Source organism: Pseudarthrobacter sp. 01T43 (assembly GCF_056398665.1).
This window is the reverse complement of record NZ_JBFTPV010000015.1, coordinates 1-57,023: the sequence shown is the minus strand read 5'-3', so window position 1 is coordinate 57,023 and position 57,023 is coordinate 1. Positions and strand designations below refer to the sequence as shown.

The 57,023-nt window shown below is 64.6% G+C and carries 53 protein-coding genes (1 of these 53 running past the window's edge); 22 read left to right on the top strand and 31 right to left on the bottom strand.

Annotated features, from left to right (window positions below):
* Nucleotides 1-1,280, bottom strand: partial view of an MFS transporter gene (locus tag AC1DIM_RS13950; RefSeq protein WP_477711096.1) — the 5' portion only. Its footprint begins 79 nt before the window's first position; the window shows 1,280 of its 1,359 coding nt (coding positions 1-1,280); the start codon lies at nt 1,278-1,280; its stop codon lies beyond the left edge, outside the window.
* 132 nt (nt 1,281-1,412) lie between these two features.
* On the opposite strand from AC1DIM_RS13950, the gene rraA reads away from it, so the two are divergent.
* The 3 genes from rraA to AC1DIM_RS13935 all read left to right on the top strand — a co-directional run bounded on the left by rraA (nt 1,413) and on the right by AC1DIM_RS13935 (nt 5,397).
* On the top strand, nt 1,413-1,907 hold the full coding sequence (gene rraA / locus AC1DIM_RS13945) for a ribonuclease E activity regulator RraA (protein WP_477711095.1): 495 nt from the start codon (nt 1,413-1,415) through the stop codon (nt 1,905-1,907).
* A gap of 176 nt (nt 1,908-2,083) precedes the next feature.
* Complete coding sequence (locus AC1DIM_RS13940) at nt 2,084-3,745, top strand: MDR family MFS transporter (RefSeq protein WP_477711094.1); 1,662 nt, start codon at nt 2,084-2,086, stop codon at nt 3,743-3,745.
* A 212-nt stretch (nt 3,746-3,957) separates the two neighbouring features.
* A complete protein-coding gene (locus AC1DIM_RS13935; RefSeq protein WP_477711093.1) occupies nt 3,958-5,397 on the top strand; it encodes a sugar porter family MFS transporter in 1,440 nt (479 codons plus the stop codon).
* Between the two features lie 68 nt (nt 5,398-5,465).
* Here AC1DIM_RS13935 and AC1DIM_RS13930 read toward each other — a convergent pair whose 3' ends face one another.
* Both AC1DIM_RS13930 and AC1DIM_RS13925 read right to left on the bottom strand, forming a co-directional pair.
* Entirely contained in the window at nt 5,466-5,762 is a 297-nt protein-coding gene (locus AC1DIM_RS13930; RefSeq protein ID WP_477711092.1) for a hypothetical protein, read from the bottom strand.
* 147 nt (nt 5,763-5,909) lie between these two features.
* The gene (locus tag AC1DIM_RS13925) at nt 5,910-6,431 is read right to left on the bottom strand and encodes an N-acetyltransferase family protein (protein ID WP_477711091.1); all 522 of its coding nucleotides are present in this window, start codon (nt 6,429-6,431) and stop codon (nt 5,910-5,912) included.
* A gap of 95 nt (nt 6,432-6,526) precedes the next feature.
* On the opposite strand from AC1DIM_RS13925, the gene AC1DIM_RS13920 reads away from it, so the two are divergent.
* Both AC1DIM_RS13920 and AC1DIM_RS13915 read left to right on the top strand, forming a co-directional pair.
* The gene (locus AC1DIM_RS13920) at nt 6,527-7,999 is read left to right on the top strand and encodes an amino acid permease (RefSeq protein ID WP_477711090.1); all 1,473 of its coding nucleotides are present in this window, start codon (nt 6,527-6,529) and stop codon (nt 7,997-7,999) included.
* Nucleotides 8,000-8,219: 220 nt separating this feature from the next.
* On the top strand, nt 8,220-8,519 hold the full coding sequence (locus AC1DIM_RS13915) for a hypothetical protein (protein ID WP_477711089.1): 300 nt from the start codon (nt 8,220-8,222) through the stop codon (nt 8,517-8,519).
* Nucleotides 8,520-8,634: 115 nt separating this feature from the next.
* Here AC1DIM_RS13915 and AC1DIM_RS13910 read toward each other — a convergent pair whose 3' ends face one another.
* The 7 genes from AC1DIM_RS13910 to AC1DIM_RS13880 form a co-directional block, all read right to left on the bottom strand.
* On the bottom strand, nt 8,635-9,393 hold the full coding sequence (locus tag AC1DIM_RS13910) for an iron ABC transporter ATP-binding protein (protein WP_477711088.1): 759 nt from the start codon (nt 9,391-9,393) through the stop codon (nt 8,635-8,637).
* Nucleotides 9,390-10,433, bottom strand: coding sequence for an iron chelate uptake ABC transporter family permease subunit (locus AC1DIM_RS13905; RefSeq protein WP_477711087.1), 1,044 nt, complete (start codon nt 10,431-10,433; stop codon nt 9,390-9,392). Before AC1DIM_RS13905 ends, AC1DIM_RS13910 begins: the two co-directional genes overlap by 4 nt.
* Nucleotides 10,426-11,448 (bottom strand): ABC transporter permease, encoded by a 1,023-nt coding sequence (locus AC1DIM_RS13900; protein WP_477711086.1) that lies wholly within the window; start codon nt 11,446-11,448, stop codon nt 10,426-10,428. The genes AC1DIM_RS13905 and AC1DIM_RS13900 overlap by 8 nt, the downstream gene beginning before the upstream one ends.
* A 41-nt stretch (nt 11,449-11,489) precedes the next feature.
* Nucleotides 11,490-12,437: a siderophore ABC transporter substrate-binding protein gene (locus AC1DIM_RS13895; protein WP_477711085.1), complete on the bottom strand. Its 948-nt coding sequence runs from the start codon at nt 12,435-12,437 to the stop codon at nt 11,490-11,492.
* Nucleotides 12,438-12,681: 244 nt separating this feature from the next.
* Nucleotides 12,682-13,845: a mannitol-1-phosphate 5-dehydrogenase gene (locus tag AC1DIM_RS13890; protein ID WP_477711084.1), complete on the bottom strand. Its 1,164-nt coding sequence runs from the start codon at nt 13,843-13,845 to the stop codon at nt 12,682-12,684.
* On the bottom strand, nt 13,845-15,911 hold the full coding sequence (locus AC1DIM_RS13885; protein WP_477711083.1) for a PTS mannitol transporter subunit IICBA: 2,067 nt from the start codon (nt 15,909-15,911) through the stop codon (nt 13,845-13,847). The genes AC1DIM_RS13890 and AC1DIM_RS13885 overlap by 1 nt, the downstream gene beginning before the upstream one ends.
* A 59-nt stretch (nt 15,912-15,970) precedes the next feature.
* Nucleotides 15,971-16,699: a TetR/AcrR family transcriptional regulator gene (locus AC1DIM_RS13880; protein WP_477711082.1), complete on the bottom strand. Its 729-nt coding sequence runs from the start codon at nt 16,697-16,699 to the stop codon at nt 15,971-15,973.
* A gap of 161 nt (nt 16,700-16,860) precedes the next feature.
* Here AC1DIM_RS13880 and ptsP point away from each other — a divergent pair, with 161 nt between their 5' ends.
* Both ptsP and AC1DIM_RS13870 read left to right on the top strand, forming a co-directional pair.
* Nucleotides 16,861-18,546 (top strand): phosphoenolpyruvate--protein phosphotransferase, encoded by a 1,686-nt coding sequence (gene ptsP / locus AC1DIM_RS13875; RefSeq protein ID WP_477711081.1) that lies wholly within the window; start codon nt 16,861-16,863, stop codon nt 18,544-18,546.
* A 61-nt stretch (nt 18,547-18,607) separates the two neighbouring features.
* Complete coding sequence (locus tag AC1DIM_RS13870) at nt 18,608-18,886, top strand: HPr family phosphocarrier protein (RefSeq protein ID WP_477711080.1); 279 nt, start codon at nt 18,608-18,610, stop codon at nt 18,884-18,886.
* Nucleotides 18,887-18,966: 80 nt separating this feature from the next.
* Here AC1DIM_RS13870 and AC1DIM_RS13865 read toward each other — a convergent pair whose 3' ends face one another.
* Nucleotides 18,967-19,749, bottom strand: a complete 783-nt coding sequence (locus AC1DIM_RS13865) for an alpha/beta fold hydrolase (RefSeq protein ID WP_477711079.1) — start codon at nt 19,747-19,749, stop codon at nt 18,967-18,969.
* Nucleotides 19,750-19,797: 48 nt separating this feature from the next.
* Here AC1DIM_RS13865 and AC1DIM_RS13860 point away from each other — a divergent pair, with 48 nt between their 5' ends.
* Nucleotides 19,798-20,223, top strand: coding sequence for a helix-turn-helix domain-containing protein (locus AC1DIM_RS13860; RefSeq protein WP_477711078.1), 426 nt, complete (start codon nt 19,798-19,800; stop codon nt 20,221-20,223).
* On the opposite strand, the gene AC1DIM_RS13855 is transcribed toward AC1DIM_RS13860, so the two are convergent.
* A complete protein-coding gene (locus AC1DIM_RS13855) occupies nt 20,220-21,437 on the bottom strand; it encodes a PucR family transcriptional regulator (RefSeq protein ID WP_477711077.1) in 1,218 nt (405 codons plus the stop codon). The two genes, AC1DIM_RS13860 and AC1DIM_RS13855, sit on opposite strands and share 4 nt — an antisense overlap.
* A gap of 233 nt (nt 21,438-21,670) precedes the next feature.
* On the opposite strand from AC1DIM_RS13855, the gene ald reads away from it, so the two are divergent.
* Complete coding sequence (gene ald, locus AC1DIM_RS13850; protein ID WP_477711076.1) at nt 21,671-22,789, top strand: alanine dehydrogenase; 1,119 nt, start codon at nt 21,671-21,673, stop codon at nt 22,787-22,789.
* 147 nt (nt 22,790-22,936) lie between these two features.
* Here the strand turns inward: ald and AC1DIM_RS13845 are convergent, their stop codons facing one another.
* From AC1DIM_RS13845 to AC1DIM_RS13820, 6 genes are all read right to left on the bottom strand, one after another.
* Nucleotides 22,937-23,995 (bottom strand): Gfo/Idh/MocA family protein, encoded by a 1,059-nt coding sequence (locus AC1DIM_RS13845; RefSeq protein WP_477711075.1) that lies wholly within the window; start codon nt 23,993-23,995, stop codon nt 22,937-22,939.
* Nucleotides 23,996-24,124: 129 nt separating this feature from the next.
* Complete coding sequence (locus AC1DIM_RS13840; RefSeq protein WP_477711074.1) at nt 24,125-25,843, bottom strand: ABC transporter family substrate-binding protein; 1,719 nt, start codon at nt 25,841-25,843, stop codon at nt 24,125-24,127.
* A 49-nt stretch (nt 25,844-25,892) separates the two neighbouring features.
* Entirely contained in the window at nt 25,893-28,130 is a 2,238-nt protein-coding gene (locus tag AC1DIM_RS13835; RefSeq protein ID WP_477711073.1) for an ABC transporter ATP-binding protein, read from the bottom strand.
* Nucleotides 28,127-29,101: an ABC transporter permease gene (locus tag AC1DIM_RS13830; RefSeq protein WP_477711072.1), complete on the bottom strand. Its 975-nt coding sequence runs from the start codon at nt 29,099-29,101 to the stop codon at nt 28,127-28,129. The genes AC1DIM_RS13835 and AC1DIM_RS13830 overlap by 4 nt, the downstream gene beginning before the upstream one ends.
* Nucleotides 29,102-29,103: 2 nt before the next feature.
* On the bottom strand, nt 29,104-30,087 hold the full coding sequence (locus AC1DIM_RS13825; protein WP_477711071.1) for an ABC transporter permease: 984 nt from the start codon (nt 30,085-30,087) through the stop codon (nt 29,104-29,106).
* A 364-nt stretch (nt 30,088-30,451) separates the two neighbouring features.
* Nucleotides 30,452-31,069: a TetR/AcrR family transcriptional regulator gene (locus tag AC1DIM_RS13820; RefSeq protein ID WP_477711070.1), complete on the bottom strand. Its 618-nt coding sequence runs from the start codon at nt 31,067-31,069 to the stop codon at nt 30,452-30,454.
* 110 nt (nt 31,070-31,179) lie between these two features.
* Between AC1DIM_RS13820 and AC1DIM_RS13815 the strand changes: the two genes are divergently transcribed.
* The 5 genes from AC1DIM_RS13815 to AC1DIM_RS13795 all read left to right on the top strand — a co-directional run bounded on the left by AC1DIM_RS13815 (nt 31,180) and on the right by AC1DIM_RS13795 (nt 35,210).
* Complete coding sequence (locus AC1DIM_RS13815; RefSeq protein WP_477711069.1) at nt 31,180-31,749, top strand: NAD(P)H-dependent oxidoreductase; 570 nt, start codon at nt 31,180-31,182, stop codon at nt 31,747-31,749.
* 269 nt (nt 31,750-32,018) lie between these two features.
* Nucleotides 32,019-32,861, top strand: coding sequence for a GerMN domain-containing protein (locus AC1DIM_RS13810; protein ID WP_477711068.1), 843 nt, complete (start codon nt 32,019-32,021; stop codon nt 32,859-32,861).
* A gap of 63 nt (nt 32,862-32,924) precedes the next feature.
* Nucleotides 32,925-34,229: an aminotransferase-like domain-containing protein gene (locus AC1DIM_RS13805; RefSeq protein ID WP_477711067.1), complete on the top strand. Its 1,305-nt coding sequence runs from the start codon at nt 32,925-32,927 to the stop codon at nt 34,227-34,229.
* A 52-nt stretch (nt 34,230-34,281) separates the two neighbouring features.
* Nucleotides 34,282-34,710, top strand: coding sequence for a universal stress protein (locus AC1DIM_RS13800; protein WP_477711066.1), 429 nt, complete (start codon nt 34,282-34,284; stop codon nt 34,708-34,710).
* Between the two features lie 152 nt (nt 34,711-34,862).
* The gene (locus AC1DIM_RS13795; protein ID WP_477711065.1) at nt 34,863-35,210 is read left to right on the top strand and encodes a hypothetical protein; all 348 of its coding nucleotides are present in this window, start codon (nt 34,863-34,865) and stop codon (nt 35,208-35,210) included.
* A gap of 18 nt (nt 35,211-35,228) precedes the next feature.
* On the opposite strand, the gene AC1DIM_RS13790 is transcribed toward AC1DIM_RS13795, so the two are convergent.
* From AC1DIM_RS13790 to AC1DIM_RS13770, 5 genes are all read right to left on the bottom strand, one after another.
* Nucleotides 35,229-35,858, bottom strand: a complete 630-nt coding sequence (locus tag AC1DIM_RS13790) for a phosphatase PAP2 family protein (RefSeq protein ID WP_477711064.1) — start codon at nt 35,856-35,858, stop codon at nt 35,229-35,231.
* Nucleotides 35,851-37,344 (bottom strand): dihydrolipoamide acetyltransferase family protein, encoded by a 1,494-nt coding sequence (locus AC1DIM_RS13785; protein ID WP_477711063.1) that lies wholly within the window; start codon nt 37,342-37,344, stop codon nt 35,851-35,853. Before AC1DIM_RS13785 ends, AC1DIM_RS13790 begins: the two co-directional genes overlap by 8 nt.
* Before the next feature lie 52 nt (nt 37,345-37,396).
* A complete protein-coding gene (locus tag AC1DIM_RS13780; protein WP_477711062.1) occupies nt 37,397-38,377 on the bottom strand; it encodes an alpha-ketoacid dehydrogenase subunit beta in 981 nt (326 codons plus the stop codon).
* Nucleotides 38,377-39,651, bottom strand: a complete 1,275-nt coding sequence (locus AC1DIM_RS13775) for a thiamine pyrophosphate-dependent dehydrogenase E1 component subunit alpha (protein WP_477711061.1) — start codon at nt 39,649-39,651, stop codon at nt 38,377-38,379. Before AC1DIM_RS13775 ends, AC1DIM_RS13780 begins: the two co-directional genes overlap by 1 nt.
* Nucleotides 39,652-39,800: 149 nt before the next feature.
* Nucleotides 39,801-40,919, bottom strand: a complete 1,119-nt coding sequence (locus tag AC1DIM_RS13770) for a histidinol-phosphate transaminase (protein ID WP_477711060.1) — start codon at nt 40,917-40,919, stop codon at nt 39,801-39,803.
* Between the two features lie 84 nt (nt 40,920-41,003).
* Between AC1DIM_RS13770 and AC1DIM_RS13765 the strand changes: the two genes are divergently transcribed.
* The gene (locus AC1DIM_RS13765; protein ID WP_477711059.1) at nt 41,004-41,432 is read left to right on the top strand and encodes a phage holin family protein; all 429 of its coding nucleotides are present in this window, start codon (nt 41,004-41,006) and stop codon (nt 41,430-41,432) included.
* 63 nt (nt 41,433-41,495) lie between these two features.
* Here AC1DIM_RS13765 and AC1DIM_RS13760 read toward each other — a convergent pair whose 3' ends face one another.
* Together AC1DIM_RS13760 and AC1DIM_RS13755 are read right to left on the bottom strand one after the other, a co-directional pair.
* Nucleotides 41,496-42,980: a hypothetical protein gene (locus AC1DIM_RS13760; protein ID WP_477711058.1), complete on the bottom strand. Its 1,485-nt coding sequence runs from the start codon at nt 42,978-42,980 to the stop codon at nt 41,496-41,498.
* The gene (locus tag AC1DIM_RS13755; RefSeq protein ID WP_477711057.1) at nt 42,980-43,330 is read right to left on the bottom strand and encodes a hypothetical protein; all 351 of its coding nucleotides are present in this window, start codon (nt 43,328-43,330) and stop codon (nt 42,980-42,982) included. The genes AC1DIM_RS13760 and AC1DIM_RS13755 overlap by 1 nt, the downstream gene beginning before the upstream one ends.
* A 161-nt stretch (nt 43,331-43,491) precedes the next feature.
* On the opposite strand from AC1DIM_RS13755, the gene purB reads away from it, so the two are divergent.
* Nucleotides 43,492-44,934: an adenylosuccinate lyase gene (gene purB, locus AC1DIM_RS13750; RefSeq protein ID WP_477711056.1), complete on the top strand. Its 1,443-nt coding sequence runs from the start codon at nt 43,492-43,494 to the stop codon at nt 44,932-44,934.
* 114 nt (nt 44,935-45,048) lie between these two features.
* Entirely contained in the window at nt 45,049-45,729 is a 681-nt protein-coding gene (locus tag AC1DIM_RS13745) for a histidine phosphatase family protein (RefSeq protein ID WP_477711055.1), read from the top strand.
* A 17-nt stretch (nt 45,730-45,746) separates the two neighbouring features.
* Here the strand turns inward: AC1DIM_RS13745 and AC1DIM_RS13740 are convergent, their stop codons facing one another.
* Nucleotides 45,747-46,637, bottom strand: coding sequence for a serine/threonine-protein kinase (locus AC1DIM_RS13740; RefSeq protein WP_477711054.1), 891 nt, complete (start codon nt 46,635-46,637; stop codon nt 45,747-45,749).
* A gap of 347 nt (nt 46,638-46,984) precedes the next feature.
* Nucleotides 46,985-47,509, bottom strand: coding sequence for a MarR family winged helix-turn-helix transcriptional regulator (locus AC1DIM_RS13735; RefSeq protein ID WP_477711053.1), 525 nt, complete (start codon nt 47,507-47,509; stop codon nt 46,985-46,987).
* 164 nt (nt 47,510-47,673) lie between these two features.
* Here AC1DIM_RS13735 and AC1DIM_RS13730 point away from each other — a divergent pair, with 164 nt between their 5' ends.
* From AC1DIM_RS13730 to AC1DIM_RS13710, 5 genes are all read left to right on the top strand, one after another.
* The gene (locus AC1DIM_RS13730; protein WP_477711052.1) at nt 47,674-48,177 is read left to right on the top strand and encodes a GNAT family N-acetyltransferase; all 504 of its coding nucleotides are present in this window, start codon (nt 47,674-47,676) and stop codon (nt 48,175-48,177) included.
* A 95-nt stretch (nt 48,178-48,272) separates the two neighbouring features.
* Nucleotides 48,273-48,707, top strand: a complete 435-nt coding sequence (locus AC1DIM_RS13725) for an acyl-CoA thioesterase (RefSeq protein WP_164203965.1) — start codon at nt 48,273-48,275, stop codon at nt 48,705-48,707.
* Nucleotides 48,708-48,941: 234 nt separating this feature from the next.
* Nucleotides 48,942-50,006, top strand: a complete 1,065-nt coding sequence (locus tag AC1DIM_RS13720; RefSeq protein ID WP_477711051.1) for an extracellular solute-binding protein — start codon at nt 48,942-48,944, stop codon at nt 50,004-50,006.
* A gap of 65 nt (nt 50,007-50,071) precedes the next feature.
* On the top strand, nt 50,072-51,139 hold the full coding sequence (locus AC1DIM_RS13715; RefSeq protein WP_477711050.1) for an ABC transporter ATP-binding protein: 1,068 nt from the start codon (nt 50,072-50,074) through the stop codon (nt 51,137-51,139).
* Entirely contained in the window at nt 51,136-52,947 is a 1,812-nt protein-coding gene (locus AC1DIM_RS13710; protein WP_477711049.1) for an ABC transporter permease, read from the top strand. The genes AC1DIM_RS13715 and AC1DIM_RS13710 overlap by 4 nt, the downstream gene beginning before the upstream one ends.
* A 26-nt stretch (nt 52,948-52,973) precedes the next feature.
* Here AC1DIM_RS13710 and AC1DIM_RS13705 read toward each other — a convergent pair whose 3' ends face one another.
* The 4 genes from AC1DIM_RS13705 to AC1DIM_RS13690 form a co-directional block, all read right to left on the bottom strand.
* A complete protein-coding gene (locus tag AC1DIM_RS13705) occupies nt 52,974-54,155 on the bottom strand; it encodes a cation:proton antiporter (RefSeq protein WP_477711048.1) in 1,182 nt (393 codons plus the stop codon).
* 61 nt (nt 54,156-54,216) lie between these two features.
* Entirely contained in the window at nt 54,217-54,876 is a 660-nt protein-coding gene (locus AC1DIM_RS13700; protein ID WP_477711047.1) for a DUF5134 domain-containing protein, read from the bottom strand.
* Nucleotides 54,877-55,000: 124 nt separating this feature from the next.
* Nucleotides 55,001-56,485: an APC family permease gene (locus tag AC1DIM_RS13695; RefSeq protein ID WP_477711046.1), complete on the bottom strand. Its 1,485-nt coding sequence runs from the start codon at nt 56,483-56,485 to the stop codon at nt 55,001-55,003.
* A gap of 202 nt (nt 56,486-56,687) precedes the next feature.
* Nucleotides 56,688-57,023, bottom strand: a 336-nt coding sequence (locus AC1DIM_RS13690; protein ID WP_477711045.1) for a copper amine oxidase, incomplete at its 5' end; no start/stop codon positions are given.

Genomic DNA, 57,023 nt, shown 5'->3' with positions numbered 1-57,023 from the left:
TAGCCGCCGAGGTGCGTCACCGCGAGGAATGCGACGCCGGTCGCGAACACCTGCGGCAGCGAGGCGGCAACGTTGATGACCCCCATATCCTTGCCCCGGTCCGCGGCCTGCGGCAGCACCTGGGTCAGCAGGGCGAAGTCCACGGCGAGGTAGGCGCCGAAGCCGATGCCCAGGATAGCGGCCCCCACCAGGGCGCCGGTCCACACCGGGAAGAACGCCATCGTCAGGCCCGCCATGGCGATCATGACGGAGGAGGCGATGACGAAGGGCTTGCGCTTGCCCACCCGGTCGCTCCACGGCCCCGCGATCACCGCGGTAATCATCACCATCACTGCGTAAATGCCGGTCAGGGTCAGGACTCCCACCGCCGGGTTCTCGTGTTTGAGGACGTCCCGGAGGAAGAAGAGCAGGTACACAATGGTCAGCTGGTTGCAGACGTTGACCAGGAAACGTGTGAGCCACGCCCAGGCGAAGTCCGGGTGGCGGGACGGGCTGATCCAGAATCCGCGCAGGAAGCTGCCCCACGAGAACGGCGGCCGAAGCTCCCTGGGCAGCGGCGGGTCATTCCGGTGGAGGAGGTACGGCAGCACCGCGAACAGCAGGGCGGCCGCACACATGGTGTAGCCCACCATGTAGTTCCCGGACACCACCGCACCGAAGACCGCGCCCAGAAGAATGCCCGCCGTCTGGCCCAAGGCCGCCAGTCCCCCCACGCCGCCGCGCTGCAGCACCGGCACCCGGTCCGGGACGGCGGCAGTGATGGCGGCATAGGCAGCGTTGGCGCCCAACTGGACCAGGCACCAGAACAGGACCATAAGGGCAACGGAGGTAGCGCCGGACATCGCCAGCAAAGCAGCGACTGCCAGGATGGCGCCGGCCAGGACCCAGGGGGAACGCCGGCCGAAACCCGAGACCGTCCGGTCGGACAACGCCCCGGACAGCGGATTGGCCACCAGGGATACGGCGGCGCCGCACCCAAGGACGAGGGAGGCGATGGCTTCCTTGTTGGTTTCGTCGATGCCAATGGCTTGCTCGGCGATAAAGATGTTGATCGGCCCGAAGAACGCGGCATTGATGCCAACATTGACCAGCACCAGCCCGGTGACCCAGCGCGCGGTGACCTTCGTGGTCGGCTCATCGAGCGCCGCCGTCGAAAGCTCCACTTCTGCGGTGGGTTTTGATGAAGAGCCGGGAACCAACGCAGGGCTGGGACCCGAGGCCGTGCCCGGATCCGTCGCCGGGCCGGGATCCGGTGCAGCGGGTGTGTCGGGCAGGCTCATGGCAGGTTCCCCCTGGAACGGTTGGTGATGCTGAAAATCAGACTATCGTGGGCTTCATCGCCCCGCTTGTCATATGTCGCACGCGGGCAGCGGGGCGCCCCGAACACGACCCACCGGACACTTGGAGATGCAATGAACGCACCCGCACCAAGCCCCAACCAGACCGTCAATACCGCCGACCTGTACGACGAGCGCGGCGATGAACTCGCATCCGTGTCCCTCCAGTTCCAGTCCCTGGGCGGCCGTTCCCATTTCAGCGGCCCGGTCCGGACCATCCGGTGCTTCCAGGACAACGGCCTGGTGAAGTCCACGCTGGCCACGCCGGGCAACGGTGCGGTGCTGGTGGTGGACGGCGGCGGCTCCCTGGGCACAGCCCTGATGGGGGACATGATTGCCGGCAGCGCCGTCGCCAATGGGTGGGCCGGCGTCGTCATTAACGGTGCCATCCGCGACCGCGAGGCGATCGCGGGGATGGATCTCGGCGTTAAGGCGCTGGGCAGCAATCCGCGCAAGAGCACCAAGGCCAACGCGGGCGAGGTTGATGTGGACGTGGTGATCGACGGCGTAACTTTCCGTTCCGGCGTCACCGTCTGGTGCGATCCGGACGGCATCCTCGTGGAACGCTAATCCCCGGCAACGAGAGGCGGGATCTCGGCGTTTCGGCGCCGGGTTAGCGCCGGGATCCCGCCTCTCGATGAGGCCGGACAGGAAATATTGGGCTCCCGGGAACAATCAGGGAAGTAACATAGTTACTGAAAGCAACTATCAAGCTTAATCACCCCTTTTTCTTCCTTGGAGAAGCCATGTCCAAAACTTCCGCTGTGCGTGCCGCCGGCGAAACCCTGACGCAGCGTCAGGTCGTCACCGTGATGGTGGGTCTGATGCTGGGCATGTTCCTGGCATCCCTTGACCAGACCATCGTGTCCACCTCGATCTACACCATCGCCAACGACCTCGACGGCCTGTCCCTCCAGGCCTGGGCCACGACGGCCTACCTGATCACGTCCACTGTGAGCACACCGCTCTACGGCAAGCTGAGCGACATTTTCGGCCGCCGCCCGCTGTACCTGACCGCAATCGTGATCTTCCTGGCCGGGTCGCTGTACGCCGGCTCCGTGCACTCGATGACGGAACTGGCCATCGCCCGCGGCGTCCAGGGCCTGGGCGCCGGCGGCCTGCTGGCCCTCGCGCTGACCATCATCGGCGACATTGTGTCCCTGAAGGACCGGGCCAAATACCAGGGCTACTTCATGTCGGTGTTCGGCATCTCCTCGGTCCTGGGCCCCGTGGTGGGCGGCGCGTTCGCCGGTTCCGCCAACATCCTGGGCTTTGACGGCTGGCGCTGGGTGTTCTTCATCAACCTGCCCATTGGGCTGGCCGCCCTGACAGTGGTGTTCCTGTTCCTGCACCTGCCGGCGAAGCACATGAAGCAGAAGATCGACTACTGGGGCGCGGCGGCCATCACACTCGCCATCGTGCCGCTGCTTCTGGTTGCCGAGCAGGGACGCAGCTGGGGCTGGACATCCCTGAACTCCTTCCTCTGCTATGGCTTGGGCGTGGTGGGCATCGCCTGGTTCCTGCTGGCCGAGAAGCGCGCCGGGGACTACGCCCTGATCCCGCTTCGACTCTTCCGAAACACTACGTTCGGGCTCTCCTCGCTGCTGAACTTCATCATCGGCATCGGGATGTTCGGTGCGATCGCCATGCTCCCGATGTACCTCCAGCTGGTCAAGGGACTGACGCCCACGGAGGCGGGGCTCATGATGATCACGTTTACCGTAGGCATTCTGACGGGTTCCATTACCGCCGGACGCACCATCTCGGCGTCGGGCACGTACCGGATCTTCCCCATCCTGGGCACGGGCATCCTGACCGTTGCCGCCGTGACCATGGGCCTGTCCCTCGGGGTGGACACCGGTCTCTGGGTTCCGGGCGTGATCGCGGTGTTCTTTGGCATGGGACTGGGTTTCTGCATGCAGCCGCTTACTTTGGCCATGCAGGTTTCCGTGCCGCCGAAAGACATGGGCGTGGGCACCTCGTCCGCAGCCTTCTTCCGGTCCATGGGCGGTGCGGTGGGTACGGCCGTGTTCATCTCCATGTTGTTCAGCGTGGCGGCAAGCCGGATTGCGGACGGCATGAAGTCGGCCATGTCCAGCGCCGACTACCAGGCCGTTCTCAAGGACCCGGCCGTGGCCGCGGACCCTGCCAACGCCAAGCTGTACGCGTTCTTCCAGAACGGCGCCTCGAACGATTCGCTCAATGACACCAGCTGGCTCCACTCCGCCAACAGCGTGCTCACCCGTCCCATCACTGAGGGCTTCGCCGGCGCGATCGACGCGGTCATGATCACCGCCGCCGTTCTCACCGGCATCGCATTCCTCATCAGCTTCGCGCTGCCGAAGAAGAAGCTGACGGATCCGAAAGCTGCCCCGCGGGCAGACGCAGCTGCGGTGGCAGCCCACTAAGTCCGGCGCACTCAGCCCCCGGTTCCGGAACTGAGGACGACGACGGCGGGCCGCCCGCCGTCGTCGTCTTTTGTACGGCCCCGCATGGGTTTCTGAGTGGAACGTTGGGCGGTGGCGTGCCACACTGGCACGTGCACCCCGGCCATTTCGGCCGGTACCGCAGCCGACGACGTCCGCACCCCAGCCACCCACCCCCAAGCCGAGGGAGCATCATGCCCACCGCCAAGGAGCAGACAACCGCCAAAATACCGCAGCGGGTGATCTGGCTGGCACTCGCAGGCGCGGTGGGCGGCTTCCTGTTCGGCTTCGACTCCTCCGTGGTGAACGGCGCCGTGGATGCCATCAAGAACGAGTTCGCGCTCTCCGAGGCTGTTACCGGCTTCGCCGTGGCCATCGCCCTGTTGGGCTGCGCCGCCGGCGCCTTCCTCGCCGGCAAGGTCGCCGACCGTTACGGCCGCATCCCCGCGATGAAGATCGGTGCTTTGCTGTTCCTGATCAGTGCGATCGGGACGGGCTTCGCGTTCGGCGTTTGGGACCTGATCTTCTGGCGCCTGGTGGGCGGCCTGGGCATTGGCCTGGCATCGGTGATCGCGCCGGCCTACATTTCCGAGATTTCCCCGCGGCAGGTCCGTGGCCGCCTGGCCTCGCTGCAGCAGCTGGCCATCACCACGGGTATCTTCGCCGCGCTGATGTCCGATGCACTCTTTGCCACCAGTGCCGGCGGCGCGGACCAGTCGTTCTGGCTGGGCATGGAAGCCTGGCGTTGGATGTTCCTCGCCGCCGCTGTTCCTGCCGTGGTTTACGGCGTGATCGCCTACACGCTCCCCGAATCCCCGCGGTTCCTCCTGTTCCAGGGCAAGGAAGAGGAGGCCCGGAAAGTCTTCGACTCCATCGCCCCGTCCGAGGACACCGACCGGCACATCCGCGAGATCCAGGACGCCATCGAAGAGGACAAACTGGCCGGCCAGAAGGGCTCGCTCCGCGGCAAGGCGTTGGGCCTGCAGGCGGTGGTCTGGGTGGGCATCATCCTCTCCGTCCTGCAGCAGTTCGTGGGCATCAACGTGATCTTCTACTACTCCACCACCCTGTGGAAGGCCGTGGGTTTCCAGGAGAAGGACTCGCTCACCATCTCCGTGGCCACGTCCATCACCAACATCCTGGTGACCCTGGTAGCCATCGCCCTGGTGGACCGGATCGGCCGCCGCCCCATTCTCCTCGCCGGGTCCATCGGCATGGCGGTCTCGCTGGGCACCATGGCCCTGGCCTTCTCCTCGGCCGTGGGTTCCGGCGCGGAAATCTCGCTGCCCGGGGCCTGGGGTCCGATTGCGCTCGTGGCGGCCAACGTCTTTGTGATCAGCTTCGGCGCCTCCTGGGGGCCCTTGGTGTGGGTCCTGCTCGGTGAGATTTTCCCGTCCCGGATCCGCGCCCGCGCCCTTGGCCTGGCCGCGGCCGCCCAATGGGTGGCCAACTTTGCCATCACCCTGAGCTTCCCCGTCATGGCCGCCGCGTCGCTGCCGCTGACTTACGCCATGTACGCGCTGTTCGCCGCGGCGTCGTTCTTCTTTGTCATGTTCAAGGTGCCGGAGACCAACGGCATGTCACTGGAGCAGGCGGAGACGCTGTTTGTGCCGAAGGGATCGAAGAAGGCTTAGTCCACGCCTGAGCCGACGCCGGTGCCTGTGGCCGCCTCAAGCAGCCACGCGCCGTCGGAAGATCGATTTCAGGCGCCGTTGCCGGCGGTGAAGTAATTGTGAACCTCATGGAAAGTCATCTTCGGCGGCCCGGCGAAACCGGCCTCCGCGGTGAGCGGGCCCATCTTGTCCCGGGCAAAGGCATCGAACTTCTCCCGGCTCTCCCAAACGTCCGTGACCAGCAGGCCCTTCTCCGTCATCGTTGCCCAATGGGAGAGGGATCCATCAGGGCCGGGTCCGCCCGGGGTTAGTCCCATCAACCTGTTGACCTGGTCATAGTGGTCAAGGTTGGTGCCCTCAAACTCCATGATTATTGCAACCGCCATAACGACTCCTTTGTCGTGCAGGCCACCTACGAGGGCGGACCGCGAATGGATAGATAGGGCCTTGTCTACGCCGGGCACCCCTTACCGTCAAGAGGCAGCCAGAGCCGAGGCACTGCAGCCACCGCGTTCCCAACGCTCTCTCACCTTTCAGAGCGTGAGCTTCATGCCCTCGTGGCTCGCGTCAAAGCCCAGACGCTCGTAGAACCGGTGGGCGGCCGTCCGGGACTTGTGCGTGGTCAGTTGCATCAGTGTGCAACCACGACGCCGGGACTCGTCGATTGCCCACCGCACCATCAGGTTCCCGATGCCTTGGCCTCGGAGACTCCCAGCCACGCGGACGGCTTCGATCTGCGAGCGCCAGGCGCCCTGGCGGGAGATGCCGGGCAGGAAACTCAACTGGAAAGTCGCCACCACGGGACCGGCTGCTGTCCCGGGCGGCACCACCTCCCCGACGATCAGCAGATGGGACGGGTCGGCGTCGATCGCTGCGTAGGCCTGCTCGTAAGGTGCCATATCTTCTCCCACTTCACGGGCGGCGCCCATGGCATCATCTGCCAGCAGGGCAACAATGGCAGGCAGGTCGGTAGGTGACGCGAGGCGTAGGCGGAAAGTCCCGCCGTCGACGTCGGCGGTCAACAAGAGGGTGGGCGCATCTGGGGTCCGGGTCACGCCACCAGCATTCCATAGGCACCGGTATACGGTGGTAACGCTGATTTTGTAACCGCCGTCACCCTTACCGGCGGACCATCCGAAGGATTTTGCACATGTCTGACCAGACAACCACGGGGCAGAGAACTGCCTCCAGCCGGGACAGCGAGCCCCACCTTTCACGCTCGCTGAGCAACCGGCACATCCAGCTCCTGGCCATCGGCGGCGCGATTGGCACCGGCCTGTTTATGGGCTCCGGCAAGACCATTTCGGTGGCCGGCCCCTCCGTGATCTTTGTGTACATGATCATCGGCTTCATGCTGTTCTTCGTTATGCGCGCCATGGGCCAGCTGCTGCTCTCCAACCTGAACTACAAGTCCTTCAGCGACTTCGCCGGCGACCTCCTGGGCCCGTGGGCGGGATTCTTCACCGGCTGGACCTACTGGTTCTGCTGGGTGGTGACGGGCGTCGCCGACGTGATTGCGATCGCCGGGTACGCCAACGAGCTGTGGCCCGGCGTCCAGCTGTGGATCCCCGGCGTCGCCACCATCGTCATCCTGCTGCTGCTCAACCTGCCCACCGTCAAGGCGTTCGGTGAGACTGAGTTCTGGTTCGCCCTCATCAAGATTGTTGCCATCGTGGCCCTGATCGTCGTTGGCCTGGTGATGATCTTCACCGGCTTCACCTCCAACGCCGGCACGGCAAGCTTCACCAACCTGTGGAGCCATGGCGGATTCTTTCCCAAGGAGTTCATGGGCTTCGTGGCGGGCTTCCAGATCGCCGTCTTCGCATTTGTGGGTATTGAGCTCGTAGGCACCGCCGCCGCCGAAACCAAGAACCCGGAGCACAACCTGCCCCGCGCGATCAACGCCATTCCCCTGCGCGTCATGCTCTTCTACGTAGGCGCCCTCATCATCCTGATGTCCGTCACACCGTGGACCGAGTTCCAGGCCGGACACAGCCCCTTCATCGGCATGTTCTCCCTGGCCGGCCTGGGCATGGCCGCCATGGTGGTCAACCTTGTGGTCCTGACGTCCGCAATGTCCTCCGCCAACTCCGGCATCTACTCCACGTCGCGCATGGTGTTTGGGCTGGCCCAGGACGGCGACGCCCCGAGGCTCTTCGGCCGCCTTTCAAGCCGCAAGGTTCCGCAGAACGCCCTGTTCCTGTCCTGTGTGCTGCTGCTCGCGGGCGTTGCCCTGCTCTACGCGGGCAAGGACGTAGGGGTGGCGTTCGACATGGTCACCACCGTCTCCGCCGTTTGCTTTATGTTCGTGTGGTCCATCATCCTGGCCAGCTACCTGGCCTTCCGGAAGCGCCGGCCGGAACTGGCGAAGTCATCCGCCTTCAAGATGCCCGGCGGGATTCCGATGGTGTGGGTGGTCTTCGCCTTCTTCGCCTTCCTGCTTTGGGCGCTCACCACACAGCCGGACACGCTGACGGCACTGCTGGTAACCCCGGTGTGGTTCGCGGTCCTGGGCGTGGCGTATGCCGTGGTCCGGAGGACGCCGCTGCACCAGGCCCGGGTGGCCGAGTGGAAGGCAATGGCCGACGCCGAAACCTCCGCCGCGGCCACGTCCACGGTCTGACCCGCACCCTCACCCCACCCCCAGCCCCGAACCCGTTCTCACCTGATGTGGGTTTTTCGGCGACCCTCCCTCACTTTTCTATGGGGGAGGGTTTGCCTTTTCCGCCGGGTTCCGCCGGGTTCCGGCGTAGGCGGGAAGGGTTTCCTTGTGATCCGGTCCGGCCCGTGTTTGGCTAAGGAGCCGGCGCTGGCACAAGTCACTCAATGGGGGAGGGTCTGGAATGGATCACAACGCGGTCTCCGGATTGCCACGGAAAACTCTGCGGGCGGGCATCATCGTGGGTGCCATCGGCGCCTTCTCGGTCATCCTTGCTCCCCAAATCATGCAGTCGCTGACGTTTGGACCGGCCTACTCACAGGCGCTGGGTACGGCCTTCCAGACCCTTTTCCAGCTCGTCACCCTGTTCTTCCTGCCGTTTTCCGCCGCCCTGATCGCCGCCTCACTGGTCATGCGCCACGTCGAAACAGCACTCGCTCGAAGGCTGCCAGCACCAATCGACGGTCCGCAGCCCATGGACTAGGCCCACCACTTCAGCCAGAAACGACCACGACGGCGGCACTCATGGTGAGTGCCGCCGTCGTGCGTTTAAGTGCAACAGGGTTGCGGAAAGGCCACATTAGGTGAGAGAGCGTCGGTCACGCAAAGTAGACGCCGATGCGGTTGCCGTCGATCTCCTCGATCCGGATGTCGATGTCGTAGACGTCGTGCAGCATCGCGGCCTGCATGATCTGCGCCGGGCTTCCCTGGTGGATGAGGCGGCCGTTCTTCATGGCAAGGATGGTGTCCGAGTAGCAGGACGCGAAGTTGATGTCGTGGACCACCAGGACGATGGTTTTGCCCAGTTCGTCGGCCAGCCGGCGCAGCAGGCGCATCATCTCCACGGAGTGCTTCATGTCCAGGTTGTTCAGCGGCTCGTCCAGGAGTAGGTACTCGGTGTCCTGGGCCAGGACCATGGCGATGTAGGCGCGCTGCCGCTGGCCCCCGGAGAGCTCGTCCACGAACTTGTCCGCCATGGCCGTCAGGTCCAGCTGCCGGATGGATTCCTCCACCGCGGAAAGGTCCTCCACGGTGGGCCGGCCGCCCGAGTGCGGGAACCGGCCGAACGCCACCAGGTCGCGGACGGTCAGCCGCATGGTCAGGTGGTTCTCCTGGCGCAGGATCGCCATGGTCCGGGCCAGGTCACGGCTGGGCGTTGCCGCGACGTCCAGCCCCGCCACGGTCACGGCACCGCTTTCCAAGGGCTGAAGCCGGCTGATCAGCGACAGTAGCGTGGACTTGCCGGCGCCGTTGGGCCCGATGATGGACGTGATGCCGCCGCGGGGAATCACGCAAGTGACGTCGTCGAGGACCTGCTGGCCGCCATAGCTTTTCGAGACGTTCCGGACGTCAATCATTTCAGCGAGCCTTTCAGGAGTAGGTAGAGAAACAGGATGCCGCCGGCGAACTCGATGACGACGCTCAGCGCGGTGGCAAAACCGAAGACCCGTTCAAGAATCAGCTGTCCGCCCACCAGAGCCACGGCACCGATCAGCACCACGATCGGGAGCAGCCGGGCGTGGTTGAAGCCGCGGCAGAGCTGGTAGCCGAGGCTGACCACCAGCAGTCCGAAAAACGTCACCGGGCCCACCAGTGCGGTTGACACGGCCACCAGCAGGGAACACGCCAGCAGGATCCGCATGACCACGCGGCGGTGGTCCACCCCCACGTTGATAGCCAGCTCGCGGCCCAGAGCCAGGACGTCCAGGGTGTGCCGTGCCCGCCACACACCCACACAGACGGCGGCGATGATCACGGCGGAGACCCCCAGCAGCGCCGGATCCACGTTGTTGAAGCTGGCGAAGAAGAGGTCCTGCAGGATGATGAATTCGCTCGGGTTCATGAGCCGCTGCAGCAGCGAGGAGAATCCCCGGAAGAGGCTGCCCAGGATGATGCCCACCAGCAGCAGCAGGTGCAGCGAACGGGTGGCGCCGGTGAACATCCACCGGTACAGCAGCGCGCTGAAGGCAACCATCAGCACCACCTCGACGGCGAACTGAAGCGTTGCGGGCGCCGCTGTGACCGCCGCGGCACTCACCGTGAACACGAGCGCCGTCTGCACCAGGATGTAGAGCGAGTCGAAACCCATGATGGAGGGCGTCAGGATCCGGTTTGCCGTGACGGTCTGGAACAACAGCGTGGAAACGCCCACTGCCACGGCCACCAGCAGCATCGCGGCCACCTTCAGGGCGCGGCGGGGAAGCACGTAGCCCACGTTGCCTTTGAGGTCGCTGAACAGGAAGAACACGACGGCGGCAACGGTGGCGGCGAGCAGGATGCCTATCACCAGCTTGGGCGGGGCAGTCCGGATGCTGTTTCGCAGGCGTGCAAGGGGCTTGAACGGGGCGGGTTTCGGGGTGGCCGTCTTAGGCGTGTTGGATACGGCAGTTTCAGGCATTGCGTTTCCTCAGGATCAGGACGAGGAACAGGATGGCTCCTACCACGGCCATCACCATGCCCACTGGAACCTCGTACGGATAGCGGATGGTGCGGCCGATGATGTCGCAGACCAGCACAAATCCTGCCCCGAAGAGAGCAGTCCAGGGCACGGCGCGGCGCAGGTTGTCGCCGAACAGGAGGGAGACGATATTGGGCACCACCAGGCCGAGGAAGGGCACAGCGCCCACGGTGGTCACCACCACTGCGGAGATCAGCGAGACAATGACCAGTCCCAGCCGCATGGTGCGCTTGTAGTTGAGGCCGAGGTTGGTGGTGAAGTCCTCCCCCATGCCGGCCACGGTGAACCGGTCGGCGGCCAGCAGCCCCACGAGCACTAGGGCAGCCACAATCCACAGCAGCTCATAGCGCCCGCGGAGCACCCCGGAGAAATCGCCGATCATCCAGTTGCTCAGGGTTTGCAGCAGGTCGTAGCGGTAGGCAAAAAACGTGGTGACGGCGCCAATGACGCCGCCCAGCATGATGCCTACCAGGGGGATCAGGAGCGTGTTCCGGGTGGGCAGGCGCCGCAGGATAGCCAGGAACAGTGCCGTGCCCAGGACAGCGAAAACACTGGCCGCCCCCATCCGGAGCAGGATGGGCGCCGCCGGGATCGCGACGGTGACCACCAGGATGCCCAGGGTGGCGGATTCGACAGTGCCCACGGTGGAGGGCTCCACAAAACGGTTCCGGGCCATCAACTGCATGGTCAGCCCGGCTACGGCCACCGACATTCCGGCGAGGATCACGGCCAGTGTGCGTGGGACCCGGGATATCCAGAAGATCTCGACGGCGGCCGGGTCGCCCGTGAGCAGGCCGGGCAACGACACATCACTGACGCCGACGAACATGCTGACGGTGGCGAGTGCCAGCACAACGGCGGCAGCCGCAGCCAGCCCCGCGTACTCGCGGGACCGGCGGTGGCTTACCGGTGCGGCGGTCCCCACTGCTGTGGCTGTCGCTGTTGTTGCTGCCATGGCTCGGTCAGTCTCTAAGGGCTCAGTCAGTGGCGGAGGGCTCAGGCCACCGAATCGGCAACGGCGTTGACCATCGCTCCGACGTTGTTCAGGCCGTAGCCAACGATGTACCAGGCAGCGGGGTCCAGGCTGATGACCTTGTTGTTCTTTGCGGCGTTGGTGGACCGGACCAGCTCGTTGTCCAGGACCGGGTTGGCGGCAGCCGCGGCGGAGCCGATGGCGGTGTCGCGGTTGATCACGTAGAGCAGGTCGGGGTTGACCTGCTTGATGTATTCGAAGGACACGGACTCGCCGTGGCTGCCCTCAGCCTTGACGTCAGCTGCAGTGGGGACGCCCAGGACGTCGTGGATGATGCCGAAGCGGGAGCCGGCGCCGTAGGCGGTCACTTCGCCGCCGGAAGTCAGGACGATGAGGCCCTTGCCGGCATTGGGAGCCTTGGCCTTGGTTGCGGTGATGGTGGCGTCAACGGCGGCCAGCTTCGCATCCACGTCGGCTGACTTGCTGAAGATGGTGCCCAGTTTCCTGGCCTGGTCCTTGAAGCTTTCCAAAGGGTTCGCCGCATCGATGGACAGGTCGATGGTGGGGGCGATCTTGCTCAGTTCCGCATAGGCTCCGGCGGTTCGGCCGGAGATGATGATGAGGTCCGGCGCGCCCGCGCTGACGGCTTCAAAGTCGGGTTCCTTCAGCGAACCGATTTTGTCGTACTTCGCGTCCGCGTACTTGGCGAGCGACGCGGGGTAGCTGGCCTCGGGAACGCCCGCAGGTTCCACACCGAGCGCATCGAGGGTGTCCAGGACGCCGAGGTCGAACGTGAAGACCTTTTCCGGGTTGACCGGCACGTTGGCTGTGCTGCCCTGGGCGTGCTCCACCGTAACGCTGGCTCCCTCGGCGGCGGGGGTCGCGGTGGCGTTGCCGCCGCACGCAGTCGTGGTCAGAAGCGCCGCTCCCGCAGCCAGTGCCCCCAGGTAGCTCGAAAGCTTCTTCTTCACGTCAATCTCCAGTCCAGTAATAACGTCACATGTTTGTGGCCTAATGTCCCTGAACTTTATAAGTAAGGTAAGGCTAACTTCAAAACGTAACGCCACTTTTGGACTAATTGTGAGTGGGATCACAACGTACGACGCCGGCACTCGGGTGAGTGCCGGCGTCGTAGTTTGGTGCGAGAGGGCTGCCGCAAAAACCGCATTAACTACGGGAAGGTGCCCGGAAAACCCGCATTGAGTGAGAGAGCGTTTAGGCCGGGGCCTTTGCCCCTTCCGCCTGCCGCTCCTCCACCAGAGTGGACACGGCCGCGAACAGCGGGTGGTCGGGCGCCAGCCCCGTAATCCGGGCCGTGGCATCCGCAGACGATGAGGACGCCAAGACCTGCGCAAGTTCGGTGGCCTCGGCATCGGCGGGGTCGTTGAAGCGCAGGGCCGCAGCAATGGCACCCAGCAGCGCCTCCGGGACGATGCCCCGCTCGGCCAGCTCAGCAGCCGGGCCGATGAACCGCTCATGCCGGCCGAGTTTCCGCATCGGCGCACGGCCCACGCGGGTCACGGTATCCGGTAGGTGCGGGTTGGAGAACCGGACCAGGATCTTCTGGACGTAGGCCTCCTGCTCATCGTTGGTGAAGCCGTGCTTGGCCACGAGCAGCTGCTTGGTCTCTTCCAGGACCGCCCGGACGTCCTCTGCAACATCCTGATCGGCCATGGCATCGGAGATTTTCTCCAGGCCCGCCTCAAACCCAAAGTACGCCGCAGAAGCGTGCCCGGTGTTCACGGTGAAGAGCTTCCGTTCGATGTACGGCGAGAGCTCGTCCACGAAGGTGGCACCCGGAATCACCGGCGCCGCATCGCCAAAGGCGGTCCGGTCGATGACCCACTCGTAGAACGTCTCCACCGTGACATCCAAGCCCTGACCGGGTTCCTGGTTAGGCACGATCCGGTCCACGGCGGTGTTCGCAAACACCGCCATGGAGTCCAGCGAGCCGGCGGCGTCGTCCCAGAGCGCGGCCACTTCGGTCCGCAGGATGTCCGTGGCGTTGATGGCGTTTTCGCAGGCCATGACCTGCAACGGCGCCAGCCCGACCTCGCGCGCGGCAATGCCCTTGGTGATGGCAGGCGCCACGAACTTCAGGATGTGCGGGCCCACGGCGGTGGTGACGATGTCCGCCGTCGCGATTTCCTGCACCAGATCCGCTTCCTGGGTGGCTGAATTGAGCGCCCGAAAATTGTCCACAGTCCGGACTGTGGGGTTCTCCCCCACCTCGTTGACGTTATAGCTGTCCGCTGCAGCCAGCTGGTCAATGAGGGCATCCACGACGTCGGCGAACACCAGCTCATACCCGGCCTGGTGCAGCAGCAGCCCGACAAACCCGCGGCCGATGTTCCCGGCGCCAAAATGTACGGCCTTCACTATGCGTTGACCTTTCCGAACAGGTCCAGGACTTCTTCGACGGACGTCGCTGCCTCGAGCTGGGCCACCTGGGCCTTGTTGGTGAAGACCTTGGCGATGGAGGACAGGATCTGGAGGTGCTCATTGTTGATGCCGGCCACGCCCACCACGAACTTCACCTGCTTGCCGTTCCAGTCGATGCCATCGGGGTAGCGGATGACTGAGACCGCGGACTTCATGATGTGGTCCTTGGCGGCGTTGGTGCCGTGCGGGATCGCCAGGAAGCTGCCCATGTAGGTGGACACGGACTCTTCACGTTCGTGCATCGCTGCGATGTAGTCCTCGTCCACGGCGCCGCGCTCCAGCAGGAGCCGGCCCGCTTCATCGATGGCGGCGTCGCGGCTGGTGGCGCGGCCGTTGAGGATGACACTGTCCGCCACGAGGATGTCCGACGGCGGTGCAGCGGCTGGTGCAGTACCGCTGTTAGCGGCAGGTGTTGCGTCAACCGGGACGTCGGCCACGTGCGCTCCATGGCCCGCCGCTGCGGCGGCGCCGGCTGTTCCGGCTCCGGCCATGTCAGCCTCGCTGCCGGCTTCCGGCGCGTTGCTTTCCCTGACCAGCTCCACGATCTCGTCGTACCGGGGGCTGTTCATGAAGTTGTCCACGGAGAAGTGCACCGCACTCGAGGTGGCTGGTTTGGCCCGTTCGGTGAGGTCCTGGTGGGTGATCACAACGTCGTACGTGTCGCTGAGGTTGGCGATGGCTGCATTGGTGACCTTGATCTCCGGGAACCCGGCAGCCTTGATCTTGTTCCGCAGCACCGAGGCGCCCATGGCGCTGGAGCCCATTCCGGCGTCGCACGCGAACACGATGTTCCGCACCGGACCGGCCAGCACGGCCGTTCCCACGCCGCCGCCTGCACCGGCGCCCGTCAGGACTGAGGAGACCGAGCTCTTTTTGCCCTTCATGGCCTCCATCTTGGACGTTGCATCGGTAAGGTCAGTCTCGTCGCTGTGCTTGGTGGTCTTCAGGATCACTGAGGCCACCAGGAAGGAAACCGTGGTGGCAAGAATCACCGCGAGGATCACCCCGACGTAGCTGTCACGGGACGTCTGGGCGAGCACGGCGAGGATCGAGCCAGGGGCTGCCGGCGCAACAAGCCCGGAGCCGGTGATGGACAAGGTGGCAATACCGGTCATTCCGCCAGCGATCGCGGCCAGGATCAGCAGCGGGCGCATCAGCACGTACGGGAAGTAGATTTCGTGAATGCCGCCGACGAAGTGGATGAGGGCCGCGCCGGGAGCCGATGCCTTGGCCACACCCTTGCCGAAGAACGTGTACGCCAGCAGGATGCCCAGGCCGGGGCCGGGGTTTGCCTCAAGCAGGAACAGGATGGACTTGCCCTGTTCGAGTGATTGCTGGATGCCCAGCGGGGTCAGCACCCCATGGTTGATGGCGTTGTTCAGGAAAAGCACCTTGGCCGGCTCGATAAAGATGCTGGTGAGCGGGAGCAGGCCGTTGTTCACCAGGAACTGCACCACATTTCCGGCGCCCGTACTGAAAGCCTGCACCAGCGGGGAGATGCCGTAGAAACCAATCATGGCCAAGAACGCACCCCAGATGCCGGCTGAGAAGTTGTTCACCAGCATTTCGAAGCCGGGCCGGATTTTACCGTCCCAGAGGGAGTCGATCTTCTTCATGGTCCAGCCGCCGAGGGGGCCCATGATCATGGCACCGATGAACATCGGGATGCCGGCGCCGACGATGACGCCCATGGTGCCAATGGCTCCCACGACGCCGCCGCGGACGTCATAGACCATCCGGCCACCGGTGTAGGCGATCAGGAGTGGCAGCAGGTAGGTGATCATCGGACCAACGAGGCCGATGTTTGGCTTTCCGTCGGTTTCGCCGAAGCCTCCCAACCCGGGCACCGGGATCCAGCCCTTCTCGATGAAGAGGGCGGTGATGAGGCCCCAAGCGATGAATGCCCCGATGTTGGGCATGATCATTCCGGACAGGAACGTCCCGAATTTCTGGACGCCGACCCGCACGCTGGTGCGGGGTTTTGCAACTGTCTGCGTTGCCATGTGATTTCCTAACCGTCATTCCTGCTGCTGCGCAGGATGGGTCCGATATTTACGACTGTTTACGACGACGTGCTGGTGGAGATTCGGTGGAGCCATTCGAGGAACAGTTTGAGTTCCGAGCTTGAAAGCTGGTCTGAGTGCGATGCCTGGAGCGCTGCGTTCAGGGCGATCGCCGCCACCACCACCGAGGACCTCCCGGAGTCTTCGGCGGATGTTCCTGCGGCCTGCTCGTTGGACACCGCAAAGATCATGGCGTCCCGGGTCATGGTGGACAGTTCAAGGTTCCGTTCGGCGGCGGGCTCCGCTATCAGCATGAGCGTCACGCCTACGTTGGCGGCCAGGATGGACCTGGCTGCTTCGCGTGGCTGGACATTCAACTGGCCCGCAGCCGCTGCCTTGGTCAGCATTTCCTCCAGCAGCGCCTCGGCATCGGCAACGATGGCGGGGCGGCTTTCCGGGCGGATATTGCCGAACATCACCAAATAGAGTTCCGGCTGCTTGAGCCCGAACTGGACGTGGTTGTCCCACATCCGCCGGATGTCCTCCAATGGCTGTCCGGACGGGGCGAAATCCCTCTCGCCCGCAACATATTCCTCAAAACCTGCGGCGACGACGGCGTCGAAGAGACCTTCCTTGTCACCGAAGTGGTGGTACAGGGTGGGCGCCGTAACCCCTGCCAGCTGCGTGATCTGGCGGGTGGATACGGCTGCCCCTGCGGATTTTGCCAGCAACTCTGCAGCTGCTTTGAGCAGTCGCATTTTGGGGGGAAGCTGGCCATCCAAACTCATAGCCGCTACCCTATCACCTATAGCATTGCTATATGAACTGAATCACATACAATTTTTTCAGGCACGTTTCCACCGCCGCACGCAGTAGTCGCGGCACCCCGGCATGGCGCCGGGGCTGTTCCGGGGCGCGCCTGGCTACCGGCAGAGAATGAGGACCTTCAGTGCAGACCTTTTCAGGAGTAGGCGTCAGCCCCGGCCGCATCATCGGAACCCTCCGCCAGATGCCTAAACCCATCAGCGAACCACCCGCTGGCGAGCAACTGGCTGCCGGCATTTCCGCCGAAGAGGCTACCGCAGCCCTGAAGACGGCGTCCCAGGCCGTGCACGACGAACTGAAGGCCCGTGCCGCCCACGCCACGGGTGACGGCAAGGCGGTCCTGGAAGCGACGGCGCTGATGGCCAAGGACACCATGCTGATCAAGGGCGCAGCCAAACTTGTGGCCCGCGGCACCTCGAGTGAGCGGGCCATCTGGGAGTCCGGCGCCTCGGTTTCGGAAATGCTCCACAACCTCGGCGGCTACATGGCTGAAAGAGCTACCGACGTCCTGGACGTCCGCGCCCGCATCGTGGCCGCACTCCGGGGCGTGCCCGCGCCCGGCATTCCCGCCTCCAACACACCCTTCGTCCTGGTGGCAGAAGACCTGGCGCCAGCCGACACTGCCACCTTGGACCCCAACAAGGTCCTTGCACTCGTCACGGCAGGGGGCGGCCCCCAGTCCCACACGGCCATCATTGCCCGCTCCCTCGGCCTTCCCGCCGTTGTTGCCGCAGTAGGCGTGGACGAACTGGCGGACGGCACCGAAGTATTCGTGGACGGCGCCGCCGGCAGCGTCACGTCAGAACCGGATGCCTCCTTCCGTGCCGCAGCGGAGGCGTGGGCAGCAACAGCTTCCCTGCTGTCGGAGTTCACCGGCACGGGCACGACGGCGGATGGCCACCTGGTGCCGCTGCTCGCCAACGTCGGCGGCGGCAAGGACGCGGCAGCTGCCGCGAAGCTGGGGGCCCAGGGTGTGGGGCTGTTCCGCACCGAGTTCTGCTTCCTGGAACGCGACACCGAGCCCAGCGTTGAAGAGCAGGCCGCTGCCTACAAGAGCGTCTTTGACGCCTTCCCGGGCAAAAAGGTGGTCCTGCGCACGCTCGACGCCGGCGCCGACAAACCGCTTCCCTTCCTGACCGACGCAACAGAGCCCAACCCGGCACTCGGCGTCCGCGGCTACCGCACGGACTTCACCACCCCCGGCGTTCTGGACCGCCAGCTGGAAGCAATCGCACTGGCGGAGAAGCAGTCCGAAGCGGACGTCTGGGTCATGGCGCCCATGATCTCCACAGCCGAAGAGGCCGCCCGCTTTGCCGCCATGTGCGCAGACGCCGGCATCAGGACACCCGGCGTCATGGTGGAGGTTCCGTCCGCCGCGCTCACCGCCGAATCCATCCTTCGCGAGGTGGGTTTCGCCAGCCTCGGCACCAACGACCTCACGCAGTACGCCATGGCCGCAGACCGGCAGCTGGGCCCGCTCGCCAATCTGAACACCCCGTGGCAGCCGGCCGTCCTCCGTCTGGTGGGGCTCACGGTGGAAGGATCCCGCGCGGAAGGCAACAACAAGCCCGTGGGCGTCTGCGGTGAGGCTGCCGCTGACCCCGCACTCGCCGTCGTCCTCACCGGGCTGGGAGTCAACACACTGTCCATGACCGCGCGGTCCCTCGCCGCCGTGGCGGCGGTCCTGAAGACGGTCACTCTCGCCGAGGCGCAGGAACTGGCCAAGCTCGCACTGTCCGCGCCGAGCGCCACCGAGGCCCGCGCCTGGGTGCGGGCGAAACTTCCCGTCCTCGAAGAGCTGGGGCTCTAAGCAGAGCGCTCCGGCACCGCGCCGTTTGCCAACCACCACCAAGCACCAACCAGGAGGAACCATGCCCGAACGCATCGCCACCATTGCCAGCCGCTCCGGCCTGCACGCCCGCCCCGCCGCACTCTTCGCCGAGGCCGCCGGGGACGCAGGAGTGGAAGTCACCATTGCCATGCAGGGCGAACCGGCAGACGATGCACTGGACGCTTCCAGCATCCTGTCCCTTATGACGCTTGGCGCGGCCAAAGGCGACGTGGTGGTGCTGCGGGCAGAAGGTGACGGCGCCGACGCGGCGCTGGATTCGTTGGTGAAGCTCCTGGAAACGGACCTCGACGCCGAATAGCTCGGCGCCCCGAAAAGAGCACGACGCCGGCGCTCACCCAAGGCGGTCAGCGTCAGGCTATGCGCTTCAGGCGATGCGCGTCAGGCGGAGATGCCGAAGCCGCCCACGGTCCTCGCCCAGCTGGTGATCGCTTCCGCGGTCGGCCCCGTGGCGGTGTGCTGGAAAACGTGGCCATGGCCCGGAATCTCGGTGAGGCTGCCTTGCGGCGCCTGGGCTGCGAGCCGCTGGCACCACTGGCGGCCGGCCACGGGATCCTTGCTGCCACGTAGCACCAGCAGCGGCTGGTTGATTCCCGGAACCCGGGCCTCCAGGGGATACTGCATCATCACGGGCAACTCGGTGAGGTACCAGCGGGGACCAGCCCGGAAGTAGTCGGAAAAGACCAGTGCATTCGCGGACAGGCTCTCACTGAACATGGCATCGCGGGTTAGTGCCAGCGCCTGCCGGGCAACCGACTTGCGGCGTGGGTCCACTACCGGGCCCATCAGCACTGCTCCGGCCACGAGTTCGGGTTCCTGGAGGGAGAGTTCAACGGCGTGCTGGGTGCCCATGGAGTGACCGACCACCACGCAGGACGTCACACCCGCGTCCGAAAGCGCAGCACCGACAAAAGCCGCGTACTCACCCACCGGCACCTGGCGCGTGGGCCTCGGCGCGTCACCGAATCCCGGGAGGTCAAACGAGTAGACGTTGGCCGTCATGGTCAGCTCCCGGTGCAGTCGCGCCAAGTACCGGTGGGAAACGCCGATCCCGTGCAGCAGGACAAAGGTCCGGCGGGATGCCTCGGCGTTAGGCGCCACGGAAGAGTATAGCCGGCCGGTCAGACCGCCGGCTTCGATGTCCCTGCCACCACTAAGTTTCACCCAGCGAGCATACCGCCGGCGCCGGCTGGTGCCGGTTAGGGTGGGGGCATGGCACTGATAGCTCCCCGGATGACTGCCGGCCTGCCGGCGGAGGATGCAAACAAACTGCGGCAGGCACTGGACGGCGGCCACGACATCACCGTCTTCGTGGACGGCACTGTCCACCGGCTGACACCCCAGGCGAGGGACGCCGTCGTCGATCTCCTCAGCCGGTTCGGCCGCGGCGAAGCGGTGACGGTAAGCAGCGTGGAGGAAATGCTCACCACCTCCCAGGCCGCCGAACTCGCCGGAATTAGCCACACATATCTGCGCAACATGACCGATCGCGGCGAGATTCCGGTGGAGTACCGCGGCACGCACCGCCGGATCAGGCTGGCCGCCATCATGGCCTGGCTCGAGCAGCAGAAGCACGGCGAGCAGGCGAAGCAGGCCGGCCAGCCCAATCCGCCCAGGCAGGCCGCCAAAACCAGCTAAATCCGGGGACGAGCCGCCCAGCGGCGCATCTTCAACGCGGCGTGGAGTTCCAGCCGGGGCATGCCCTTCAGCGGGTCCACGCCGAGAAGCTGGCGGATGCGGCCCAGCCGGTTGTAGACGCTGCTGCGGTGAAGATGAAGTTTGGTGGCTACGTCCTGGACGGAGCCGTCGTTGTCGTAAATGAGCTCCAGGACCGGGAGGAGCTCATTGTTCCGGTCGTGGTCCTCCAACATCCGGACGTAGACGGACCCGGTGTCCGTCCAGGCGCTGGCTCCGCCGCCGGCTGATGCCAGCAGCTGGTAGACGCCCGTGGCCCGGCAGTCCACCAGTTCGCCGAGCTGGGGATCAACGGCGGCCGCCTGTGTTGCCTGCCGCGACTGCCTGTAGGCCTCGGCTAGCTCGCGCGGCCGCGCAAACCCCTCACTGATGCCCAGGATGATTCGGTGCACCGGCCGGCCGGAGCGTTTGGCCAGCTCAAGTTGGTAATGGACCAGGACCTGGGCATGGTTGGCGCGTCCCACGGACTCGCTGAACAGCACCACGGAGTGGGTTTCCGTGCCCGCGCTGAACAGCGCCATATCCACCCCCACCGTGGCCTGCAGGGCTGCCGAGCTGTGAATCAGCGTGGACGCAATGGGGTCCGGGCCGCCAGCCCAGCCATCGGCGTCAAGGACCGTCACCACCTGCCACGGACCCTTGCCTTGGATTTCCTTCCAGCCCGCCACGGCGGCCACCGCGTTGGCGTCGCCGGAGCAGGCCGCCAGGAATTCACGTTCACGGCCACGCCTGAACTCAGACTCTGCCGTGTTGGAATCCAGGAGCAGGCCCGAAAGCAACTCGATCTCCCGGGTCACCGCCGGCAGCTGGGAGACGATCGCCGCCGGGTTCTCCTCCGCCGAGTCCTGCTGCACCCAGAGGTAGCCCACACGGAAGCCGCGCACCGTCAAGGGAACGCACACCCGGCCCAGCATGCCCAGGTCAGCATTGGCCGGGATCACTACCGGGCGGACCGCTGTGGCGATGCCATGGGACAACTGCCATGCACTGACGTCCGCCGGCACCCTTTTGCTCAACAGGAAGTTCACCCGGACCTGGTCCGCGTGGGACTGATTGGAGCTGTAGGCGAGCAGGAGGCCGTCCAGGTCTTCCAGCGAAAGCCCGCGCCCAAGTTTCTGGGCCACCTGCTCCACCAGTTCTTCCACATCCTGCTGCATGGGCTAACACTACTGCCCCACGGGTTCTCCGGGCGAACGAACACGAGGCGACACCTGACGCCCTCACGCTAAACATTTGTCGAATCATGAAATCCAAAATCCCCGGAATGACGCGGAAGGTGCGGGCCCGGGACTCAGGATCGCTGTCAGCTGGATCACAGCCGGATTTATTCTTGAATCACAACCTTCCCCGCAATTTCGGACATATCCGGTCCGAGAACATGGAGCCCAAAATGATCATCGGTGTCCCCAAAGAGATCAAGAACAACGAATTCCGCGTCGCCATCACTGCCGCTGGCGTTAACGAGTTCCGCACGCACGGCCACACCGTATTGGTTGAGCGCGGCGCAGGACTTGGTTCGGGGATCACGGATGAGGAATACGCGATCGCCGGCGCAGAGATCGTGGCCGASGCCGAYGACGTCTGGGCMCGCGCYGACATGGTCATGAAGGTCAAGGAACCGATCAAGGCCGAGTACCACCGCTTCCGCAAGGGCCTGATCCTGTTCACCTACCTCCACCTCGCCGCCGAGCCGGAACTGACCCAGGAGCTCATCAACTCCGGCGTCACCGCCATCGCGTACGAGACGGTCCAGGAAGGCCGCACGCTGCCGCTGCTGGCCCCGATGTCTGAGGTGGCCGGACGCCTTTCCGTGCAGGTGGGCGCCACATCCCTGATGGCACCGGCAGGCGGCAAGGGCGTTCTCCTCGGCGGCGTTCCGGGCGTCCGCCCGGCCAAGGTGGTTGTCCTTGGCGCCGGCGTCGCCGGCACCAACGCCGCGGCCATGGCCCTKGGCCTGGGCGCTGACGTGACCATCTTGGACATCAACATCAACCGCCTCCGCGAACTCGACGCCCAGTATGCCGGCCGGCTCAAGACCGTGGCATCGAACAAGTACGAGATCGAAAAGTCAGTGGTGGACGCGGACCTGGTGATCGGCTCCGTCCTGATCCCCGGCGCCAAGGCCCCCAAGCTGGTCAGCAACGAGCTCGTCTCCCGGATGAAGCCAGGCTCCGTGCTGGTGGACATCGCCGTGGACCAGGGCGGCTGCTTCGAGGACACGCACCCCACCACGCACCAGGAACCCACGTACAAGGTGCACAACACCATCTTCTACTGCGTGGCCAACATGCCCGGCGCCGTGCCCAACACCTCAACGTACGCGCTGACCAACGTCACCCTCCGCTACGCCGTGGCACTGGCCAACCTGGGTGTCAGGACCGCCTTCGACCGCGATTCCGCCCTCGCCGCCGGCCTCAACATCGCCGGCGGCCACGTGGCACACCACTCCGTCTCCGAGGCCCACAACCTGCCCCTCGTCGCGGACTGGCACGAGCTCGTTTCGGCCTAGCCCCTAGTCTGCCGTCGGAACGGCAGTCATCCAACGCGTGCTGCTCCTTCATCGCTCTGACGCACGCTTTCTGGATGGCTGCCGTTTCGACGTTCCAGGGTTGAGTTATTACAGAACAGGCGTCGGCCAGGTCGACCACCGGGGACGCTAAGCCAGCGCCCGGGCCTCTTCTATTATTTTTAGGGTCTCGACGGCGTCTGCTGGGCCTACCGGGAGGGGCAGTGCGGAGGCCGTGCCCCCGTCGGCGATTTTTGCTGCGAGGATCCGGTAGAACTCCGGGTAGGCGCCTCGCTCCGTCGGCAGAGCGTCCAGGTGGCCGTCGCGGCCCAGCACTCCAGCCCGTTCCGGCGCCTCAACACCGTATTCTGCGTCAAGCGGCCCGCCGCCGGCCACGATGTACGGCTCCTGGGGGTCCACGCCATGCTTGGTGAAGCCACCGGCCGATCCCAGCATGCGGAACCGCGGTCCCTGCTGGGCGCACAGCATATTCATCGCCAGGTGGCTGAGGACGCCCGACTCGTGCCGCAAGACCACGAACGCGTCATCGTCGGACTTCCCCCCGGGACGGCGGATCTGAAGCTCAGTGTGCACCACCGACGCCGGGCCGAACAGCTGCAGCGCCTGATCGATCAGGTGCGTACCCAGGTCGAACAACACACCGCCGCCGTCCGCCGCCGTGGCACTGGCCTTCCAGGCCTTGGAAACCGCCGGTTGCCAGCGCTCGAAGCTGGACTCGAAGCGCGCCACTTCGCCCAACACTCCCCCGGCCAGGAGTTTGCGGACCGTCAGGAAGTCGCCGTCCCAGCGCCGGTTGTGGAATACCGTGAGTACCCGGCGCAGCTCCTCGGCCAAGGCGATCAGTTCCTGGCCCTGGGCGCTGGTGACGGCGAACGGCTTGTCCACCACCACGTCAAGGCCAGCCTCCAGCGCCGCCTTCGCGAGCGGAAAATGGGTGGCGGGCGGGGTCCCCAGCACCACGAGGTCAAGGTCACCGGCCTGCTCAAGGACATCATCGGCGTCGCGCACTGTTTTGACGCCCGGGTACCGCTGTGTCGCCGCAGCCTGCCGGCCGGCGTCGGACGTGGCAATAATGTCGAGCGAGTAGCGGGGGTCCGCGGCAATGAGCGGCGCATGGAAGACGCTCCCCGAGAGGCCATAGCCGACGACGGCGGTCCGGATGGTGCGTTCAGGTTCAGTCGAGGTCATAGGCAGTACCGTACCCCGGACGCTCTCGCAGTTAATGTGCCTTAAGACCAAACGCTCTCTCACTCCCCGCGGATGACGGGCCGGGAGTGAGAGAGCGTTGGGGAAAAACCCACGTTAAGTGAGAGAGCGTTACTTCTTCTGCCAGCCCAGCGTGCTCCAGTCCGGAACCTGGGACAGGCTCTGGAACAGGGACGGGCCATAGTTGGCCAGGCCGGTGCGGACGAACGAGATCTGCGGGCCGTTCATCACCACACCCATGGAGAAGTACTTCGCCATGTGCTCCTTCTCGACGTCCATCGCTGCCTTGTTGCGGGCAGCGTTGTCCTCGATGGAGGCCAGATCGGCGATCTTCTTATCCAGTTCAGGGTCGCCCAGCTTGTTCTCGTTGACCTTGGAGTCGTAGTACTGCTTGACGGCGTCGGTGGCGTCCGGTCCAACCGTGTAGCCGGAGATGCTCAAATCGAACTCGCGGGCGCCCAGGACCTTGCCGAAGTCAGCGGAGGCGCGCTGGTCGATTCCCACGTCCATGCCGCCGGCCTTGAGCTGGTTCTGGAGGGTCTGCGCGAAGGCCAGGGTGGTGGGGTCGTCGCCGAAGTTGCTGATCTTGAAGGCCGCCGGCTTGCCGTCCTTCTCCATAATTCCGCTGGCGTTTGCGGTGTAGCCGGCGTCGGTGAGGACCTTCTTGGCAGCGTCCGGGCCGGTTTCCTTGACGGGGTAGTTGTCCTGGTAGTAGGCGGAGAAGGGCAACAGCATCATGGAACCGGAGCTGGGCTCCTCCCAGTTCAGCCCGTTGAAGCGCACCTTGCGGAGGGCCTCACGGTCCACGGCCGCGAAGATCGCCTTGCGGACGGCCACGTCCGAAATTCGCTGAGCGTTGATGTTCATGCCGCCGGCGAAAAGCCGCTGGCCGCGGCGGATGTCGGAGTCCTTGGTGCCCTCAAGCTGCTTGTAAAGGGAAATCGTGTTTGCTGACATTGCGTCAATCTCGCCGTTTTTGAAGGCCGCGATCTGGGCGCTGGTCTCAAGCTGGCGGAACACTACTTTTTCAAGGACCGGTTTGGCGCCCCACCACTTGTCGTTGGGAACCAGGCTAACCGTCTTGGCTGCGGTGTCGTACTGCTCCACCTTGAACGGACCGGCCATCCACTCCGGATGCATTTCACCGGAGAAACCTTCGTTGAAGATTGCCGGGGTGTTCACTGCCGGGTGAATCAGGCCAAAGAAGAGCGCGTCCAGCGGGTATACCGGCTGCTTGAGCTTGACGATGACTTCCTTGGGGCTGCTGCCCGCCTCCACAGACTCAACAAATTCGTAGGCACCGGAGCTGACAATGTCGTAGCCGGCATCCGGGCTCTTCAGGACGTTCCACGTGTTCTGGAAGGTCTTGACATCAATCGGGGTGCCGTCGTTAAAGGTGGCCTTGTCATTGACCTTGATGGTGATGGTCTGCTTGCCGTCCACCACCTTGCTGTCCACGGACTCGCAGAAGTCCTTGTTGGGGGTGGACTTGCCCTCGAAGTCGACCTTCCAGCAGCCGCCGATGCCGCCGCCCGTCACGGCAACGGGGTTGATCGAGGCCATCAACGCCGAGTTGTCGGAGCTGTTGCCGTTATTGGAGAAGCCGTTGAAGTCCGGCCCAATGTTGCCCAGCGGCAGGGTGACCTTGCCGCCCTGCTCAAGATCTGCGGCTGGCTTTTCGTTGATGCTGATGAGCTTGGACAGATCGCTGCCCGATTCCTGCCCCTTGGCCGTTTCCGGGCCGGTGGGGGTGCCCCCACCGCCACAGGCCGTCAGCGTCAGGGCTGCGGCAATGGCCGCGGCTCCGCCGATCCTGGTCAGATTCCTCATAGTTTTCCCTTCATAGGTGCGGGTGGTGCTTGTGATGGGTATGTAAAACCTAGGGCGCATGGGGGTCCGCTGTTTCGTGGACCACCAGCATGTCCTCGTCCAGTTCGCCGTCCGGGAAGAAGCAGGCGAACTGCTGGTCCAGGGCAGCCGCGGGGCCGGCTTCCAGGACCTGCACTGCCTGCGATGGCCGGACCGCTTCGAGCGGCGGCTCAAGGGTAAGGCACTTTTCCTGCTTCGCCGCGGGAAGCGCCGCGAAAACGGGGCACCGGGTGGCAAAGTTGCAGCCCTTGGGTGCATCCAGCGGGGACGGGAGGTCGCCCTTCAGGATGATCCGCTCCCTGGTGCGCTCGAACTGCGGGTCCGGAACGGGGATGGCGGACAGCAGGGCCCGGGTGTACGGGTGGCGGGGGTTGTCAAAGACCCGATGCACCTCGCCGATTTCCACAATCTTGCCGAGGTACATCACTGCCACCCGGTTGGAAATGTGCCGGACCACCGAGAGATCGTGCGCCACCATGAGGTAGCTGAGGCCGAGTTCGGCGCGGAGCTTGTCCAGCAGGTTGATGACACCGGCCTGCACGGACACGTCCAGCGCGGACACGGGTTCGTCCAGGACCACCAGTTTCGGGTTCACGGCGAGGGCCCGGGCAATGCCCACCCGCTGGCGCTGGCCACCGGAGAACTGGTTGGGGAAGCGGTTGACGTGGTCTGGCTGCAGCCCCACGAGCTTCATCAGTTCCATGATGCGCTTCCTGATGGCCTTCTTGTCCATGCCCGCGGTCTGGAGCGGTTCGGACAGGACCTCATAAACCGTGAAGCGGGGATCCAGCGCCCCCGTGGGGTCCTGGAAGACCATCTGCATCTCCCTGCGCATGGCGCCCTTGGCCTTGGCATCGACGGCCTGCTTGTTGCTAATCCCGCCGATGACCACCTCGCCGTCCTGGTCCTTGTGGAACTCCATGATTTCCAGGAGGGTGGTGGTTTTCCCGGAGCCGGACTCCCCCACGATGGAGAAGCACTCGCCCTCCCGGATGTCGAAGCTCAGGCCGTCCACAGCTTTCACCGTGCCGATGCGCCGCTTGAGGAGGGCGCCCTTGGTCAGCGGGAAGTGCTTCCGGACGTCCTTGAGTTCCAGGACAGTCGAGCGTTCGCCGCGGGGGATGGCGTCAAACCGGGACACGGAAACCGGCGGCGCCGAGAAGATCTCGAGGACGTTGACATCTCCGCCGAGTTCTTCTGACCTGATGCAGGCCGCCTTGTGCGCGGCGTCGCCGGCGGCCGGCAGCAGCGGGGGTTCCCCGGTCAGGCAGGCGTCGGTCACCAGCGGGCACCGGGGGGCGAAGGAGCAGCCGGTGGGGGTGTGGAGCAGGTTGGGCGGGATGCCGTCGATCGGCACTAGCGAGGATTTCTCCGCCACGTCGACCCTGGGGACAGCCCCGAGCAGGCCCATGGTGTAGGGCATCCGGGGATTGTAGTAGATGTCGTCCACGCTGCCGGTTTCCACCGGCTTTCCCGCGTACATGACCATGATGTCATCGGCGATTCCAGCCACCACGCCAAGATCGTGCGTGATCATCACGACGGCGGCGCCCGTCTCCTCCTGCGCGGTATGCAGCACTTCAAGCACCTGGGCCTGGATGGTGACGTCCAGGGCCGTCGTCGGCTCATCCGCGATCAGCACCCGCGGGTTGTTGGCGATGGCGATGGCGATCATCACGCGCTGGCGCATGCCGCCGGAGAACTCGTGCGGGAAGGCCTTGAGCCGGTTCTTCGGACTGGGGATGCCCACCATGGCCAGCAGTTCGACGGCGCGGGCTTCCTTTGCCAGTTTGCTCATGCCGGGGTTGTGGATGGTGAGGGCCTCGGTGATCTGGGCTCCCACCGTGTAGACCGGGGTCAGGGAGGACAGCGGGTCCTGGAACACCATGGCGATGTCGTTGCCGCGGTGGGCGCACATGGCCTTGTCGCTCAGGCCCAGCAGTTCCTGCCCCTTGAGCCGGACGGAGCCGGAGATCTCCGCGGTGGACGGCAGCAGGCCCATGACGGCCAGTGACGTGACCGACTTGCCGGAACCGGACTCCCCCACGATCCCCAGGGTCTTGCCGGGCATCAGGTCGAAGTCAACGCCGCGGACAGCGTGCACTGAGCCGTTTTCGGAGTTGAAGCTGACGTTCAGGTCCCGGACGGACAGCACAGCGTCCGACGGCGAGTGGAGGCCTGCGATGTGCAGCCGCTCGGCTGTTGCCCCGGCCGGGTCAGCCGGTCCGATGGTGGTTTCGTTGCTCATTTGCCGGTCCTCTGTCCGCTCTTCTTTTTCGCCCGGCCAACGGAACTGGAGCTGGGGTCGAACGCGTCACGCAGGCCATCGTTCATCATCGCCAGGGATCCCGTGAGCAGGAACATCACCGTCAGCGGAACCCAGAACATCCAGGGAAAGGTCTGGACCTGGGACGTGGCCCCGCCGATCAGCACGCCCAGGCTGACATCGGGAACCTTGATGCCGATGCCGATGAAGGAGAAGGCCACCTCCGCGAGAATGGCGCCAGTGACGCCGCGCGTGATGTCCAGGACAAGCAGCGAACCGATGTTGGGAACCAGGTGCCGCCAGACGATCCTGCGGGGCGGGACGCCCATGTACTGGGCGGCCTTGACGAAGTCACGCTGCATGAGCGACATGGACAGCGAGCGGATCAGCCTGGCCGTGCCCATCCAGCTGAAGACCAGGAGCACGATGATCAGCAGGAGCCAGCTGGGGAGGTTCTTTTTCAGCGTGTCACCGCCGCCGCTGGTGGCTACTGCCACCACCAGCAGGGCCGGCATCATGATGAGCGCCTCCAGGAAGAAGAGCATCACCTTGTCCACTTTGCCGCCGAAGTAGGCCATGGTGCAGCCGTACACGGCCGCGATCAGGACGGACACGAGGCCCACAATCAGGCCGATGAGGATGGAGATGCGGGTCCCCTCCACGGTCATGGCGTAAAGATCGATGCCTGCCTGGGAGGTGCCCAGGAAGTGGTCCATGGAGGGCGGCATGCCAATGTTGAAGGGGTCGATGGATTCTTTGTTCCACGGCGTGAAAAAGCCGCCGACGAAGGAGAAGACGGTCAGGGCCAGGAAGATCGCCAGACCTGCGACGGCCGTCCTGTTCCGCATGAAACGGCGGAAGATGATGGTGGACTTGGCGATTACCGCGTCGGCGCTCTCCAGGTGGGCGTCCTGCGCGACGGCTGCCGCATCAACGGCGTTGAGGTTGGTCATGGCTACTGCACCCGCACTCTCGGGTCAACAAGCGTGGTGGCGAAGTCCGCGAGGATGGCACCGATGGCAAAAATGACCGAGCCGTAGGCCAGGGTGGCCGTTGCGGCGTTGACGTCCTGCAGCGCAATGGAGTCAATGCTCCACGAGCCCACGCCGGGCCAGGCAAAGATCTTCTCGGCGAAGAAGCCGCCGGCGAAAATGGCCGGGACGGTGAAAGCAATGCTTTGGGCCACGGGGATGAAGGAGACCCGGAGGGCATGCCGGGAAATGGCCTGGTTGCGGGTCAGCCCCTTGGCCCGGGCGGTGCGGACAAAGTCTGCGTTGACGTTGTCCAGCAGGTACTGCCGCTGCGCGATCTGGTACGAACCCCACCCCACCAGCGTGATGGCGATGGTAGGCACCGCATAGTGCGCCAGCATGTCAACGAACTGCGCCCATCCTCCTGCCATGCCCGGCGTGGAGATGCCGGTGACGAAGAAGATGCGCTGACCGACGGTCTCGTTGATGTTGATGGCGCCGAGCTGCACCAGGAAGTACGCGATGGGTGCAGGCACGATGTACGCGAGGTAGCTGTAGGAGGTGATCACCCGGTCCTGGAACTTGTACTGGCGGGCGGCCGAGTAGACACCGAGGGCGACGCCGATGACGAGCGTCAGGATGATGGCAGCGAGGAACAGCCTGGTGGAGATCCAGACGCGGTCGCCGAACTCGGCATTGATGAAAGCGCCGTTGGGGCTGCGTCCCCAATCCCACCGCGTGACGATCCCGGTAAGCCAATCAACGTAGCGTTCCCATGGATTGAGATCCGGGTCCAGCCCCTTTAGGCGCATGGAATTGGCGACCTGCTCCGGGGTGGGGCGGGGAATCCGCTCCTGTTCCAGGAGGGCCGGCTTGAGGGAACTGACCGCCAGGAAGTATCCGGCCGAAGTGGTCAGGAAGATCATAAAAACGTAAGTGATGCCGCGTTTGGCAAGGTACCGGAGCATATGGCGTCTACTTCAGGCTCGAGGCCGCCGCCTGGACTGCGCAAGAACATCCCAACAGATAGCCCCGGGTTGGCAACGGAGTGTTTGCCTTGACTGCATCCATGTTCCAGATCCTTCCGATTTCCCGGCCACCCCGCGGGTCTCGCGGCTCCCGGGTGTCCACCAGCGCATCGCTGGCCTCCAGCGACCGTCGCAGGCATGCCCGGGTAGTGGACTATGTTGCGGGTCACATTCCAGAGGAAACTACCACATAGACGGGCCGGGAAAGGCGCCAATTCCCGGAAACCGCCGGCCCCGTATCAGATCGTTATGAATAATTCAGGGGAAGCGATTTGACTGGACGATGACCGCGAATGTGGCTATTCTAACGGCCGCCGACAACACGCGTGACAAGTTCACGCCACGTGGACGTGAGGCGCTCGGGCGCCAACCCCTGCACCCGGACGGCATGCAGCAGCCGCTCCGGGTCAAGGGTGGAAATGAGCGTCATGGCCATCAGTGCAGGGTCCGCCTGCATGCCTTCATCCCGCAGCAGGACTTCGACGTGGCGCTGCCACAGCAGTGCCGCCGGCACTTCATACCTGCTCTGCGCTGAACTCTCAGCAGCGCGCACCAGATCCCCATGCTCCAGGACGTACGCGATCCGCGCCGAGCCAAACGCGATCAGCCGCTCCAGGCCTCGAGCCCCGGGGCCCAGCGGTGGCGGACCAAACATAAACCGGGCCTGGAACGCGGCTTCGGAATCGCTAAGCAAGGTCATCATCAGGCCGGTCCGGCTGCCGAACCTGCGGAAGACGGTTCCCTTGCCCACCCCGGCCCGCTCGGCCAGCCCGTCCATGGTGAGGGCGTCCACACCGCATTCTGCGATCAGTTCGCGCGCCGCACCCAACAGACGCTCCCGGTTCCGCGCCGCATCACTCCGCTCAGCGGCGGGGCCGGCCAGCATTCCGGGCAGCAGTGGGATGTAAGTCACAGTCCACATCCTAGCCGCTGGGAATAATAATCGGACCGCGGTCCGTTTAGTCCTCAGAGGCAACAAAGCCCCCTTCCACCGGCCGACGGCCCAGCCCCGGCCCGACTACAGGAGTTCGCATGTCAAAGAGCACCGTCCTTACCCTTGTTGGCAGCCTGCGCGCCGGATCCACGAACCAGAAGCTGGCAGAGGCCATTCAGCTCAACGCTCCTGACCAGGTTGACGTTGTCATCCACGAAAGCCTGGGCAACATCCCGTTCTACAACGAGGACATCGACGTCGAGGGCCAGGTCCCCGCTGCCGCCGCCGCCCTTCGCGCTGCTGCCAACGAAGCCGACACCGTCCTCCTGGTGACCCCGGAGCACAACGGAACCGTTCCGGCGTCCCTGAAGAACGCCATCGACTGGCTGTCCCGCCCCTTCGGCGCCGGCGCGCTCTCCGGCAAGCCCACCGCCGTCGTCGGTACCGCATTTGGCCAGTTCGGCGGCGTGTGGGCCCAGGACGAAGCCCGCAAGGCTGTCGGCATCGCCGGCGCCCAGGTCCTGGAGGACGTCAAGCTGGCTGTCCCCGGCTCCATGGTCCGGTTCGCAGAACTGCACCCGAAGGACGACGCCGAGGTTGTCGAGCAGATCAAGGGCGTCTTCGACGCGATCACCGCAGCACGGCCGGCAGCCCAGCCCGCAGCGTAAGGCTGCCGCTGGCGCGAGCCGGCGATATTGCCACCACGATGCCCCGGACACCGCAAGGTGCCTGGGGCATCCGTCTGCCTAACGTGTTTTTGTTATCGCACTGGCCTCCGCCGGCGCCAGCGTGACCAACTCTTGGCCCAACCGGTACCGGTCGGACATTCTCAAGACCGGGAGACCGCCGTAGCGTTAATCGCACAGTGCAGCGGCCAACTGCACGGTGGCCAACTGCACGACTGCACGGCATGCAGGGTGATGGGAACGCGGCGGACATGGCAGGCATCTGGAGGGCCGGGGGGCTTGCGGCGACGACGGCGGCGCTGACGCTACCGCTTTGCCTCGGCGCCTGCGCTCCCGGCTCCGCTCCTTCCGGAGGTGGCGTCCCCGCCGGGGCCACCGCGATTGAACCCACGGAGACGCCCGGAGCAGTTCCCGTCCCGGCCCCCCAGCCGCAGGCACCTCCCCCGCCGGAGGCAGCGTCGGCTGAAGCCGGAACCGCGCCGCCCGCAGCGCAACAGTCCCCGACGCAACAGTCCGCTGCACCCACCGGCCGCGGGGGAGCTTCGGAATCCGGAATCAGCAGCGCTCCGGTGCCCGGCGCAGGGGCAGGACCGGGCGCGAACGCCTCCATTGCACCAAAGCCGTCGCCGACATCTGAGGCCTCCGCCCCGCCGCCAGCCATGCCATCCGCGCGTCCGCCTGCCGGGCAGGCCACCTCCAAGCCGGTAACCGCGTACTACGTACTGCTTGACGACGGCGGCGCGAGGGGTGTGCGTTTTGGCTGCAATGACAGCCTGGCCGGGGTCCGCCGGCCTGCTGCAGGCCCGGCCGAACCGCTGGCCGCCGCCATGAACGCCTTGCTGGACGGATCCGCCGAGCCTGCGCCCGGACTATACAACGCCCTGTCGGCCTCGAACCTGACGTTCCTGTCCGGTACGTTCGACGGCTACACCGTTACGGTCTACCTCGCCGGCGCACTCCGGGCCGGCGGGGTGTGCGATGTCCCCCGGGTCGAGGCCCAGCTCACGCAAACCGCGGTGGCGTCAGTCGGCGCCATCCGCGCGGAGGTCTACGTCAATGGTGCGGGACTGGCCGACGCCCTCAGCCTCAAGTGACGCCGTCGGCATTTCGGCAACAGATGTTGCCCTATTAGCAACACGCGGCTGTATCCTGAGGATGTGACCCACGAAACGCTTGACGCAGCAGCAGCGCCGCTTCCAGCCGAAGCCATTGACGCCATCGAGCGCGCGGCTACGTCCGCCCACCGCTCGGCCCATCCGCACGAGGCACTCTTTTCCGAACGCGCAGCCAATATTAAGCAATCAGCCGTCCGGGACGTTTTCGACATCTCCCTGCGCCCGGGGCTGGTGTCCCTCGCCGGGGGCAGCCCCTACCTGCAGTCCCTTCCCTTGGAGCGCTTGGCGGCCACTGCTGCCGGCATCATCGCCAACGACGGCCTGACCGCCCTGCAATACGGCGGCGGCCAAGGCACGGAAGAACTGCGCACCCAGATCTGCGAGGTGATGGCCGCCGAGGGAATCCTGGACGCCCTTCCGCGGAACGTGGTGATTACCGCCGGCTCCCAATCAGCCCAGGACGTGGCCACCAAGGTCTTCTGCAATCCCGGGGATGTGGTTTTGGTCGAGAACCCCACATACGTGGGAGCCCTGAATACGTTCGAGGCCTACCAAGTGGAGGTCGCCACCGTTGAGATGGACGACGACGGCCTGGTGCCCGAGCTGTTGGAGGCCAAGATCGCGGCGCTTCAGACCGCCGGCAAACGGATCAAACTCCTCTACACCATTCCCAACTTCAACAACCCCTCCGGAATTACGTTGGCCGCGGAACGCAGGCAACAGGTCGTCGATATATGTCGCAAGGCGAATATTATCGTGCTAGAGGACAACCCGTACGGACTCCTCCGTTACCAGGGCCAGCCGCTGGAGCCCCTCCGCGCAGCAAATCCCGCCGACGTGATCTACCTGGGATCCTTTTCCAAGATCTTTGCCCCGGGCCTGCGTATCGGCTGGGCCCTGGTGCCTGAACACCTCCAGCGGCGCTACTACCTGGCCTCGGAGTCCGTCACCCTGTGCCCGCCGGCGCTTAACCAGATGCTGGTGTCCGCCTACCTGCGGGACTACGACTGGAAGGGCCAGATAGAAACCTACCGGGGCCTCTACGCAGAACGGTGCGCGGCGATGCTGGCCGCCCTCGAAACACACATGCCCCCAGGCGCCAGCTGGACCAGACCCGAGGGCGGCTTCTTCGTGTGGGTCACGCTGCCCGAAGGCGTGGACACTTACCCCTTGCTGAAGCAGGCCATCGACGCCGGCGTCGTATTTATCCCGGGGGCCGCTTTCACTCCGTCCGATGAACCCTCCAACAAGCTGCGGCTGGCCTTCAGCGCGGTTCCACCGGCCGCCATCGACGAGGGCGTCCGACGACTGGCCGGCGTGCTGCGGGAAAGCCTCGCGGCGTTGTAACGTAGGCCAGACTGAGTACGGCCAACTTCACCTCTAGCAAGGAGTGCAAAGCATGAGCGGAATTATTGTTGTCGGCGTTGACGGCAGCGGAACTGCCAAGAAGGCTGCCGAATCGGCCCGGGATCTGGCAGTCGCCACCGGCGCCTCGCTGCACGTGGTCTCAGCGTTCGACAGCGACCGCACCGAAGTTTTCGGCTCAGGCAGCGATCGATGGATCGTTTCCGACGCCGACGGGGCCGAGCAGGTGGCCAAAACCGTGGCAGAATCCCTCGCCGGCACCGTTGCGGTGACCTACTCTGCCGCCCGCGGCAAGCCGGCAGAAGCCCTCATCAACGAAGCCGAACGCCTGGGCGCCCGCATGATCGTGGTGGGAAACCGCCGAATGCGCGGCATAGGCCGCGTGCTCGGCAGCGTCGCCAACAGCGTGGCGCACAACGCAACCTGCGACGTCTACATCGCCAACACCTACGACGCCGACTGACCAGCCACCGGACACCATGCACCGTCCTGAGGGGCCGTGCATGGTGTCCGTTCTCACCCCTTTTAGGCCAGATTCGGCCAGCCCCGGGCGATAAAATGGAAGTGCCCTCAACGGAGCGGACAACCACTCTCCACTTCAGCAAAAGGGGCCCCTTGCTTACTCTTCAGCGCCGCCAACTTGTTGGCCACGACATCCTCCTCGCCCGCCACGGCAACCACATCTGCTCAATGCGCGTTGACCGCGGCGCCGGCCGGGTCATTGCGCTCCTGGATGACGGCTCCGTGGACAGCGCACCCAACCTCATCGCACCGAACCTCCGCCTGCCGGACACCATCCGCAGCGTCATGCGCGAGGACTGGAAGTTTTTTGCCGGCATCACCACCGTCGCCGTGATCCTCGGTGGCCTGCTCTTCGGAGCGTCCACTGCCCTGCACGAAACGTGGGCCGGGAACCCCGAAATGGTCGAAATGCTCACGGCTTACTCCGCCTACGCGTACTGACGGCGGCGCGGGCGGCGGCTAGAGGAGCCAGCCCCGCAGGAGCACCCACAGTCCGGCCATCACCAGGCCGCCGAACAGGGAGCCCGCCACCACCTGCGCGAGTGTGTGCGCCCGCAGGACGACTCTGGACCAACCGACGGCGGGTATCAGCACCAGCAGCGGCAGCCACACCGGACCGAGCATCAGCACGGTGATGACTGCCGCCGACGACACTGCGGCCGCGTGCCCGCTGATCTTCCAGAACGGGCTGACGGCGGCCAGCACAACGATGCCTGCCACGATCCCGAGCACCATCACCACGACGCTGCGCGGCGACCCGACAGCGGCCAACACCACCAACCCGGCGATGACGGAGGCCAGCGCCATCAGCAGCACGGGCGCCCGCTGGTGCCGGTCGCTGACGTGGTGGTCCGTGACCTTGCCCAGCCGCACGAGGATGAGCAGCAGGAACAATGGCAGCACACAGACAAAGAGGGCAGCCAGTGCTCCATAGCCAATAGTCCCCGGGAAACCCGGCTCGATCACGGGACTGATGAGTAATTGCAGCGTCACCACGACCGGCGGCTGGAACGCCTCGGTCAGCCACCTGGCGGCCCGGTTTTTGGCACGAATCGCCGCCGGGCCCGGTGCTCTGGAATCCCTAGTCAAGAAGCAGCGCCGGCTCCTCGAGGATCGCCGCGACGTCGGCCATGAACCGGGCGGACAGGTCACCGTCTACCACCCTGTGGTCGAAGGAGCCGCCCAGGGTGGTGATCCAGCGCGGGATGACCTCCCCGTCCAGCACCCAGGGCTTCTGCTTGATGGTTCCGAAGGCCACGATGGCCACTTCGCCGGGGTTGATGATGGGCGTTCCGGTGTCGATTCCCAGCGCACCAATGTTGGTGATGGTTAGCGTGCCACCCTGCATCTCGGCGGGCCGGGTTTTGCCTGCGCGTGCTGTGGTTGCCAGGTTGTTCAGGGCCAGCGCCAGCTCTTTGAGCGAGAGATCCTGTGCGTCCTTGATGTTTGGCACCATGAGCCCGCGGGGAGTCGCTGCCGCGATGCCGAGGTTCATGTAGTGCTTGACCTGGATTTCGGCGGCGTCCGTCCCGTCCACGTTGTCCACCCACGTGGCGTTGACGCTGGGGTTCCGGGCCGCGGCCCAGATCACCGCTTTGGCAAGGATCAGCAGCGGTGAAACCTTGATGCCCTCGAAGTCGCGTGAGGCCTTGAGCCGCTTGACGAATTCCATGGTGCGGCTGGCGTCGACATCAACGAAGATGCTCACGTGCGGAGCCGCGAAAGCCGATTCCACCATGGCCTTGGCCGTTGCCTTGCGGACGCCCTTGACGGGAATGCGTTCTATCCGCTGGTCCTGCGGCTTGCCGGCCTTGCCCCAGAAACCTTCGGCTTGGTCATGTTCGGCGTCACGCTGGGCCTGGTAGCTGACCAGGTCCTCGCGCGTCACTTCGCCGCGGAAGCCTGTGGCCACCACATCGGCGAGGTCGATGCCCAGGTCGCGGGCGATTTTGCGCACCGGCGGCTTGGCGAGGACCCGGTTCACCAGGCCGGTGATGGTTCCGCCGAGGGTGGGCCGGGTATCGACGCCGGCGGTTTGGCCCAGTGCCCGGCCACCGGCGCCTGCCGCATTCCCTTGCCTCCCTGCGAAGACTTCGGCCAGCGTGTGGGGCTGGACAGGCTCGACCTCGGGGTCGTTCACCGACAGGGCAGCGGCCGGAGCCGTTTTCCGGGGGCGGCGCTTGACGGCGTCCGCCTTGGGACCCGATCCCACCAGCGGACCGCCGGCCGGGGCACCACCGGAAGCGTCGCCGTCGTCCGCTGGAAGCTTGCCGTACAGCGGCTGGACCGGTGCGGCCGGAGCAGGGACGTCGGCGGGGGTGGGGTCACCGGAGACGGCATCCGAGACACTGATGATGGCCGTTCCGACGTCGATAGTGACGCCTTCGGTGACCAGCAGTTCGGTGACGGTGCCAGCAAACGGGGACGGCAGTTCAACGAGTGACTTGGCGGTTTCGATCTCACACAGGACGTCGTTAACGGCCACGGTGTCACCGGGCTTGACCTTCCAGGCCACGATTTCCGCCTCGGTGAGGCCTTCGCCCACATCGGGCAGATTGAACTTGTTGAGAGTCATGGTGTCCTCTTTTGCGACGAGTTTTGCGGCGAGCGCAAGCGGGGCGGGGCGCCTAGTAGGCCAAGGCGCGGTCCAGCGCCTCGAGGATTCGGTCGATGCCGGGAAGGTAGTCTTCCTCGACCTTAGCCACCGGGTACGGCATGTGGAAGCCGCCCACGCGAATCACGGGAGCCTCCAGTGAAAGGAAGGCACGTTCGCTGATCCGGGCCGCGATCTCGCCGCCGATACCGCCGAAGGTCGGGGCCTCGTGGGCCACGACGAGGCGGCCGGTCTTCTTGGCGGAGGCGGTGACGGTGTCGAAGTCGATAGGCGAAATGGAGCGCAGGTCGATGACCTCGATGCTGTGACCGTCATCGGCGGCGGCATCAGCCGCGGCAAGCGCCACCGGCACCAGCGGTCCGTACGCAACGACGGTGGCGTCGGTGCCCTCGCGGAGCACGTGCGCCTTGAACGGATCGGCGGACGCACCGGGAGACTCGGTGTCAACCTCGCCCTTGAGCCAGTAGCGGCGCTTCGGTTCGAAGAAGATGACGGGGTCCTGGCACTCCACGGCCTGCCGGATCATCCAGTACGCGTCATGGGCGTTCGACGGCGTGATGATCCGCAGGCCGGCCGTGTGGGCGAACAGTGCTTCCGGCGACTCCGAATGGTGCTCAATTGAACCAATGCCGCCGCCGTAGGGGATGCGGACCACCACGGGAACTGTGAGGTTTCCGTTGCTCCGGGCGTGCATCTTGGCCAGCTGGGTGGTGATCTGGTTGAAGCCGGGGAACACAAAACCGTCAAACTGGATCTCGCAGACGGGCAGGTACCCGCGCAGGGCCAGGCCGATGGCGGTGCCGATGATGCCGGATTCTGCCAGCGGGGTGTCCACCACCCGGTCCGCGCCGAACTCCGCCAGTAGGCCGTCGGTAACGCGGTAGACGCCGCCCAGCGCACCGATGTCCTCGCCCATGAGCAGCGAACGGGGGTTGTTGTCCAGGGTGGCGCGCAGGCCCTCGTTAATGGCCTTGGCTATGGTCATGGTGGTCATCAGCGGGCCACTCCTGTCGCTGCTTCATCGTCTGCTGTGCCTGCGGACGCGGGGAGGCCGGCTTGTGCTTCGTCAGCGAAGCCGGCGCTGTACTCCTCGAACCAGGCCAACTCCTCCGCCACCAGCGGATGGGCCTCGACGTACGTATTGGCGAAGGCGGTCCGGATGTCCGGGGTCTCGAGGTCGTGCGTTGTTTTGCGCACATAGGTGGCGAGTTCATCGCCGTCGGCTTTGACCTGCGCGAAGAAGGCGTCGTCCGCCAACCCCTGGCCGCGGAGGTACTTTTCCAGGCGGTCGAGCGGATCTTTGGCCCGCCACAGGGTTTCCTCGGAGGATTCCCGGTACTTTGTGGGGTCATCGGCCGTTGTATGCGCGCCGACCCGGTAAGTAAAGGCCTCGATCAGCACCGGACCGTGGCCCTCCCGGGCCTGCTCCAGGGCCCATTCGGTCACGGCATGGACAGCGATGACGTCATTGCCGTCCACGCGGATGCCCGGGAAACCGTAGCCCTTGGCCCGGTTGGACAGCGGAATGCGAGTCTGCACGGTGCTGGGCACCGAGATGGCCCAGTGGTTGTTCTGGCAGAAGAACACCACTGGTGCGTCGTAGGAGGCAGCGAACACCATGGACTCGTGGACGTCGCCTTCGGAACTGGCGCCGTCGCCGAAATACACCATGACTGCAGCCTTGGGCTCGGCCGAGTCGGCCCCCGCTCCGGCCGCCGCGGCCGCGAGCTTCTGGTCCCGCTGGATTCCCATGGCATAGCCGACGGCGTGCGGGGTCTGCGCGGCGAGGACAAGCGTATAGAGGTGGAAATTGGTGTCTTTAGGGTTCCAGCCACCGTTGGAGACGCCGCGGAACTGGCGGAGGAGTTCGGCGAGGTCCACGTTGCGCGTCAGGGCCACCCCGTGTTCGCGGTAGGTGGGGAAGATGTAGTCCTGCGGCTGGCTGGCACGTCCCGAGCCGATCTGCGCCGCTTCCTGGCCGGTCAGCGGGACCCAGAGCGCCAGTTGGCCCTGGCGTTGGAGCGCAGTGGCCTCCACATCAAAGCGGCGGATCTTGGCCATGTCGGCGTAAAAGCCACGGAGTTGTTCCGCGTCCAGCCGGTCCGCGTACGCCGAGAAAACCGGGTCGGTGCCCAGCGTTCCGTCAGGCGCCAGCAGTTGCACCATGGGCTCGGCGGGTCCGCCGAGGCGGGCCTCGGCTTCGGCCTCAAGCTGGTCGTCTACCGCTGTTTCGTCGAACTCGGTGGAGGGCAAATGTGTGGCGCCCATACCGTCTCCTTGCTTGCCGCATGCGGATGCGATGCAATGTCGCTGGGATATATGCCACTTACGGAATGCATTCCATGTCCGGCATATATATTGGCTTACTGATCCTTACTTTATCTTCAGTAGGTCCTTGTCCAAGCGCACGTTAAGCGCTAGGAACGCCGTGGCGGCTTTGTATAGTTCGCACAGAGCGTCAGGAACCGGCTGTTCGCCTCCGGTTCCCCGATGCTGACACGAACACCCTCGTCGCCAAACGCACGCACCGAGAGCGCCTGCTCCCCCGCCAGCGCAGCGAATTCCGCACTGTTGCCGCCGAGGCCCAGCCAGACAAAGTTGCCCTGCGCCTCAGGAACAGACCAACCCAGCTCCCGCAGCCCTGCTGTAACCCGGTCACGCTCGTCCACGATGCTTTGTACCCTTTCTACAACCTGGGCATAATTCTGCAGGGAAACAATCGCGGCCTGCTCGGCGATCTGTGACACGGCGAAAGGTGTCGCGGCCACCCGCAGGTACTTGGTCAGGCCGGGGTTTGAGACGCTGTACCCCACCCTCAGGCCTGCGAGTCCGTGGGCCTTGGAAAACGTCCGGAGCACCACCACGTTGGGGTACCTGCGGTACAGGCCGATGCCGTCCACTGCGTCCTCCGCGCGAACGAACTCCTGGTAGGCCTCATCAATGACCACCACAACGTCAGACGGGACGGACCGGATGAACCGTTCCGTTTCGGCGGTAGTCAGGATGGGGCCGGTCGGATTATTCGGCGTGCAGAGCAGGATCACCCTGGTGCGAACCGTGACGGCCGCCGCCATCGCTGCGAGGTCATGGCGTCCGTCGGCCAGCAGGGGAATGCGGACGTTTTCCGCACCCGCCAGGCCAACGCTAATGGGGTAGGCCTCGAAGGAGCGCCACGCGTAGATCACTTCGTCGGCTTTGCCGTCGTCGTTCTGCCCCGCGAAGGTGGAAAGGAGCTGGTTGAGGGCACCGAGGCTTCCGGCGCCGGTGACGATGTCATCCGCAGGGACGTCCAGGAACTCGGCGAGCGCTCCACGCAGCTTGCTGCTGAGGGGGTCCGGATAACGGTTGAAGTCCGTCTGGCCTGCGATGGCCGCCAGCACTGCCGGGAGCGGCGGCAAGGGGTTCTCATTGGAGGAAAGTTTATAGCTGGCCAGCCCGTCCACGGCGACAGGGGGCTTTCCTGCAGCGTAGCGGGGAAGCCTGCCGACCACGGGGCGGGGCCGGATTTCCCCGGGCAGGATCTCTGATGACGTCATGCAAACTAGCCTACTTCTCCCGAAGAGGGGCGGAGCCGGTCCTCTGCCTGCGGAGCCCACAGGGCGGTGTGACAGCATAAACCCATGCGCTCCTTTATTGTTCGGGTCCTGATCAACGGGCTGGCCCTCTGGATTGCCAGCTGGATTTTGCCGGGCCTTGATATCTCCACGTCTGCCACGACCGAGGCCGTGGCCACCACGGGCGTAACGCAGGGCACGGAGACCATCGGCATCATCCTGGCCTACTTGTTCATTGGACTGATTTTCGGCGTGGTGAACGCGTTTGTCCGTCCCCTGGTCAGTTTCCTGTCCCTGCCCATCACCATCCTCACCCTGGGCTTGTTTACGATCGTCATTAACGCCGCCATGCTGTACCTGACGTCATGGCTCAGCAGCTACACGCCGGTGCATTTCACCATCGACTCGTTCTTCTGGACAGCGGTCCTCGCGGCCATCATCATCACCCTCATCTCGCTCGTAGCGGGAAGGGTGCCGGGCGGCGGCAGGCGGTAGCGCTGCGTCGACTCGGCTGCAGCGTTATCAATGGGCCACCCACCGGCCGGCTGGCGCCGCCACTCAACCTTGCATCTTTCCTGTGGTCACCTGCCGGTCCGCCTCCGACTTCTGCGGTGACGGCCCCTGCGTGGGCTGCAGCCTTGGACCGGGCGCACCCGGCGCACCCGCCGGTTCGGCCCGGGTCCGGGTCAGGGCAAAGCGTGTGGCTGTTGCCGTGCCGCCGGCTCCGAGCACGCCGGCAAGTACGGCAGTTGACGCCCTCAGGGAGGGATCATCGCTCCCTGCGACGAGCCGCGCGCCGGCCGTGTAGTTGCTGAGCCGATGCCCCGGACCAATACCGAACTCGCCGCCATCTGGTATGGTCACGGGGCTGCCGAGCGTCACCGTGACCCGGTTTTTCGCATCCGGGTTCGGTGTTCCGTCAGTTCCGGGGACCCAATCCTGCCGGTGCTCCAGGTGCAGGGAAGTGACGTCTGCGGCTGGAATGATGCCGCCCACGGGTGAGCCCACCGTCAGCACATACTTCATGTCGTAATCGTCGAGGAACAGGTCGTCAGCCGCGAGGTTCATGGCATGGATACCCCCTTGGCTGTAGCCGACAGCCACCACCGGCGCCCCCCTTTCAGCCCCGGCGGCCCGCAGCGCCGCCATCACGGCCGCGTTGACTTCAGCGGAGCGGTGACCCAGCCCTTCTGCGATGCCCGCTTCATCGAAGGGGTTGGCCCCGCCCAGGTCACCGCCGGCCTGCGTACCGGGAATGACCACCACGTAAGCCTTCTGCCCGCCCTTATCAACTTCGACCACTTCGACGTAGCCCTCGCCCCGTTCGCCAATAATCCGGGCCCGTTCCAGGAGGGCAGCCGGCGAGCCATCGAACTCAATCGGCAATGACTCCATGCGGTGCACCGTGACCGGACGCGGCTGGAGACTAGTGGTGGAGCGGCCAAGCACGCCGGTGAGCAGCGGAACCGCCGCCGCAAGGTGCCGCCGGGCCGCGAAGTCCATGCCGAGGGCAATGAAGAAGCGCTCCGGCGAGAGCGCCAACAAGGCGGCCATCGCCAAGGGGCCGGCGACGAGTTCGGTGACTTGCCGGTTGGGAACCAATCCCAGCCGAAAGTCCACCGCCTGCCGCCCGATAGTTTCGGGGCTGGTCAATCCGCCGCCCAGTCCCCGCGCGAAGCTTGCCCACGCCTCCGCGGCTTCGTAATCGTGTTTGCTGGCCCGGACGTGCTTACTGAGGTCCTGCAGTTCTTCACGGACAGCCTTGACGCCCCACCGGGCCTCGCCGACGGACTGCAGTGCCTCCGTCCCGGACGGACGCAAATCTTTCTGGTACGCGCCCAGGTCACCCCAGATTCTGAAGACCTCGGCCTCCACGGAGGCCAACTCGTCTGCCAGGGCGTCGAGCCTGCCCGCCCCCACCATCAGTTCCTCGAGCTGGAAGGTCATTCCCCCAACACCGCCCCTAATCTCCAGGCCGCCTTCCACGGCCGGGCCAGTCAGCTCTATTGGCCCCCCGCTGCCCGACGGCGTCACGTCGGCCATCAGTACCACCCCGCCGAACTCCCGGCCGACGCCGCAACCTCCCTCGCATGGCGCCCCACCGCGAGCCGGGCCTCCGTGAGCCGTCCGCATGCCCTGCCGAGGGCTACCTCCTGCAAGGCCACCGAGTTCCGGTACGCCCGCCCGGCAGGTGACTGCCATTCCAGCAGCTGGATGTCCCGGATTCTAGCCAAAACTGTTTCCACCTGTTCAGCACACCGGGCCACCCGGGACGCCAAATACTGAATCTCGTAGGCGCGGTCCATGCGCTCCTGGTTGGAACCCGTCACATCCCCGGCCATGCCCGCTCCCCCTCGCCTGGTGCACAGTGCTGCCTCCACCCTGCCCCGCATCTTTCGATGCTTCTCGTCTGAGCCCCAACGCTACGGAAGGCGCACATGCGACGGAAGCGCCGCCGTCGGCTATGTGAACAAGTCGCCCGGAACCTCCTGCTTGAGCCACCGCCGCGGACTCCCGCTTAAGCCGCGGCCGGAGTTCGTGAAACAATCAGCACATGCCTGAAACTGCCGCCACAGCTGACACCCGCACGCCCTCCGGACGCCTGGCCCTCGCCGCGTCGCCGGAGCCGATCGCCCTGGGCCCGCTGGACGGCCGCTACCAGTCCGCCGTCGCACCCCTCGTTGACTACCTGTCCGAGGCGGCGCTCAACCGTGACCGCGTGGCGGTGGAAGTTGAATGGCTCATCCACCTGACCAGCAACAACGTCCTTCCTGGGGCGGGCCCGCTGGGCCAGGAGCAGCAGGACCAGCTCCGCGCAATCGTCACGGAATTCAATGCTGCCTCGGTCTCTGAACTGGCCGAAATCGAAGCCGTCACGGTGCACGACGTCAAGGCCGTGGAGTACTACATCGGCCGCCGCCTGCCGGCCATCGGTATTGAAAACCTGACGGCGATGATCCACTTCGGCTGCACGTCCGAGGACATTAACAACCTTTCCTATGCGCTGGGCGTCAAGGGTGCTGTTGAGGACGTGTGGCTGCCCGCCGCCCGCGCCCTGGTGGCCCAGATCAGCAAGATGGCCGAGGACAACCGCGCTGTTCCCATGCTGTCCCGCACCCACGGCCAGCCAGCCACGCCCACCACCCTTGGCAAGGAACTGGCAGTCATCGCGCACCGCCTGACCCGCCAGCTGGACCGGATCGCCAAAACCGAATACCTGGGCAAGATCAACGGCGCCACCGGCACTTACGCCGCGCACGTCGCGTCCGTTCCCGGCGCCGACTGGCAGCAGGTTGCGAAGTCCTTCGTGGAGGGCCTCGGCCTGACCTGGAACCCGCTGACCACCCAGATCGAGAGCCACGACTGGCAGGCAGAGCTGTACGCCGACGTGGCACGGTTCAACCGGATCCTGCACAACGTCTGCACGGACATCTGGAGCTACATCTCCATCGGTTACTTCGCCCAGATCCCGGTGGCAGGCGCCACCGGATCCTCCACAATGCCGCACAAGGTCAACCCCATCCGCTTCGAAAACGCCGAGGCCAACCTGGAGATCTCCTCCGGCCTCCTGGACGTCCTGGGCTCCACCCTGGTGACCTCCCGCTGGCAGCGCGACCTCACCGACTCCTCCAGCCAGCGAAACATCGGCGTGGCGTTCGGGCACTCCCTGCTCGCAATTTCCAACGTCGCCAAGGGCCTGGACCGCCTGGACGTCGCGGAAGACGTCCTCGCCGCTGACCTCGACACCAACTGGGAAGTTTTGGGTGAAGCGATCCAGATGGTCATGCGCGCCGAGGCGATCGCCGGCGTCGAAGGCATGGAAAACCCGTACGAGCGCCTCAAAGACCTCACCCGTGGACAGCGCGTGAACGCCGCCCGCATGCAGGACTTCGTCCAGAGCCTGGGCCTGTCCGCCGACGCCGAGGCGCGGCTGCTCGCCCTCACGCCCGGCAAGTACACCGGCATCGCGGAGCAGTTGGTGGACCACCTGAAGTAGGACGCGTTTTAGCAGCAACAATAAAGTACGACGGCGGCGCCGGGCTCCTGCGGGCCCGGCGCCTTTGTTTTCCGGTTGCGGCAACCCATGGCCGGCAGGTGCGAAACTGGAGTCATGAAGCTGCTCCTCATCCGCCACGGACAGACCCCCGGCAACGTACTCGGCCAACTGGACACCGCCCACCCGGGGCCGGGGCTCACCGAACTGGGAGAGCGGCAGGCGGCGGCCATGGCGCGGTCCCTGGCCAACGAACGGATCGGCGCCCTATACGCATCGACGCTGGTGCGGACCCAGATCACTGCTGCGCCGCTGTCCAGGATGCAGGGCCTCGAGGTTGAGGTGCTGGACGGCCTGCACGAAATCGAGGCCGGCTCCCTGGAGAAGCTCACCGACCACGAAGCCCATAAGCAATACATGACCACTGTCTTTTCCTGGGCGGCCGGTGACCTTGACCGGCGGATGCCTGCCGGCCCGGACGGGCATGAATTCTTTGACAGGTACGACGCCGACATCGCCAGGATTGCCGCACTCGCCGGCCGCGGACTGGACTCCGCCGTCGTCGCCGTGGTCAGCCATGGCGCCGCTATCCGCACGTGGGCAGGGCTGCGCGCCGCAGGCGCCGACCACGAGTTCGCCGCCCGTCACGTGCTCGCCAACACCGGCATCGTGGCGCTGGAAGGTGACCCCGCCTCGGGGTGGAAACTGATTCACTGGGATGGCAGCCCCATCGGCGGGCTGGCCCTTGCGGACCCAACAGCAGAGGACCCCACGGGCACGGACGTGGCCGGCCCGTAGCAGCCGGCCGTGAGCCTTCAGCGCCGGCGCAGCAGTGTTTCCGGGTGCGGGGTAACGGCCAGTCCCCGGGCCATGGAAGCTGCTTCGGCAGCGGACGGTCGTGCGGCACTGTCCATGGCGGTGGCTGCACGGAGCAGGGCACCCCATCCGGGACCCAACTCGGCCGGAACCACAGGGCTGCGCAGTGTCCGAGCCACCAGGGACTCCACAGCCGTGCCGGTGTACGCCCTTGTCCCGGTCAGTAGTTCCAGGAGGACGAGGCCCAAGGCGTAGACATCCCAGGACGGCTGCGCCGCACCACCTGAGGCCTGCTCCGGACTCATATAGTGCACAGTTCCTGACGACATGCCCGGCTCGGGCGCCGCGCCCGCAGAAGCCGCGATGCCGAAGTCCACGATCCGGACCGGGCTTCGACGCAGCCCGCTGACCATGAGGTTGGCGGGCTTGATGTCCCGGTGGACCAGGCCCCGGCCGTGAAGGTGGCTGAGGCCATCGAAAAGTCCGCCGGCCCAGGCAGCAACTTGCCGCGGGGAGTTCAATGGGCCGTGGGCTGTTTCAGCAAGGCTGGGCCCAAACGCCAGTTCCTCCACAATGTAGGGCCGGGATGACAACTCCCCCTGCACCGGCATGGTTCCTTCCTCAAAGAAGGTGACCACCGACGGATGATCCAGACTGGCCAGGACGGCGGCTTCATTGGCGATCCTCCCGCGGTGCTCGGCCGAGTTGTCAGTCGCGATCTTCACGGCGACGTCGCGGCCGCCCGCCAGGTCCACGGCCCGGAAGACCTCCGCCATGGATCCTCGCCCCACGCGCTCCCTCAGGTGGAAGCGGCCTCCCACCAACACGCCTTCGGGCATGCTGCCATTCGGAGAGAACGCTGCCGAAGGCGTAACCGCCAGGGCTGTCATGCCATGGCGGTGAGGGCCGGTACTCGCGCCTCGGGTGTCAACCGTTCTTCTGCCAGTTCGGGCCAGCCAGTCGCCCACGCATCGAGTTGGAAGCCGCAGCCACAGCGCCAAACGGGAGGCAACAGGACGGGCCCCTCCTCCGGCTCAAAGGTGTAGCCGACTGCTGTCGCACCGACCGCCGGAACCACTATTTCCATCTCCGTTGCACAGTGAACGGGCCAATCATCCCCTTGGCTTGCGTACGGTAAAGGATTTGGCGGCACTGCCTCAAAAAATGTCTCGATCGTGCTCATGACTCCCTATAGTTTTTTCAGGAATGATAATAAGCATACATATTACTAGGCGAACTAACTAGTCGGACTAGCTATATCCCTTGCGTGCTCATCTCCGGCCTGGAGGGCGCGGGTCATGCGGTCGAGGAACTCGACCACCACCCGGGCCTCCTCCACCGTGAGACCCTCGGCGACGGACATCATCCGGCGGTGCATCTCGCCAAGCGTCTCGCGGACCTCCTGGTCGGATTCGGCAGTCGGCACCACCACAACCGACCGGCGGTCGGTCGGATGGGATTCCCGGCGCACGTGGCCGCTCGCCACCAGCCGATCAATCAGGGACGTTGTGGAGGCGCTTGTAATCCCAAGGAACTGGCTCAGGTCCTTCGGTACCACAGTGCCCCCGGACGCCTGGACGCGCAGGAGATAGCGCAGAGCGAGGATGTCAGTCTCCCCCATGCCCATGGAATCGCGAGTGGAGCGTCGCACAGTCGTCTCGGCGGAGCGGTAGTCGCGGAGGGACTTCAGCACCGCGGCACTGTAGTCCAACTGGCCATCCGGCCCGTACCAATACCCTGAACCTACGTTTCTGGAGCCCATGCAATCATCTTAGACGGCCTGATAACTAGGTCATCGAGAGTTTTCGCTGCGTTCATGCGCTCAGACCGTGGGCTGTTCTCTCAGTGCTTACGGCTCGGAAACACCGGCGTAACCCCGGCCCCATACGTTTGTCAGGCATAACCCTTCGGCGAATCGAGGCAGCCATGCAGACCAACCCGCGTCTCAACATCAGGGCCGTAACCTGGGCCAACCCTGTTGGCGCCGATCTGCGCAGGGCCCAGCAGGCGGAACTCGACGCCCGCTTTGGTACGCCGGACCACGAACCCGGGACCCCGCCGTCGGGCGCTGACTGCGCCGTATTCCTCGTCGCCTATGACAAAGGGTCCGGCCAGCCCGTGGGCTGCGGCGGCCTCAGGCTCCTGGACGACGCCACGGCGGAGATCAAGCGGCTCTACGTGCTCCCCTACACGCGCGGCTCGGGCGTGGCCAGTTCCATCCTGGCGGCCCTCGAAGCCGAGGCACACAAGCAGGGAATCACGCGGATCAAGGCCGAAGCCGGCTCAGCACAGCCCGACGGCAGGAACTTCTACGAGAACTCCGGCTTTGTAGCCGTCCCCAACTTCGGTGCCTATGCCGGCGTGGAGCACTCCTACTGTTACGCGAAACCCATCGACTCGCACAGCGCAGCTCATACAGCCATGGCCTGAGACCCAACCCAACCCCGCGAGCGGCAGAACGGCGAACGGGCGTCACACAGCCCCTAGCACTGTGCGCCGCACAGCCCGTCAGCTAACCTCGCCCTATGGAATCAGCAGACATCACGTTCCGCACGCGCAAATGGGTTCGGCCCGAGGACCTCAACGCCAACGGCACGCTGTTCGGCGGCAGCCTGCTGAAATGGATCGACGAGGAAGCGGCCATCTACGCCATCCTCCAGCTCGGAAACGGGCGTGCAGTGACCAAATACATCTCCGAAATCAACTTCGTCAGCTCGGCCGTCCAGGGCGACCTGATCGAGATGGGCCTGACGGCCACCCGGTTCGGCCGCACCTCGCTGACCATGCGGGCAGAAGTCCGCAACATGATCACGCGCCAGAGCATCCTCACCATTGAGCAGATCGTCTTCGTGAACCTCAGCCCGTCAGGTCAGCCCGAGCCGCACGGCTACACCGAAATCACGTATGACCGGGACAGGATCCCGACTCACCACCTCACTGAAACGCTGAACCAGGACTGACGACGGCGGGACTCGCCTTCGCGAGCCGGCCCGCCCGCCTCCCGACGTTCACCGCACGTTTACGCACTGTGCCCTGAGCGTTCCGGCAACAGTACCAGACTAGACAGCCGGGCTGTTTATCAAATCGATAGCTTTTAACGCCCCCGGAAGTCGAGTCCAGCTATAGGCTTGCCGGACCATGCTCCGAGCCAAGTCCAGAAACGAGTCCTGATCGTGCGTAAATTCCAGACTTTGATGGCAGCCGCCGTCGCCGTCACCCTGTTGGCCGGCTGCGGCGCCGGAACCGCAACCCCCGCCGCCTCCGGCGAGCCGTCGTCGACGTCGACCGTCCCTTCCGGCGAGACACTGGTGGTCTACACCAACTCCAACGGCGAGGGCCGCGGCGAGTGGTGGACTGCGGAGGCCGCCAAGGCGGGCTTCAAGATCGAAGTGGTGGGAGCCGGCGGCGCAGACGCCACGAACAAACTCATCGCGGAAAAGAACAACCCCATTGCCGATGTCGCCTTCGGGCTGAACAACATGTACTTCGCGCAGATCAAGGCAGCCGGTGCCCTGGAGCCCTTCGAACCCGCCTGGGCAGGCGAAGTGGACACGGCTGTGGGAGACTCCGGTGACGGCAAGGCGTACTGGCCGCTGGTGAAACAAGCCATCCTTCTTGGCTACAACTCCGACAAGATCAGCGCCGACGCTGCCCCGAAGGACTGGACAGACCTCTGGACCAAGGACGCGTTCAAGTCCCGCTACGAGCGGGTGACAGGGCTCGGAACCGCAACTGCGCAGCTGGTCTTCGCCGGCATCCTCTCCCGCTACAAGGACGACTCAGGCGACCTTGGCATCTCCGCCGAGGGCTGGAAGCAGGTTGAACAGTACTTCCGGAACGGCAGCCCCGCAGTGGCCAAGACCGACCTTTTCGCACGGATAGCCTCCGGTGACGTGGACATGGGCCAGATGCCCTCCTCGATCGTTGCCGAGCGCGAGAAGTCCTTCAAGGTCAACGTGGAAACGGTGATTCCGTCCGTCGGCGTTCCCCTCGCCGTGGAGCAGATTGCCCTCGTGAAGGGAACAAAGAAAAAAGCTGAGGCCGTCAAGTTCATTGACTGGTTCGGCAGCGCGGACGTGCAGGGCGCCTTTGCCAAGCAGTTCAACTCGATGCCGGTCAACAAGACTGCTGCGGCCCAGGCCAACCCCGACGTGGTGAAGTTCTTCTCGACCGTCAAGCAGCAGGACATCGATTGGGGATTCGTCCAGAAGAACATGGGCTCCTGGATGGAGAAGATCGAGCTCGAATACATGCAGTAGGAGCCAGCCCCGCGCACCGTCCCGCACCGCAGCCGGGCCAGCCGGCTCCCCTCAGACAGGTACCCATGATCCGCCTAGACAACATCGAAGTCACCTTCGGCGATTTTGTAGCCATCCCGAACCTTGACCTGCACGTCAAACCCGGAGAGTTCTTCACACTTCTTGGTCCCTCCGGGTGCGGGAAGACGACGGCGCTGCGCACGTTGGCGGGTTTCATCGAGCCTTCTGCGGGTACGGTCCATGTAGACGGAAAGGACGTCACCCGGCTGCCGAGCGACAAGCGGCAGGTGGGCATGGTGTTCCAGAACTATGCCCTGTTCCCCAGCATGAGCGTCTGGGAGAACATCGCCTTCGGGCTGCGGGTCCGGAAAGAAAAATCCGCTGAGATCGACCACCTGGTGCGCGACATCGCGCGCCGGGTGGAGCTCAGCGACGAGCAACTGCATAAGAACGTTGCCGAGCTGTCCGGTGGCCAGCAGCAGCGCGTTGCCGTGGCCCGGGCACTGGTCCTGCGGCCCAAGATCCTCCTGCTGGATGAGCCGCTGTCCAACCTGGACGCCAAGCTTAGGCACCAGCTCCGGCAGCAGCTCAAGGACCTGCAAAGCGAGTTCGGCATCACCACCGTGTACGTCACGCACGATCAGGACGAAGCCCTGGCCATGAGCGACAGGGTGGCCGTTTTCAACAAGGGCGTCGTGGAGCAGGTGGGGACGCCGCAGTCGATTTACGATGATGCCGCCACGGAATTTGTCTGCAACTTCATCGGTGACAGTTCGCCGCTCACGCCGGACTTCATCGCTGAACTCAACAGGCTTTCCGGCGCGGACCTCAGCCCCGCTGCCAAGTCCTATCTTCGGGTGGAAAAGGCGTCACTGACGCCGCCCGCCAACGGGGGCACCGCCGTCGGACTTTCCGGGCAGGTGGTTTCACGCACCTATCACGGACTCCACAGCCGCTACATGGTGCGGAGCCACGGCGCGGACCTCCGGCTGCTGGTGAAGGAAGACGGCGCCGCGCACCCGGCGGTGGGCGCGGAAACTACCGTGTACGTCCAACCTGCGCACGTGCTGCAGTACCATCCGGATACCGGCAAGGCCTTGGAAAGGCAGGCCCAGGCAGTGGCCCTGCCATGAGCGGAACCTCAGCGAAAAGCATGCTCCGCTCCCCGTTCATCCTGATCGTGGGAACGGTACTGACCTGGTTCATTGCCGCGTTCCTGGTCTGGCCCAACCTCAACGTTTTGCTCGCCACGTTCTTTCCTGACGGCAGCTTCTCCGGGCGGGCCGCGGAGAAGCTCTTCTCCTCCCAGCGCGCCATGAAGTCCCTCGGCAACAGCTTCCTGCTGGCCGTGGCGCTGTCCATCACCGTCAACGTGGTGGGCATCTTCGTTGTCCTGGTCACGCACTACTTCAGGATCCGGGGCTCCAGGATCCTCTTCCTGGGCTACGCCTCCACCTTCATCTACGGCGGCATTGTCCTGGCGGCCGGGTACAAGTTCATTTACGGGGACAAGGGCATCGTCACGGCGCTGCTGCTGAAGGTGTTCCCCGGCATGGACGCAGCGTGGTTCTCCGGGTTCTTCGCAGTCCTGGTGGTGATGACGTTCGCCACCACCACCAACCACATGCTGTTCGTTGCCAACGCCCTCAAAGGCGTGGACTACCAGACCATCGAAGCCGCCAAAAACCTTGGCGCCTCCACCTGGACCATAATCCGCAGGGTGGTGCTGCCCATGCTCAAGCCCACGCTGTTCGCCGTCACCATCCTGTCCTTCCTGACGGGACTGGGTGCGCTCAGCGCGCCGCAAGTGCTGGGCGGCCGCGACTTCCAGACCATCACGCCCATGATCCTGACCTTCACCAACAGCCCCACCTCGCGTGACCTGGCGGCGCTGCTGGCCGTCATCCTGGGCGTGGCCACCATCCTGATGCTGGCGGTGATGACCCGGCTCGAGAAGGGCGGCACCTACTTCTCCGTGTCAAAAGTGTCCTCCGCCCTGCAGAAGCAGAAGATCACCAGCCCGGCGGCCAACGCTGCAGTGCATGTGATCGCCTACCTGCTGTTCGCCGTCTACAGCCTCCCGGTGCTGCTGATCGTGCTGTATTCGTTCGCTGACGGGGCCGCCATCCAGACCGGGCAGCTCTCACTGGGCAGCCTGACGCTGGACAACTACATTCGCGTGCTGACCCAGGAATCCGGCCTCCGGCCCTTCATCATCAGCGTCATCTACAGCGCCCTCGCCGCCGCGATTGCCGTGGGCGGGCTCCTGTTCGTGGCCCGCCTGCTACAGAAGTACCGCAACTGGGTCAGCTCCCTGTTCGAATACCTCCTCCACATCCCCTGGATCCTGCCCTCGGCCCTGCTCGCGCTGGGCCTCATCATTAGCTACGACCACCCCAACCCCCTGGTGGGTGGAGCCGTCCTGACCGGAACGACAGTGATCCTGCTGATCGCGTTCGTGACGGTCAAGATCCCCTTCACACTCCGCATGCTCAAGGCGTCCTTTGCGTCGGTGAACTCGTCGCTGGAGGAGGCCGCCGCCATCATGGGTGCGAAGACCCTGTACGTCTTCCGGCGGATCCTGCTGCCCCTGGTGCTGCCTGCTGCCGCAGCCATCGCCGCGTTGAACTTCAACAGCATGCTGGATGACTACGACACGGCGATCTTCCTGGCGCATCCCCTGGTTCAACCGCTGGGCCTGATCATCAAAGCGAACACGGACGGTGCCGAAGGCGTGGAGGGCGTGGCCAACACGTTCGTTTACACAGTCCTGCTCATGGTAATCACCGGGCTGACCATGTACCTCGTCTACGGCCGGTCCAGCGGGCGCGGCGCGAAGGGCAGGCGCGCCCGTGCGCTCCCCGCCGCAGCTGCACCGGCCGGCGCCCCCTCCCCCGCTGAAGTGCCGGGCATCAAGGAGCCATCGGCTCCGCTGCGCTAAGTTACCGGACTTCCGGGCACCGCTGGCTAGGCATTGGTGGCGACACCTTCCAGCGGCAGCAAAATGTCCGCCAACTGTTCGACGTAGCGCGCGGCCAGCGGGCCCACGACGGCCATGACCAGTACGTAGGCGGTAGCCAAGGCCGCCAGTTCTTGCGTGACGGCACCGGATGCCACCGCCAGTCCGGAGATGACGATCGAGAATTCCCCTCGGGCTATCAGCGCGGCTCCGGCACGGAGACGGCCAGGGCGGCCAATGCCCGCACGCTTCGCGGCCCAGATACCGGTGACCATTTTGCTGGCCGTAGTGATAAGGGCGAGGACGAGCGCCCAGCCGATCACCGGCGGAATGGACCCAGGATCAGTGTTCAGCCCGAACGCCACAAAGAAGATTGCGGCAAACAGGTCCCGCAGCGGTGTCAGGATGCGCGTGGCACTGTGCGATGTGACGCCGGAGATCGCGATGCCGAGCAAAAAGGCGCCTACCGCTGCTGACACCTGCATGACTGATGCCACGCCGGCTACGAGCAGGGCCGCGCCCAGGACCTTCAGGAGGAAAACCTCTGAGTTTTCGCTGTGGACAGCCTTGGACACATGGTGTCCGTGGCGAAGCGCAACCATCAGGACCACGCTCACCGCAGCCAGCGCAATGCCCACTGTTGTGAGGCCGCCGAGGAAACTGAGGCCGGCCAGGATGCTGGTGAGGACTGGGAGGTATACAGCCATGGTCAGGTCTTCAAACACCAGGATGGAGATCACGACGCGGGTTTCGCGGTTGTTCAGCCAGCCCTGATCAGTGATCACCTTCGCCGCGATGCCCGACGAGGAGATGTAGGTGACGCCGCCCATCACCATTGCACCCACGAACCCCCAACCCAGAAAGAAGGCCAGTGCCGCCCCCGGGAGGAAATTGAGGACGAGGTCGAGGAGACCGGCCTGCCACGACCTCCGTAGCCCGGTGAGAAGCTGGGACGCCGTATATTCCAGCCCAAGCATAAGCAACAGCAGAATAACGCCGATCTCTCCAAAGAGGTGCGCGACTGGCTTCATGCCGTCAAGCTCAACAATCCCGCCCGTGCCAAAAGCGAGGCCGCCCAGAAGATACAGCGGGATGGGCGACATCCCGATCTGACCGGCCAGGCGCGCCAACAGGCCGAGGGAGAACACCACGGCTCCCAGTTGTATGAGGCTCAAGGCTAGCGGACTCACGGCCACCTCCCGTGATGGGGCTGATTGCTCTCCGATCTTTTCATCGCCGAAAACTGTCCGTTTATGCCGACATGGTGGCAAACATTAGGGCCATCACAGCAGCGCCGAGAGCTTCGTGCCAATGCTCGGCCCGCACGGAGCGTTGTGTCATCGTTTTTCCATGGGGAGCAGGGTTGGCTGCCCTGCCCAGCAGTAGAAGCACCATGAAGACCACTGCTGCAGTTCCGAAGAACACTGTGAGCGGGATCGCCAGGTTGGGTGAATGATCCATCCCTTGGACCACCATGTTCTGGACTGCAGGTGCTGCCGCGTGGTGGGTATGCAGCGTTAACGATGCGGCTGCCGGAGAGATGCCGTGGCCGACGGCGGGTGTATATGCCATCATTGCGATCATGACTGCCGCGCCGGCCATGGTGAGGCCGTGATAAACGCATTTCAGTCGGGCTTGCCTGCCGGCACAGAGCATCTTGAACTCCGGCCGGGCGACCGCCTGAATCACAAACCACAGTGCAGCGCCGGCAAGAACTGCGATCTGGGCCAGCATGGTTGATGGCACAAGGTTCCACAACATGGCAGCCATCAGGACGTTCATGAGGGCGTGGAGGCTTTTATTGGCCTGGTCCGTGAGCTGGCGGGACCTCGCCGCCTGAAGAAGGTAACGGCATGCTCCAAGCAGCAGGACGGCCGTGAGAGTCCAGGTAACTGCGGGGACATTAAACACGCGAATCACGCCCTACTTCGATGTGGGTCAAGTGGATCGGTCCCCGGTGCCACTGTCAACAGCACCGGGGACCGCGTTCTGGGAATGCTCCAACTCCAGGTTCTGGAGGCGTAGATGCCGGGTTTTAGGTGAGGTCCAGGACCTTGTCCCGGTCATCGGCGTAGTGATCTGAAGAGGGAGCGGCAGCTGCCTTGGTTTTTGCCCGTTTCGTCTCATGCTGCGAATACAGCCAGATGGGTATGTAGATTCCCAGCACACCAAACGCCACCCAGGTGGGAGCCCAACCGATTTCCAGACTGTTGAGGTAGATTACGCCGATAACACACAACGGCACATTGAATAGGCCAAAGACCAGGCCAACATGCTTCCAACGTTTGGGCGCCTTGAAGGGCCTCTCCACATTGGCAAAGGCCGGGTCAGTCTTAGATTTGACATAAGAAAACAGGGTCAGACCATGGGCTATGGTGTAGCCAATCGCCGACGCCCCAAGGACCGCTGAGGCGTCTCCCATAGAAATCAGCGCAAAGTTAAAGGCAGCGATGACCACCAAGGCAATAAACGGAGTTCCGTGACTGTTGGTGTGACCAAAGACTTTAGGAAGGTTGCCTTCCAGCGCCATGGAGTGCATTGCGCGGGAAGAACCCAGATAAGCCGTTTGAATGATCAGGACCATAGCGGCCATCAACAAGATGATGGTGATCATGGAACCGGCTTGGCCGAAAACAGCCTCGGCGACTGGAATCAGCGGCGACACGGGTTCCGCCAATACACCTTCAACCCCCAGAACGCCTATCACTGAAGACTGCAGCATGACAAACAAGAACAAACAGATGACGCCGCAGGCAAACAGCGCCTTCGGGGCATCCTTGGACGGATTTTTGTACTCAGGTCCGTACATGGCTGCCGTTTCCCAGGCACAGGCACTCCAATGCGCAATTCCAAAGACGCCAAAGAGAATCAGGATATGGTGCAGGTCCCAAGCCCAGTCACTCGGCCACCAACTGCCGGTGATATTGGATAGCTCGACGTGTCCGGTAGCAAAAGGTGCCACAGCCAAGATCACCAGCGGTATCAGAGATATAGCCGCCAGAACGTAACCCAGAATGGCGCCTTCCTTCAGACCGAACCAATTGACCACGAACAATGCCGAGAAAATAACGCCACCAGCCATCAATGACAGTTGATACTCAGTGAATGTTTCACCCAGAACCGGAAAAAGCCCATGGAGGTAACCGCCGACCAAAATGGAAAAGATCGCCAGGATCGGGTTCCAGCCAAACCAATAGCTCCAAGCGGTAAAACCGCCGAGCAACTTGCCCTTGTCGTATTTGCCTTTGTAGTTTTCAGTGCGGAAGACGTGCTGCGCAAACCCCGGCACACCAGAAACCTTGGGAAAGGTGGTGGCCATTTCAGCGTACGCGGTGTTCTGCATGAAACCCTGAAGGACCGATAATCCCCAGATTAAAATAGCTGCGCCAGACACATACATCGGGAGATACCCCAACGACGGCAGAATCAGCAAGGGCACCCCCAATGCAATCGCCATACCCTGCTTCCAGTCGATCGACCTTTTCAGGTGATCGACATCATCCAAACGTTTTTCACTCATAACATCTCCTTTGATGGATTGAACGTCGTGTGATCTTTACTCCGCTGAACGCCTCTGGCGGTCAGCGGAGTATGGGACGGACCCCGATGCGCGAACGTCAAAGCACGTTGGAAGGTCCGAGACGATTCGCCCTGGTGGCGAAGCAGGTCCGCGGGAGCGCCGTGACGAATCACCGCGCTCCCGCGGACTCAGTTATGGACTGCTAGTCGGTGGTGCAGCATGTTTCGGTGGTGGTTGTTTCGGTGCGGTTTTCGTTGTTGGGGAGGTTGAGGGTGGGGTTTTGGTCGAAGAAGCCGTGGGGTTCGAGCATGAAGCCGATGTTTTGGCGGGGCATGACGGGCCAGTCTTCGAGGCGGACGACGTGGTGCATGCCGAAGGTGTACCAGACGACGAGGTCTTGGTCCACGATGTTCCGGTCGGCTTGGGTCCAGATGTGCAGGCCGTCGTCGGCGCCGGTGGCTTGGTTGGGGAATTCGCCGGCGGCGAAGCGTTCGGTGCGGTTGTAGGCGGTGACCCAGAGGTTGTTGCGGGCGAACTG

Coding starts and splice junctions, on each gene's coding strand:
- AC1DIM_RS13775 (WP_477711061.1), bottom strand. CDS start 39,651: ATGGGCGCCACACATTTGCCCTCCACCGAGTTCGACGAAACAGCGGTA.
- AC1DIM_RS13755 (WP_477711057.1), bottom strand. CDS start 43,330: ATGCGGGGCAGGGTGGAGGCAGCACTGTGCACCAGGCGAGGGGGAGCG.
- AC1DIM_RS13695 (WP_477711046.1), bottom strand. CDS start 56,485: ATGAGTGAAAAACGTTTGGATGATGTCGATCACCTGAAAAGGTCGATC.
- AC1DIM_RS13810 (WP_477711068.1), top strand. CDS start 32,019: ATGGCAGGCATCTGGAGGGCCGGGGGGCTTGCGGCGACGACGGCGGCG.
- purB (WP_477711056.1), top strand. CDS start 43,492: ATGCCTGAAACTGCCGCCACAGCTGACACCCGCACGCCCTCCGGACGC.
- AC1DIM_RS13905 (WP_477711087.1), bottom strand. CDS start 10,433: ATGCCTGAAACTGCCGTATCCAACACGCCTAAGACGGCCACCCCGAAA.
- AC1DIM_RS13935 (WP_477711093.1), top strand. CDS start 3,958: ATGCCCACCGCCAAGGAGCAGACAACCGCCAAAATACCGCAGCGGGTG.
- AC1DIM_RS13885 (WP_477711083.1), bottom strand. CDS start 15,911: ATGGCAACGCAGACAGTTGCAAAACCCCGCACCAGCGTGCGGGTCGGC.
- AC1DIM_RS13785 (WP_477711063.1), bottom strand. CDS start 37,344: ATGACTCTCAACAAGTTCAATCTGCCCGATGTGGGCGAAGGCCTCACC.
- AC1DIM_RS13765 (WP_477711059.1), top strand. CDS start 41,004: ATGCGCTCCTTTATTGTTCGGGTCCTGATCAACGGGCTGGCCCTCTGG.
- AC1DIM_RS13860 (WP_477711078.1), top strand. CDS start 19,798: ATGGCACTGATAGCTCCCCGGATGACTGCCGGCCTGCCGGCGGAGGAT.
- AC1DIM_RS13840 (WP_477711074.1), bottom strand. CDS start 25,843: ATGAGGAATCTGACCAGGATCGGCGGAGCCGCGGCCATTGCCGCAGCC.
- AC1DIM_RS13780 (WP_477711062.1), bottom strand. CDS start 38,377: ATGACCACCATGACCATAGCCAAGGCCATTAACGAGGGCCTGCGCGCC.
- AC1DIM_RS13735 (WP_477711053.1), bottom strand. CDS start 47,509: ATGGGCTCCAGAAACGTAGGTTCAGGGTATTGGTACGGGCCGGATGGC.
- AC1DIM_RS13725 (WP_164203965.1), top strand. CDS start 48,273: ATGGAATCAGCAGACATCACGTTCCGCACGCGCAAATGGGTTCGGCCC.
- AC1DIM_RS13825 (WP_477711071.1), bottom strand. CDS start 30,087: ATGCTCCGGTACCTTGCCAAACGCGGCATCACTTACGTTTTTATGATC.
- AC1DIM_RS13845 (WP_477711075.1), bottom strand. CDS start 23,995: ATGACCTCGACTGAACCTGAACGCACCATCCGGACCGCCGTCGTCGGC.
- AC1DIM_RS13815 (WP_477711069.1), top strand. CDS start 31,180: ATGTCAAAGAGCACCGTCCTTACCCTTGTTGGCAGCCTGCGCGCCGGA.
- rraA (WP_477711095.1), top strand. CDS start 1,413: ATGAACGCACCCGCACCAAGCCCCAACCAGACCGTCAATACCGCCGAC.
- AC1DIM_RS13915 (WP_477711089.1), top strand. CDS start 8,220: ATGGATCACAACGCGGTCTCCGGATTGCCACGGAAAACTCTGCGGGCG.
- AC1DIM_RS13900 (WP_477711086.1), bottom strand. CDS start 11,448: ATGGCAGCAACAACAGCGACAGCCACAGCAGTGGGGACCGCCGCACCG.
- AC1DIM_RS13930 (WP_477711092.1), bottom strand. CDS start 5,762: ATGGCGGTTGCAATAATCATGGAGTTTGAGGGCACCAACCTTGACCAC.
- AC1DIM_RS13715 (WP_477711050.1), top strand. CDS start 50,072: ATGATCCGCCTAGACAACATCGAAGTCACCTTCGGCGATTTTGTAGCC.
- AC1DIM_RS13855 (WP_477711077.1), bottom strand. CDS start 21,437: ATGCAGCAGGATGTGGAAGAACTGGTGGAGCAGGTGGCCCAGAAACTT.
- AC1DIM_RS13880 (WP_477711082.1), bottom strand. CDS start 16,699: ATGAGTTTGGATGGCCAGCTTCCCCCCAAAATGCGACTGCTCAAAGCA.
- AC1DIM_RS13910 (WP_477711088.1), bottom strand. CDS start 9,393: ATGATTGACGTCCGGAACGTCTCGAAAAGCTATGGCGGCCAGCAGGTC.
- AC1DIM_RS13920 (WP_477711090.1), top strand. CDS start 6,527: ATGTCTGACCAGACAACCACGGGGCAGAGAACTGCCTCCAGCCGGGAC.
- AC1DIM_RS13760 (WP_477711058.1), bottom strand. CDS start 42,980: ATGGCCGACGTGACGCCGTCGGGCAGCGGGGGGCCAATAGAGCTGACT.
- AC1DIM_RS13800 (WP_477711066.1), top strand. CDS start 34,282: ATGAGCGGAATTATTGTTGTCGGCGTTGACGGCAGCGGAACTGCCAAG.
- AC1DIM_RS13745 (WP_477711055.1), top strand. CDS start 45,049: ATGAAGCTGCTCCTCATCCGCCACGGACAGACCCCCGGCAACGTACTC.
- AC1DIM_RS13770 (WP_477711060.1), bottom strand. CDS start 40,919: ATGACGTCATCAGAGATCCTGCCCGGGGAAATCCGGCCCCGCCCCGTG.
- AC1DIM_RS13940 (WP_477711094.1), top strand. CDS start 2,084: ATGTCCAAAACTTCCGCTGTGCGTGCCGCCGGCGAAACCCTGACGCAG.
- AC1DIM_RS13870 (WP_477711080.1), top strand. CDS start 18,608: ATGCCCGAACGCATCGCCACCATTGCCAGCCGCTCCGGCCTGCACGCC.
- AC1DIM_RS13730 (WP_477711052.1), top strand. CDS start 47,674: ATGCAGACCAACCCGCGTCTCAACATCAGGGCCGTAACCTGGGCCAAC.
- AC1DIM_RS13720 (WP_477711051.1), top strand. CDS start 48,942: ATGGCAGCCGCCGTCGCCGTCACCCTGTTGGCCGGCTGCGGCGCCGGA.
- AC1DIM_RS13835 (WP_477711073.1), bottom strand. CDS start 28,130: ATGAGCAACGAAACCACCATCGGACCGGCTGACCCGGCCGGGGCAACA.
- AC1DIM_RS13830 (WP_477711072.1), bottom strand. CDS start 29,101: ATGACCAACCTCAACGCCGTTGATGCGGCAGCCGTCGCGCAGGACGCC.
- AC1DIM_RS13710 (WP_477711049.1), top strand. CDS start 51,136: ATGAGCGGAACCTCAGCGAAAAGCATGCTCCGCTCCCCGTTCATCCTG.
- AC1DIM_RS13740 (WP_477711054.1), bottom strand. CDS start 46,637: ATGACAGCCCTGGCGGTTACGCCTTCGGCAGCGTTCTCTCCGAATGGC.
- AC1DIM_RS13820 (WP_477711070.1), bottom strand. CDS start 31,069: ATGTGGACTGTGACTTACATCCCACTGCTGCCCGGAATGCTGGCCGGC.